Source organism: Acidovorax sp. SRB_24 (assembly GCF_012931925.1).
This window is the reverse complement of record NZ_MWOM01000012.1, coordinates 1-55,493: the sequence shown is the minus strand read 5'-3', so window position 1 is coordinate 55,493 and position 55,493 is coordinate 1. Positions and strand designations below refer to the sequence as shown.

At 66.2% G+C, this 55,493-nt stretch carries 51 protein-coding genes, 1 tRNA gene and 1 other RNA gene; 19 read left to right on the top strand and 34 right to left on the bottom strand.

The window, feature by feature from the left end; all coding sequences use genetic code 11:
• Positions 1 to 7: 7 nt before the first annotated feature.
• Genes B2J89_RS06280 through B2J89_RS06255 form a run of 6 tightly spaced genes read right to left on the bottom strand, consistent with a single transcriptional unit; the run spans position 8 to position 5,468 of the window.
• Positions 8 to 442: a flagellar FliJ family protein gene (locus B2J89_RS06280; RefSeq protein ID WP_169168369.1), complete on the bottom strand. Its 435-nt coding sequence runs from the start codon at positions 440 to 442 to the stop codon at positions 8 to 10.
• Entirely contained in the window at positions 439 to 1,749 is a 1,311-nt protein-coding gene (gene fliI / locus B2J89_RS06275) for a flagellar protein export ATPase FliI (RefSeq protein ID WP_169168368.1), read from the bottom strand. The genes B2J89_RS06280 and fliI overlap by 4 nt, the downstream gene beginning before the upstream one ends.
• A complete protein-coding gene (gene fliH, locus B2J89_RS06270; RefSeq protein WP_169168367.1) occupies positions 1,746 to 2,423 on the bottom strand; it encodes a flagellar assembly protein FliH in 678 nt (225 codons plus the stop codon). Before fliH ends, fliI begins: the two co-directional genes overlap by 4 nt.
• Positions 2,420 to 3,451 carry a FliG C-terminal domain-containing protein gene (locus tag B2J89_RS06265; RefSeq protein ID WP_169168366.1) on the bottom strand — a complete coding sequence of 344 codons (1,032 nt, stop codon included), beginning with the start codon at positions 3,449 to 3,451 and terminating at the stop codon, positions 2,420 to 2,422. The genes fliH and B2J89_RS06265 overlap by 4 nt, the downstream gene beginning before the upstream one ends.
• On the bottom strand, positions 3,435 to 5,105 hold the full coding sequence (gene fliF, locus B2J89_RS06260; RefSeq protein ID WP_169168365.1) for a flagellar basal-body MS-ring/collar protein FliF: 1,671 nt from the start codon (positions 5,103 to 5,105) through the stop codon (positions 3,435 to 3,437). Before fliF ends, B2J89_RS06265 begins: the two co-directional genes overlap by 17 nt.
• 21 nt (positions 5,106 to 5,126) lie before the next feature.
• Positions 5,127 to 5,468, bottom strand: a complete 342-nt coding sequence (locus B2J89_RS06255) for a flagellar hook-basal body complex protein FliE (RefSeq protein ID WP_169168364.1) — start codon at positions 5,466 to 5,468, stop codon at positions 5,127 to 5,129.
• A 411-nt stretch (positions 5,469 to 5,879) separates the two neighbouring features.
• Between B2J89_RS06255 and B2J89_RS06250 the strand changes: the two genes are divergently transcribed.
• Positions 5,880 to 7,004 carry a hybrid sensor histidine kinase/response regulator gene (locus tag B2J89_RS06250; RefSeq protein WP_169168363.1) on the top strand — a complete coding sequence of 375 codons (1,125 nt, stop codon included), beginning with the start codon at positions 5,880 to 5,882 and terminating at the stop codon, positions 7,002 to 7,004.
• An 11-nt stretch (positions 7,005 to 7,015) separates the two neighbouring features.
• Here the strand turns inward: B2J89_RS06250 and B2J89_RS06245 are convergent, their stop codons facing one another.
• On the bottom strand, positions 7,016 to 7,903 hold the full coding sequence (locus B2J89_RS06245) for a helix-turn-helix domain-containing protein (protein WP_169168362.1): 888 nt from the start codon (positions 7,901 to 7,903) through the stop codon (positions 7,016 to 7,018).
• A gap of 267 nt (positions 7,904 to 8,170) precedes the next feature.
• On the opposite strand from B2J89_RS06245, the gene B2J89_RS06240 reads away from it, so the two are divergent.
• From B2J89_RS06240 to flhA, 7 genes are read left to right on the top strand one after another with little or no spacing between them, the layout of a single operon-like run.
• Complete coding sequence (locus tag B2J89_RS06240; protein ID WP_169168361.1) at positions 8,171 to 9,040, top strand: FliM/FliN family flagellar motor switch protein; 870 nt, start codon at positions 8,171 to 8,173, stop codon at positions 9,038 to 9,040.
• 10 nt (positions 9,041 to 9,050) lie between these two features.
• On the top strand, positions 9,051 to 9,419 hold the full coding sequence (locus B2J89_RS06235; RefSeq protein ID WP_371809044.1) for a FliM/FliN family flagellar motor switch protein: 369 nt from the start codon (positions 9,051 to 9,053) through the stop codon (positions 9,417 to 9,419).
• Between the two features lie 11 nt (positions 9,420 to 9,430).
• Positions 9,431 to 10,198: a flagellar type III secretion system pore protein FliP gene (gene fliP, locus B2J89_RS06230; RefSeq protein WP_240964760.1), complete on the top strand. Its 768-nt coding sequence runs from the start codon at positions 9,431 to 9,433 to the stop codon at positions 10,196 to 10,198.
• A gap of 51 nt (positions 10,199 to 10,249) precedes the next feature.
• Positions 10,250 to 10,522 (top strand): flagellar biosynthesis protein FliQ, encoded by a 273-nt coding sequence (gene fliQ, locus B2J89_RS06225; RefSeq protein WP_169168359.1) that lies wholly within the window; start codon positions 10,250 to 10,252, stop codon positions 10,520 to 10,522.
• A 14-nt stretch (positions 10,523 to 10,536) separates the two neighbouring features.
• Positions 10,537 to 11,313: a flagellar biosynthetic protein FliR gene (gene fliR / locus B2J89_RS06220; RefSeq protein WP_169168358.1), complete on the top strand. Its 777-nt coding sequence runs from the start codon at positions 10,537 to 10,539 to the stop codon at positions 11,311 to 11,313.
• A gap of 1 nt (position 11,314) precedes the next feature.
• Positions 11,315 to 12,439 carry a flagellar type III secretion system protein FlhB gene (gene flhB / locus B2J89_RS06215; protein ID WP_169168357.1) on the top strand — a complete coding sequence of 375 codons (1,125 nt, stop codon included), beginning with the start codon at positions 11,315 to 11,317 and terminating at the stop codon, positions 12,437 to 12,439.
• Between the two features lie 11 nt (positions 12,440 to 12,450).
• Positions 12,451 to 14,550 carry a flagellar biosynthesis protein FlhA gene (gene flhA, locus B2J89_RS06210; protein ID WP_169168356.1) on the top strand — a complete coding sequence of 700 codons (2,100 nt, stop codon included), beginning with the start codon at positions 12,451 to 12,453 and terminating at the stop codon, positions 14,548 to 14,550.
• Here flhA and B2J89_RS06205 read toward each other — a convergent pair.
• The 6 genes from B2J89_RS06205 to B2J89_RS06180 form a co-directional block, all read right to left on the bottom strand.
• Positions 14,531 to 15,562 (bottom strand): flagellar hook-length control protein FliK, encoded by a 1,032-nt coding sequence (locus tag B2J89_RS06205; RefSeq protein WP_169168355.1) that lies wholly within the window; start codon positions 15,560 to 15,562, stop codon positions 14,531 to 14,533. The genes flhA and B2J89_RS06205 overlap by 20 nt on opposite strands.
• A 100-nt stretch (positions 15,563 to 15,662) precedes the next feature.
• The gene (locus B2J89_RS06200; protein WP_205763732.1) at positions 15,663 to 16,829 is read right to left on the bottom strand and encodes a flagellin; all 1,167 of its coding nucleotides are present in this window, start codon (positions 16,827 to 16,829) and stop codon (positions 15,663 to 15,665) included.
• 192 nt (positions 16,830 to 17,021) lie between these two features.
• On the bottom strand, positions 17,022 to 17,405 hold the full coding sequence (gene crcB, locus B2J89_RS06195) for a fluoride efflux transporter CrcB (RefSeq protein WP_169168354.1): 384 nt from the start codon (positions 17,403 to 17,405) through the stop codon (positions 17,022 to 17,024).
• A 13-nt stretch (positions 17,406 to 17,418) separates the two neighbouring features.
• Entirely contained in the window at positions 17,419 to 18,723 is a 1,305-nt protein-coding gene (locus tag B2J89_RS06190; RefSeq protein ID WP_169168353.1) for a TRAP transporter large permease, read from the bottom strand.
• 12 nt (positions 18,724 to 18,735) lie between these two features.
• A complete protein-coding gene (locus B2J89_RS06185; protein WP_169168352.1) occupies positions 18,736 to 19,245 on the bottom strand; it encodes a TRAP transporter small permease in 510 nt (169 codons plus the stop codon).
• Positions 19,246 to 19,257: 12 nt separating this feature from the next.
• Positions 19,258 to 20,241: a TRAP transporter substrate-binding protein gene (locus B2J89_RS06180; RefSeq protein WP_169168351.1), complete on the bottom strand. Its 984-nt coding sequence runs from the start codon at positions 20,239 to 20,241 to the stop codon at positions 19,258 to 19,260.
• Positions 20,242 to 20,433: 192 nt separating this feature from the next.
• Between B2J89_RS06180 and B2J89_RS06175 the strand changes: the two genes are divergently transcribed.
• The gene (locus B2J89_RS06175; protein WP_169168350.1) at positions 20,434 to 20,964 is read left to right on the top strand and encodes a winged helix DNA-binding protein; all 531 of its coding nucleotides are present in this window, start codon (positions 20,434 to 20,436) and stop codon (positions 20,962 to 20,964) included.
• 74 nt (positions 20,965 to 21,038) lie between these two features.
• Entirely contained in the window at positions 21,039 to 24,698 is a 3,660-nt protein-coding gene (locus tag B2J89_RS06170; RefSeq protein ID WP_169168349.1) for a hydantoinase B/oxoprolinase family protein, read from the top strand.
• Between the two features lie 109 nt (positions 24,699 to 24,807).
• On the opposite strand, the gene mnhG is transcribed toward B2J89_RS06170, so the two are convergent.
• The 16 genes from mnhG to gyrA all read right to left on the bottom strand — a co-directional run bounded on the left by mnhG (position 24,808) and on the right by gyrA (position 43,324).
• Positions 24,808 to 25,182 (bottom strand): monovalent cation/H(+) antiporter subunit G, encoded by a 375-nt coding sequence (mnhG, locus tag B2J89_RS06165; RefSeq protein ID WP_169168348.1) that lies wholly within the window; start codon positions 25,180 to 25,182, stop codon positions 24,808 to 24,810.
• The gene (locus B2J89_RS06160; RefSeq protein ID WP_169168347.1) at positions 25,179 to 25,457 is read right to left on the bottom strand and encodes a K+/H+ antiporter subunit F; all 279 of its coding nucleotides are present in this window, start codon (positions 25,455 to 25,457) and stop codon (positions 25,179 to 25,181) included. Before B2J89_RS06160 ends, mnhG begins: the two co-directional genes overlap by 4 nt.
• Entirely contained in the window at positions 25,454 to 25,942 is a 489-nt protein-coding gene (locus B2J89_RS06155; protein ID WP_169168346.1) for a Na+/H+ antiporter subunit E, read from the bottom strand. The genes B2J89_RS06160 and B2J89_RS06155 overlap by 4 nt, the downstream gene beginning before the upstream one ends.
• Positions 25,939 to 27,630 carry a monovalent cation/H+ antiporter subunit D gene (locus B2J89_RS06150; protein WP_169168412.1) on the bottom strand — a complete coding sequence of 564 codons (1,692 nt, stop codon included), beginning with the start codon at positions 27,628 to 27,630 and terminating at the stop codon, positions 25,939 to 25,941. The genes B2J89_RS06155 and B2J89_RS06150 overlap by 4 nt, the downstream gene beginning before the upstream one ends.
• A 20-nt stretch (positions 27,631 to 27,650) precedes the next feature.
• A complete protein-coding gene (locus B2J89_RS06145; protein WP_169168345.1) occupies positions 27,651 to 28,016 on the bottom strand; it encodes a Na+/H+ antiporter subunit C in 366 nt (121 codons plus the stop codon).
• Complete coding sequence (locus B2J89_RS06140; protein ID WP_169168344.1) at positions 28,016 to 30,946, bottom strand: monovalent cation/H+ antiporter subunit A; 2,931 nt, start codon at positions 30,944 to 30,946, stop codon at positions 28,016 to 28,018. Before B2J89_RS06140 ends, B2J89_RS06145 begins: the two co-directional genes overlap by 1 nt.
• A 124-nt stretch (positions 30,947 to 31,070) precedes the next feature.
• A complete protein-coding gene (locus B2J89_RS06135) occupies positions 31,071 to 31,553 on the bottom strand; it encodes a helix-hairpin-helix domain-containing protein (RefSeq protein WP_169168343.1) in 483 nt (160 codons plus the stop codon).
• A 99-nt stretch (positions 31,554 to 31,652) separates the two neighbouring features.
• Positions 31,653 to 32,810, bottom strand: a complete 1,158-nt coding sequence (gene lapB / locus B2J89_RS06130) for a lipopolysaccharide assembly protein LapB (protein ID WP_169168342.1) — start codon at positions 32,808 to 32,810, stop codon at positions 31,653 to 31,655.
• Positions 32,800 to 33,105 carry a lipopolysaccharide assembly LapA domain-containing protein gene (locus B2J89_RS06125; protein ID WP_169168341.1) on the bottom strand — a complete coding sequence of 102 codons (306 nt, stop codon included), beginning with the start codon at positions 33,103 to 33,105 and terminating at the stop codon, positions 32,800 to 32,802. The genes lapB and B2J89_RS06125 overlap by 11 nt, the downstream gene beginning before the upstream one ends.
• Before the next feature lie 51 nt (positions 33,106 to 33,156).
• On the bottom strand, positions 33,157 to 33,477 hold the full coding sequence (locus tag B2J89_RS06120) for an integration host factor subunit beta (protein WP_169168340.1): 321 nt from the start codon (positions 33,475 to 33,477) through the stop codon (positions 33,157 to 33,159).
• Between the two features lie 73 nt (positions 33,478 to 33,550).
• Positions 33,551 to 35,236, bottom strand: coding sequence for a 30S ribosomal protein S1 (rpsA, locus tag B2J89_RS06115; protein WP_169168339.1), 1,686 nt, complete (start codon positions 35,234 to 35,236; stop codon positions 33,551 to 33,553).
• A 160-nt stretch (positions 35,237 to 35,396) separates the two neighbouring features.
• Positions 35,397 to 37,439: a bifunctional 3-phosphoshikimate 1-carboxyvinyltransferase/cytidylate kinase gene (locus B2J89_RS06110; protein ID WP_169168338.1), complete on the bottom strand. Its 2,043-nt coding sequence runs from the start codon at positions 37,437 to 37,439 to the stop codon at positions 35,397 to 35,399.
• Positions 37,440 to 38,324 (bottom strand): prephenate dehydrogenase/arogenate dehydrogenase family protein, encoded by an 885-nt coding sequence (locus B2J89_RS06105; RefSeq protein WP_169168337.1) that lies wholly within the window; start codon positions 38,322 to 38,324, stop codon positions 37,440 to 37,442.
• A gap of 10 nt (positions 38,325 to 38,334) precedes the next feature.
• Positions 38,335 to 39,432: a prephenate dehydratase gene (pheA, locus tag B2J89_RS06100; protein ID WP_169168336.1), complete on the bottom strand. Its 1,098-nt coding sequence runs from the start codon at positions 39,430 to 39,432 to the stop codon at positions 38,335 to 38,337.
• A 7-nt stretch (positions 39,433 to 39,439) separates the two neighbouring features.
• The gene (gene serC, locus B2J89_RS06095; protein WP_169168335.1) at positions 39,440 to 40,549 is read right to left on the bottom strand and encodes a 3-phosphoserine/phosphohydroxythreonine transaminase; all 1,110 of its coding nucleotides are present in this window, start codon (positions 40,547 to 40,549) and stop codon (positions 39,440 to 39,442) included.
• A gap of 111 nt (positions 40,550 to 40,660) precedes the next feature.
• Positions 40,661 to 43,324, bottom strand: coding sequence for a DNA gyrase subunit A (gyrA, locus tag B2J89_RS06090; protein WP_169168334.1), 2,664 nt, complete (start codon positions 43,322 to 43,324; stop codon positions 40,661 to 40,663).
• 223 nt (positions 43,325 to 43,547) lie between these two features.
• Here gyrA and ompA point away from each other — a divergent pair, with 223 nt between their 5' ends.
• The 4 genes from ompA (at position 43,548) to ssrA (ending at position 46,056) form a co-directional block, all read left to right on the top strand.
• Positions 43,548 to 44,189 (top strand): outer membrane protein OmpA, encoded by a 642-nt coding sequence (gene ompA / locus B2J89_RS06085; protein WP_169168333.1) that lies wholly within the window; start codon positions 43,548 to 43,550, stop codon positions 44,187 to 44,189.
• Between the two features lie 86 nt (positions 44,190 to 44,275).
• Complete coding sequence (gene ubiG, locus B2J89_RS06080; RefSeq protein WP_169168332.1) at positions 44,276 to 44,986, top strand: bifunctional 2-polyprenyl-6-hydroxyphenol methylase/3-demethylubiquinol 3-O-methyltransferase UbiG; 711 nt, start codon at positions 44,276 to 44,278, stop codon at positions 44,984 to 44,986.
• Positions 44,987 to 44,999: 13 nt separating this feature from the next.
• Complete coding sequence (locus tag B2J89_RS06075) at positions 45,000 to 45,665, top strand: HAD family hydrolase (protein WP_169168331.1); 666 nt, start codon at positions 45,000 to 45,002, stop codon at positions 45,663 to 45,665.
• Between the two features lie 13 nt (positions 45,666 to 45,678).
• Positions 45,679 to 46,056, top strand: a transfer-messenger RNA (tmRNA) gene (gene ssrA, locus B2J89_RS06070).
• Positions 46,057 to 46,286: 230 nt separating this feature from the next.
• Here ssrA and B2J89_RS06065 read toward each other — a convergent pair.
• Positions 46,287 to 46,363 (bottom strand) — tRNA-Arg (locus B2J89_RS06065).
• 239 nt (positions 46,364 to 46,602) lie between these two features.
• Entirely contained in the window at positions 46,603 to 48,438 is a 1,836-nt protein-coding gene (locus B2J89_RS06060; protein ID WP_169168330.1) for a M14 family zinc carboxypeptidase, read from the bottom strand.
• A gap of 265 nt (positions 48,439 to 48,703) precedes the next feature.
• On the opposite strand from B2J89_RS06060, the gene B2J89_RS06055 reads away from it, so the two are divergent.
• The 5 genes from B2J89_RS06055 to B2J89_RS06035 are packed head-to-tail and all read left to right on the top strand — an operon-like array spanning position 48,704 to position 53,237.
• Positions 48,704 to 49,711, top strand: a complete 1,008-nt coding sequence (locus B2J89_RS06055) for a sulfate ABC transporter substrate-binding protein (protein ID WP_169168329.1) — start codon at positions 48,704 to 48,706, stop codon at positions 49,709 to 49,711.
• Positions 49,712 to 49,714: 3 nt separating this feature from the next.
• Positions 49,715 to 50,605: a sulfate ABC transporter permease subunit CysT gene (gene cysT, locus B2J89_RS06050; RefSeq protein ID WP_169168328.1), complete on the top strand. Its 891-nt coding sequence runs from the start codon at positions 49,715 to 49,717 to the stop codon at positions 50,603 to 50,605.
• Entirely contained in the window at positions 50,602 to 51,528 is a 927-nt protein-coding gene (cysW, locus tag B2J89_RS06045) for a sulfate ABC transporter permease subunit CysW (RefSeq protein WP_169168327.1), read from the top strand. Before cysT ends, cysW begins: the two co-directional genes overlap by 4 nt.
• A 9-nt stretch (positions 51,529 to 51,537) precedes the next feature.
• Positions 51,538 to 52,680, top strand: coding sequence for a sulfate/molybdate ABC transporter ATP-binding protein (locus tag B2J89_RS06040; RefSeq protein ID WP_169168326.1), 1,143 nt, complete (start codon positions 51,538 to 51,540; stop codon positions 52,678 to 52,680).
• 47 nt (positions 52,681 to 52,727) lie between these two features.
• A complete protein-coding gene (locus tag B2J89_RS06035; RefSeq protein WP_169168411.1) occupies positions 52,728 to 53,237 on the top strand; it encodes a disulfide bond formation protein B in 510 nt (169 codons plus the stop codon).
• Between the two features lie 36 nt (positions 53,238 to 53,273).
• On the opposite strand, the gene B2J89_RS06030 is transcribed toward B2J89_RS06035, so the two are convergent.
• The 3 genes from B2J89_RS06030 to B2J89_RS06020 all read right to left on the bottom strand — a co-directional run.
• Positions 53,274 to 53,936, bottom strand: a complete 663-nt coding sequence (locus B2J89_RS06030) for a glutathione S-transferase (RefSeq protein WP_169168325.1) — start codon at positions 53,934 to 53,936, stop codon at positions 53,274 to 53,276.
• Complete coding sequence (locus tag B2J89_RS06025) at positions 53,933 to 54,913, bottom strand: rhodanese-related sulfurtransferase (protein WP_169168324.1); 981 nt, start codon at positions 54,911 to 54,913, stop codon at positions 53,933 to 53,935. Before B2J89_RS06025 ends, B2J89_RS06030 begins: the two co-directional genes overlap by 4 nt.
• Positions 54,914 to 55,073: 160 nt before the next feature.
• Positions 55,074 to 55,493 (bottom strand): FCD domain-containing protein (locus B2J89_RS06020; RefSeq protein ID WP_169168323.1); only part of this gene is annotated, 420 nt, incomplete at its 5' end.

The window sequence follows — 55,493 nt, the reverse complement described above, 5'->3', positions numbered from 1 at the left end:
AGCCGTGTCATGCGGACCTCCGGTGCCACACCAGCGAGGCCATTTCGTCCTGGCGCTTTTGCTCTTGCGCGGCCTGTGTCCGCTGCAGGGCCTGCCGCTGGCGCGTGAGCAGCTGGTCCACGGCCTCGCGCTGGCGCGCAGCCTCCACCAGGGCGCGGCGGGACAGCGCCAGGTCCGCGTCGTGCAAGGCCAGGTCGACGCGGTGCGTGTCGGCCAACTGCATAACGGTTTGCTTGTAGTTGGCGTTATTGAGTGAAAAAACGGCCATCGATGCGCCGCTGGGGCCGGCGTTGCGGCACAGGCTGTCGAGCTGCTCCAGATTGCGCTGGTAGCGCTCGCGCACGCTCTGCTTGTCGGCGACCTCGGCCAGCTGTCGGTCCACCGCGCGCTGGCGCAGCTCCACGAGCCGGGCCAGGTTGCCAAGGCTGTGCCCGTTCGTCATGCCATCAGGCCCTCAAGCTGGGTCAGCGTCGGCGCCATGGGGGCGGCCTCGTTGGTGCCCTGGTGCAGAAAAGCCTCGATGCGTGGGTACAGGGCCACGGCACGGTCGGTCGTGGGGTCGGCCCCCGCGACATAAGCGCCCAGGGGCAGCATGTCGCGCACCTGCAGGTAGCGCGACACCATTTCCTTGAGGTTGCGCGCTGCGCGCAGGTGCCCTGCGCTGGCCACCTGCGCCATGCAGCGGCTGATGGAGGCGGTGATATCGATGGCTGGGTAGTGGCCGCGTTCAGCCAGTTCGCGCGACAGGACGATGTGGCCGTCCAGAATCGCGCGCGCGGTGTCGACCACCGGGTCTTGCTGGTCGTCGCCCTCGGCCAGCACGGTGTAGATCGCGCTCATGCTGCCATGTTCGTGCTCGCCATTGCCCGCGCTTTCCACCAGCTGCGGCAGCAGGCTGAACACGGACGGCGGGTAGCCGCGCGTGGCGGGGGGCTCGCCCAATGCCAACGCGACCTCGCGCTTGGCCATGGCATAGCGCGTGAGCGAATCCACCAGCAGCAGCACATGCTTGCCCTGGTCGCGGTAGTGCGCGGCGATCGAGTGGCACAGCTCGGTGGCCCGCAGGCGCATCAGAGGCGACTCGTCGGCCGGCGCGATCACGACCACGGCCCGTGCCAGGCCGGCGGCGCCCAGCGAGCGTTCGATGAACTCGCGCACCTCGCGGCTGCGCTCGCCGATCAGGCCGACCACGACCACGTCGGCCTCGGTCTGGCGTGTGATCAGTCCCAGCAGCACGCTTTTCCCCACGCCGCTGCCGGCCATTAGGCCCACGCGCTGGCCCTTGCCCAGGGTCAGCATGCCGTTGATGGCGCGCACCCCGACATCCAGCATGTCGCGCACGGGCTGCTTGCGCAGTGGATGCACGCGTGGGGGGTGGGGGGGCAGCGCATGCTCGCCGCTCAGGCGGCCGAGGCCATCCAGGGGCTCGCCCAGGCCGTTGACGATGCGCCCCAGCCACGACGGACCAATCATGAGGTCGCCCCGCTCCGAGGCGGGCAGCACACGGGCGCCCGTGGACAGGCCTTCGGTCTTCTTGAAAGGCATGAGGTAGGAGATGTCTTCCCGAAAACCCACGACCTGGGCCTCGATCCATCCGCCGGCAGCGGTCTCGATGTGGCAGCGCTGGCCCGTGTGCAGCGCGCAGCCCGCGCTCTCGAGCAGCAGGCCCGAGGCGCCCACCAAACGCCCCGTGGGCGTGGCCACGGGAACGGCGCCCAGTTCAAGTCGGCGCAGTGCGGCGGCGATCACGGCGCCTCCTCGGGCATGGGCTCGATCAGCTGGGCGCTGATCTGCTCCATGACGGCCGCCTGCCGCTGGCGGCAACCGGCATCGGCTTCATGGTTGCCGGCATGGACGTGGCATTCCCCCGGCTCCAGTCGGGGGTCGGGGTGCAGCCTCCAGCGCTGGGCGCTTTCGGGGTGAAGTTCCTGGATGCGTTGGCACTCCTCAGGGTTGAGGCGGATCTCGACCGCATCGTCGCTCACGCGGGGCAGGGTGGCCAGGGTTTCGTCCACCATGGCCAGCAGCTGCTGCGGCTGCAGAGCGAGTTCGCAGCGGATGACCTGGCGCGCCACCTTGGCCACCAGCTCCACCACTTCCTTGCGCATGGCCGCCTGGTAATCGGCTTGCAGGCTGTTGACTTGCTGCAGCGCCGCCTCCAGCGGTTGAGACAGGTTGGCGAACAGGGCCAGGGCCTCTCGGCGGCTCTGCTCTTGCCCCTGGCGCAGGCCTTCGCGGCGGCCTTCGGCGATGCCTTCGCCGTGGCCGTCCTGGCGTCCGGCCTGCAGACCCTGCTCATAGCCTTTCGCCATGCCTTCTTGAAAGCCGTCCGCGACCGACGCAGCGTCTCCGCCTCGCACGGCGTGGGGGCGTGCCAGCAGCTGGGCCAGCGGAGGAAACCGGTGCAGGCGCGGATTCTTCATTCGACGACGGTTTCGGCAAACAGCTGGATCTGGATTTCGCCTGCATCGGCCAGGACCTTGACCTGGGCCATGATTTCCTTGCGTGACTGATCCACGCGGCTGAGGGGCACCGGGCCGGCGCGGCGCAACAGGTCCTCGAAGCTTTGGGCCTGGCGCCGCGGCATGGCGCGCAGGATCGCATTGCGCACGCTGGGTTCAGCCCCTTTGAGCGCCATGGCCCATTGTTCGAGCGGAACCTCGTCGAGGATGCGGGTCAGCACCTCTTCGGTCTGGTTCGACAGCATGAAGAAGTCATACATGCTGACTTCGATTTCGGACACCACCTGCGGGTCGTGCGCGCGCAGCAGCTCCACCATCTGACGCTTGTCGCCGGTCAGGCGGTTGATGATCTCTGCCACCTGGCGCGTGCCTTCGACCATGGCGCTTTGCGTGCCAAGCTCATCGAGGCAGCGGGCCACGATCTCCTCCAGCTCGAGCAGCAGCTCGCTTTCGATCTCCTGCAGGCGCGCCATGTTCAACAGCACCAGGTCGCGGCTCGCCTCTGGCAGGGCTTCGATGACCATGCTGGCCTGGGTCGGTGGGAGGAACGCCAGGAAGACTGCCTGCATGCGCACGTGCTCATGCGCGATGCGGTCGGCCAGCCATTTGGGCGAAGCCCATTGCAGCCGGGCCATCTTGGGCCGGATGGCGTCGCCGTAGATGCTGTTGAGTACGTTGCCGGCGATGTCCGATCCCAGTGCGAGATCGAGGGAGCGCTTGAGGTAGGAGCGCGAAGCGCCGTGCACGCCGCTTTGCTCGCGGTAGTCCTCGAAGAAGCGCTGCATGGAGGTTTTCACGGCATCGACCTTGATGCCGCTCAGCCGCGACATGACCTGCGTCACCTCCAGCAGCTCCTCGCGGGACAGGCAGCGCAGGACGGCCGCCGCAGGCTCTTCGCCCATGCACAGCAGCACGATGGCCGCTTGCTCCACAAGGCTGCTGGTCTTGGCTTCCCCTCCGGAGGGGAGCGCATCATTCAGGTCGGCCATGCTTTTGTACCCATTGTTTGACCACCTCGGCAACGCGCTCGGGCTCTTTGCTGGCCAGTACGCGCAGGTGATTGACCATCACATCGACGGGAGAACCGGGAGGGGGCAGGTCGTAGTCTTCCAGCAGCGGCACCACAGGCATCGCGTTGGGGGAGATGGCGGGTGTGCTGTGCTCGGCGCCAGAGGCGCTTTGAGCGCTCTTGCCTGCCAGGGATACCACTGGCGTGAGGGCCGGCCCGTTCGTGAGGAGGGGCGGGGTGCCGGCAGCCAGGCGCTTTTGCACGCTGCGCAGCAGCGGGCGCACGACCAGCAGGAAGCACAGCAGGGCGCCCACCAGATAGGCCAGGGGCGTGCCCATATCGATCAGGTTATCGCGCTGCTGCCACCAGACCGGCGGCTCGGGCCTGGCCCTGAAGGCCAGGGCCGAAACGGCCAGCCTGTCGCCGCGTTCGGCGTTGATGCCGAGACCGTTGGCCAGGATGTTTTCGATGTAGGCCAGGTCTTGCTTACTCCAGTCGGCAGCGCCCTTGGGCGCGGCGGCGCTGTTGAGTACCACCGACACATTGAGCTTGCTCAGGCGGCTGCGACTCCGCTTGATCTGCTTGATGCTGCGGTCGTACGCATACTGGCGCGTGGTGGCATTCTTGCGCGCCGTGTTGGCCTCGTTGGGGGGCGTGTCCGCTGGCGTGGCGTTGACGGGACGGTTGCTCAGCGAGCCGGGCACGCCGATGGCCGAGAGGGCGCGGTCCTGCTCGTCGCGCACGGCCTCTGCCGTGACCTTGGGGTCCGCCCCGAATTGCTCCAGCGTTTCTTCAATGCGGTCATCGTCGATCTCGGCGGTCACGGAGGCTTTGAAGTTGTCTTCGCCCAACACCGGCGTAAGCAGGTCGCGCAGGCTGCGCAGCGTGGCTTCTTGGTAGCGCTTGGCCGCCTCGTTGCCGTGCAGCGGCTCCGGGCCCTGGCTCAGGTCGATGTGGGCGGAGAGCAGGTTGCCGGCCTGGTCGACCAGGCTCACCCTCTGCGGGGTGAGGCTGGCCACGCTGCCGGCGACCAGGTTGACGATGGCGGCGATCTGCTCGGGCGCGAGCACGTGGCCGGGCTTGAGTGCAACCACCACCGATGCGGAGCTCTGGGTACCATCGCTGATGACGAACGAGGTCGACTTGGCGATTGACAGGTGGACGCGGGCGCTCTCCACCGCGTCCAGCGCAGCGATGCTTTGCGCCAACTCGCCTTCGAGGCCGCGGCGAAAGCGGATGTCCTGGACGAACTGGCTCACGCCCAAAGGATCGTTGCGGTCCATCAGCTCCAGCCCGGCCGGCAGCTTGGCCGTCACGCCCTTGGCAGCCAGCAGCATGCGCACCTTGCCGAGGCTTTTTTCAGGCACCAGCACCTGGCCGCTGTCGGGGTGCACGCGGTAGGGAATTCGTTCCGCTTCCAGCACTGACATCATGTCGGCGGTGGCGACCTTTTCGCGCGCGCCGAACAGCGGCTTATAGCCGGCCTGAGCGTTCCAGAGAAACATCAGCACCACGGCCGTCAGCCCCGCAGCCAGCAGCACCAGCGGAGCCAGATTCTTGAAGAATGCAGGTGGAAGTGCGGGCGCGCCATTGGCGCGCAGGCGCTCCCAGCCGGATTTCAGGGCAGCATTCACGCGTGTGACTTTCGCTCGGGCTTAGATCGGCAACTTGATGAGGTCTTCCATCGCCCCCATCACTTTGTTTCGCACCTGCATCAACATGGAGAAAGACAGGCTGGCCTCCTGGCTGGACAGCATGGCCCCGACCAGGTCGTCACTGGCGCCGCTGTCCACGGCCGCCATCCTTTCGGCCGCCAGATGGTCTTGCTGGTTGACGCCTCGCACCGCTTCCAACATGCGGTCGGCAAAACCGGCGCCGGCATGCCCGTGAGCACTCTCGCCTTGCGCTGGCGCGATCAAGGGCTTGGAGATGTCCGACAGGTAACCCTGGATCTGCAGCAGATCGGCGTTGATCAGTTGTCCGGTGACGGAACTCATGGGGCATTTCCTTGAGGCGCACAGAGCAACGACAGCACGCTGGGGCCTGTTTGTTGTCTGCATATGGTTGCAAATTGTTTATTATTGTAATGTTTGTTTTGCAAGTGCTGAGTTTTTTGCATCAAAGATATGTGTTTCGTTGTTTTGTGTCCTCTGGTGCTCTGTTTTGTAAAATTGGTTGCGTAAAAGTGGTGTCTGCCGCTTCTCTAGAATCAAGTCCTGCGTTGCCGGGTGCATGGAGGCGGACTGTGGAGTTTCTGGCATCACATGTTGCTATGTGCACGCGCCCGTCGCCAGACACAGCGCCTCACGGTATCTCCAGGGTGATCCACCCATTTAAGAAAGCGATAAATGGACTATGGAATTCATCCCGCCGCAGGTCTGGTGCTCGTTCTGGCGGCGGGGTGGATCATGCTGCTGGCAGTGCTGCAACTGCGTCGGGCGCGCCAGGCCTTGCTCCAGACCCAGCAGACCCTGGCGGAGCGCAACGAATTTCTGGGCATGATGGCCCATGAGATGCTCACTCCCTTGCAGACCATCATCAGTTCGGTGGAGTTGATCGAACTGGGTGGGAGGCTGCCTGCGGACGACCAGACGTTCCGGCGCCTGCGCCGTAGCGCGCAGCAATTGGAGGCGCAAATGAACGACACGGTCGAATTCGCGCGGCTGAGCGGTGGTCGCCTCAAAGTCTCGACAATGTTGTTCCAGCCGGACCTGATGATGCAGATCATCGCGGCCGAATACGAGGATGCCGCCCGCGAGCGCGGTGTGCGGCTGACGGTGCAGATCGAGCCCCAACCGTGTCCGCGCGTGATCACCGACCCGGCGCGCATGCGGCAGATCATCGCCAATCTGATCTCAAACGCCACCAAATACGCCAGTCCAGGGGAGGTCGTGTGCTCCCTGCAGGTTCAGGCGGCGCCGCCGCAGATCACCGTCGCCGTGATGGACCAGGGGCCGGGCTTCGACGCCAGCGTCGATGTCTGGGCGCCTTTCGTGCGCGCCAGCCAGGGACGCTCAGGCAGCGGCCTGGGGTTGGCGGTCGTGCGGCTGATGGCCGAGTTGCTGCATGGCACGGCGCGCGTGCTCAGCCGCCCCGGCGAAGGTTCGGTGTTCATCGTGCAGGTGCCAGTGGAAGTCGAAGTGCTGCAGGGGGCAATGGAGGTGGCTCCTTCCCCGGGGCGGCGGCGGATTCTTGTGGTCGATGACAACGACGATGTGCGCTTCAGCCTGCAGACCATGCTGCAGGCTCTGGGCGCGCTGGTGGATGTGGCCGACAGCGTAGCGCAGGCCGATCTCATGCTGGTGGCGGCCAGGTATGACGGCATCCTGCTCGACCTGCGCCTTCAGGATGGCAGCGGCTACCGTGTGGCGGAGCGCGCGCGCGCGCCCGGTGCGTTGAACCAGGCTACGCCCATCGTGGCGCTGTCGGCCTACCATGAGTCCGAGGCCGCAGGTGACGCCCTGTTCGCGGCCAAGTTCGAGAAACCGATCACCGTGGCGCGGCTGCGCTCCGCCTTGCAGACTTTCGGCTGAACTGCGCGTGATTAGCTGGTTTCGCCCAGCAGCTGTTTGACCTGCGAGATCAGCAGGGCCAAGCGGAAGGGCTTTTCAATGACCTGGACGCGGAGGGCCATGGCGATGCGGGCGATGTCGTCCTCGGCGGCGTTGCCGTTGGCGATGGCGCCGGTGGTCAGGATCAGCGGCGCCGAGGGCTGGGCCTTGCGTATCGTCTGCAGCACCGCGGCGGAAGTCTTGCCGTTGAGCCACCAGTCGACCACGTAGGCATCGAACGGCGCAACAGCCGATTCGTACGACAGTTCGGAGGCCGAAGAAAACACTTCGACCCGGAATCCCGCGCCCTCGAGCGCGTCTTTCAGGTTGGCGGCCAGGTCTGCCGCATCTTCCAGCACTGCAATGCGCGGTAACTGGCGTTGCGTGGGGATGACGGTCAATTGGTGGACACGGTGCCGCTGGCCCCCGCTTGCTTCCGCGTAGGGCTGCACCAGCCATTCAGCGCCTTGGAGCGTGGCCACCAGTTCACAGTGCTCGTGGCGTCCGAGTTCCGTGCCGATCAAGGCTTTGCAAGCCATGGTGCGCCCGCCAATGACGATGCTGGCTGGCTTTGCCTCGCCATTGCTTTGGTCTGCGTCGACCGGATGGCTGCTGAGCAAAAGGCTGACGTCCACCTGAAAATGCCGCGCCAGGCTTTGCAGGTCGGTCGCGGAAAACGCGCCGTCTTGGAATTTGCGGAAGGCGCCCGAGCGCGACAGTCCGAGGATTGTGGCCAGCTGCGAGGAATGCTTGTGCCGTGGCAGTCCCTGTTCGGCAAAGAAATCGTGCAGCCGCCGGGATATGAGACTGGTGGGCTGCGTCTCGGTGAGCTCGCTCCCTGTCGCTGGGTCTGGCGGCTCGGCGTAGTTTTTCTCAGGCATGGCGTAGTCACAAGTGGAATGGATGCTTAGCGACAAAAGTAACGTTTAGTTAAAAAAAGCGTTCAAAAAACTAGACGTTTTTGTGCCTGAGCGTAAAATGTTGCATCAAATGCACTCAAATACGATGCTCGGTGCCTGGCTGCCGTCTTCTTTCCCGATTCCTTGTTTTCTTGTCTCGATGCAAATCAATATAGCTCACACGCCCGATCGCTGTGCGAAGCGTTGCGAGAACCGCAATGTGTCCGGGCGCCACGGGCTTTGATCGATATGTCTCAGCCTTCCAAGGTGCTGTCCGCAGCGCACCCGGTGCTGGATCCCCGAACGCTGGGGCGCCCGGTGCACCTGCTGGCGGCTTTTGCCGACAAATTCGGCGCCGACCTGTCAGACCTCCTGCGCTTGGGCTTGAACCGGCGCTATGGCACGCAATTCACCGTGGGCAGGGTGCTGATCGTGCACGCCCCTGCCGCGATTGCGCCGCGCTGGAATGTGTATGGCTCGGCCACGGGGCGGATCGGTGTCGCGCTCGAGCGCAGCCTGGTGCTGCGCGTGCTGCATTGCCGCTACGGGCTGCGGGACGGGGAGGGCACCGACCCCGCCTCGGCCCCCATGACCGCCACCGAGGAACGGTTGGCGCAGAAGCTGGGCCTGCAGCTGGCGCTGGTGCTGGCGGTCCGCATCCGTGAGGGACTGAGCGCCTTGGTATCGGCGTCCGCCCACAGCGCTAGCGACGATATCGCCTGGCGCGCTGAAACCACCGATGCGGTGGGCGCCTGGACGCTCCAGGTGCGCATCGATGAGCCGCAGGTCGGACTGTGCTCGGAGCTGCAGTTCTCACTCGACTCCACCTGGATGGACCTGCTGCTTGGCCAACTCGCCGCCGCGCGCTCCGTGCCCCGGAGCGATCTGCGCAAGGAGCAGACGCAGCCGTTCGCGCAGTGCCTGCGGGTCCGGTTGGTGGCGCGATTGCTGCACCGGCGCATGGCGCTGGGCGAGGTGCTCGACCTGCGCCCGGGCGACATCATCCCTGTGAGCTTCCAGGCTGCCGACGTGCTGGTGAAGGACTCGCGCCTGTTCACCGCGACGGTGGCAGAGCACAAAGGCGGGCTGTGGCTCACCGCATTCAACGACACCCTCTAAAGCCATGGATATGAGCCAAGAAATCTCCGAATTCGACCCGGCCTTGCTGGACGACGACCTGACCGTGGAAGATGGCGCCTCCGTCCCGGTCCCAGTGGCTGCGTCCCGGCCACGCCGCGACCTCACGCAGATGTTGCGCAAAATTCCGGTCACACTGACCCTCGAAGTGGGCTCGGCGGACATTGCACTCGACCAACTGATGGCTCTGGAGCACGACAGCGTGGTGGAGCTCGACGCGGTGGCCGGTGCGCCGCTGGTGATCAAGGTCAACGGCACGGCCATCGGGCGCGCCGAGGTGGTGGTGTCGGGCGAAAACTATGGCCTGAAGGTGGTCGAGCTGGCCGACCTGGACCTGCTGTCGCTCGACGCGGCGAACTGAACCGTCGCACCATGACGTTACGACGAATGGGTGGCCATGCCGCCCTGGGGCTGGTCGCGCTCGTTCTGATGTTCGGGGTGAGCGAGTCGGCACTCGCCGCTGGCACCATTTCGCTTCTGGGCACCAACGCCAACGGCGCGCCAGCCGAATTCACGGTGAAGACCCAGATCCTGGTCATCATGACGCTGCTGGGGCTGCTGCCCGTGCTGATGCTCATGATGACCAGCTTCGTGCGCTTCGTGATCATCCTGTCTTTGCTGCGCCAGGCGCTGGGCCTGCAGCAGGGCCTGCCCAACCGCATCGTGACCGGGGTGGCGCTGATTCTCACGCTGTTGGTCATGCGCCCGGTCGGCGAGGAGATCTGGCACAAGGCTTTTGTACCTTACGACCAGGACAAAATCGGCCTGGAAGTGGCGCTGCAGAAGGCCGAGATCCCTCTGTCGCGTTTCATGCTGTCGCAGACCAGCAAGAGTGCCTTGCAGCAAATATCCACGTTGGCCGGTGAGGCGCCGGTGAGCGAACCGGGCCAGCATGCCTTCACCGTGAAGCTGGCCGCCTTCGTGCTCAGCGAACTCAAGACCGCCTTCCAGGTCGGCTGCATGCTGTTCATCCCCTTCATGGTGGTGGATCTGGTTGTCGCGTCCGTGCTCATGGCCATGGGCATGATGATGCTGTCGCCGCTGGTGATTTCCTTGCCGCTCAAGTTGCTGCTGTTCGTACTGGTCGATGGCTGGACGCTGACCGTGAACACCCTCATCACCAGTATCCGGGCCTATTGAGATGGCAGGCCTTTCTTCGCGCCTTCAAGCCCGCTGGGCTGCGCAGCGGCCATGCTGACGCCCGACATCGCCGTTGACCTGGTCAGCGAAAGCCTGCGCCTGGTCATGCTGCTGGTGGTGGTGCTGATCCTGCCGGGCCTGGTGGTGGGCCTGGTGGTGGGCATCTTCCAGGCGGCGACGCAGATCAACGAGCAGACGATGAGCTTTCTGCCGCGCCTGCTGGTGACGCTGCTGGCGGTGATCCTGGCCGGGCGCTGGATGGCGGGGCATCTGATGGATTTTTGCGTCCGCATCTTCGAGCGCGCCGCCACCCTGGTGGGCTAGCCCACCGGCACACCATGGACGCAGCCATTCCCGGCCTGTTGGCCCAGCTGTTGGCACTCTGGTGGCCGTTTTGCCGCGTCATGGCCATGCTCAGCGCCGCGCCCATCCTGGGCGACGGTGCGGTGCCCGTCACGGTGCGCGTGCTGCTGTCGCTGGTGCTGGCCGTGGTGCTGCTGCCGGTGGCCCGGCCGGTGGCGGCCATCGATCCGCTGTCCTTGCACGCCGTGGTCGCCACCATCGAGCAGGCGGCTATCGGCGGGCTGCTCGGGCTGGCGCTGCACTTCATGATGTCGGTGATCATGGTGCTGGGTTACATGGTGTCGTCGCAGATGGGCCTGTCGATGGCGGTCATGAACGACCCTTTGAGCGGCGTCTCTTCCGATGTGGTCTCCAGCCTGCTGTCCATCCTGGGCATGCTGGTGTTCTTCTCGATCGACGGCCACCTGCTGGTGACCCAGGTGCTGGGGGCGAGCTTTCAGCAATGGCCCGTGGGCTCGGGCATCAGCATGCCGGCGCTGCGCAGCGTGGCCTTCAATGTGGCCTGGGTGTTTTCGGCCGCCCTGCTGCTGGCTCTGCCGGTGATGCTGGCCACCCTGGTGGTGCAGATCGGCTTCGGGCTGCTGGCGCGCGTGGCGCCCACCCTCAACCTGTTTGCCCTCGGCTTCTCGGTGATCACGGTGTTCGGCGTGTTCATGCTGAGCCAGCTGGTCCGGTTCCTGCCGGAACACTATCTGCGCATCGCCACCCAGGTGCTCGACATGCTGCGCCTGACCATGCAGCAGAGGCCCTGAGATGTCGGGCTCTTCCACCGGCGACAAGAGCGAAAAGGCCTCGCAGCAGAAGCTGAAGAAGGCGCGCGAGCAGGGCCAGGTCGCCCGCTCGAAAGACCTGGTCACGGCCGTCGGCATCGTCGGCAGCCTGTACCTTCTCGTCTGGCTGATGCCGGGTTATCTGCAGGATTTCCGCCAGCTCTTCGCCTACGGCCTGGCCGATCTGGAGGGCGACGGCACCCTGGACAACGCCTGGTCGGTGCTGTTCCTGGCGGCGGCGCTGCTGTTGGTCAAGATGGTGCTGCCACTGTTGGTGATGCCGGTGCTGCTGGTACTGTCCTCGATGGTGCCGGGGGGCTGGGTGCTGTCGTCAGAAAACCTGATGCCCAAGCTCAACCGGCTCAGCCCCATGAGCAACCTGGGGCGCATGTTCAAGGGCAAGCACCTGGTGAGCGTGCTCACTTCCATCTTCAAGGCCCTGCTGCTGGGCAGCGTGCTCTGGTACCTGTGCAGCCGCAGCGCGCAAGACTACCTGCGGCTGCAGGGGCTGTCGCTTGGGCAGGCCATCGATACGGGCGCCGGCATGGTGCTGTCGGGCGTGCTGTCCATGGCCATGGTGTTCGTGCTGTTCGGCCTGATCGACCTGCCGGTGCAAGTGTTCTTCTTTTTGCGTGGCCAGCGCATGAGCAAGCAAGACCTCAAGGAAGAACACAAGGGCAACGAGGGCCGCCCCGAAGTCAAGAACCGCATCCGCCAGCTGCAGCGCCAGCTCTCGCGGCGCAGCGTGCGCAGCGCGGTGCCCACGGCCGACGTGGTGATCGTCAACCCCGAGCACTACGCCGTCGCGCTCAAGTACGACGAGCAGCGCGCCCAGGCGCCCTACGTGGTGGCCAAGGGGGTGGACGAAATGGCCCTGTACATCCGCGAGATTGCGCGCGAGCACCAGGTCGAGGTGGTCTCCATGCCGCCGCTGGCCCGCGCCATCTACAACACCAGCCAGGTGCAGCAGCAGATCCCAATCCCGCTGTACAACGCCGTGGCGCTGGTTCTCAACTATGTGCTGCAGCTCAAGGCCTTCCAGACCGGCCAGCGGCCCAGCGAGCCACGGTTGCCTGCCGACCTGGCCGTTCCCTCCCACCTGACTTAAGCCGTTCCGACATGAAACTCCTGCAGCCCGGACTCTTCGACGCCCTGCGCCGCTACAGCTATGCCACGCCGCTGATGGTGCTGGCCCTGCTGGCCATGATCATCCTGCCGCTGCCGCCGGCGGTGCTCGACGTGCTGTTCACGTTCAACATCGTGCTGGCGATCATCGTCATCCTGATCAGCGTCTCGGTCAGCCGCCCGCTCGAATTCTCGACCTTCCCGACCATCATCCTCGCCACCACGCTGATGCGGCTGGCGCTCAATGTCGCCTCGACGCGGGTGGTGCTGCTCAAGGGCCACGAGGGCACGCACGCGGCGGGCCAGGTGATCGAGGCCTTCGGCAACGTGGTGATCGGAGGCAACTTCGTGGTCGGTCTGGTGGTGTTCGTCATCCTGATGATCATCAACTTCGTGGTGGTGACCAAGGGCGCCGAGCGCATCTCGGAAGTGTCGGCGCGCTTCACGCTCGACGCCCTGCCGGGCAAGCAGATGGCGATCGACGCCGACCTCAACGCCGGCCTCATCAACCAGGAAAAAGCCCAGACGCGCCGCCGCGAAGTCGGCATGGAAGCCGACTTCTACGGCGCCATGGACGGAGCCTCGAAGTTCGTGCGTGGCGACGCCATCGCGGGCATCTTGATTTTGCTGATCAACATGATTGGCGGCGTCGCCATCGGCGCCTTCATGCACGACCTGTCGTTCGGCGACGCTTTCCGCCAGTACGCGCTGCTCACCATCGGCGACGGCCTGGTGGCGCAGATTCCGGCGCTGCTGCTGTCGGCGGCGGCGGCCATCATCGTCACGCGCGTGAGCGACTCGGGCGACTTCGAAACCCAGGTCAGCGGCCAGCTGCTGGCATCGCCCCAGGCGCTGTACAGCGCGGCGGCGCTGATGACGGTGCTGGGTCTGATCCCCGGCATGCCTTGGCTCAGTTTTCTGGGGTTTGCGGCCGTTCTGGCCTTCGTGGCCTGGCGCGTGGGCCAGCGTCCGCAGCGCCCCGCGCCAGGCAGCGATGTGGCTGCGCTCGGCGCTGCCCTGGCCACGGCCGAGCCGCCGGCCGACATCGACTGGCGCAGCCTGCCCTTTGTCGAGCCCCTGTCGGTGGCGCTGGGCTACCGCCTGGTGAGCCTGATCGACAAGGCGCAGGGCGCGCCGCTGCTCAAGCGCGTCAAGGGTGTGCGCCAGACGCAGAGCGAAGGCCTGGGCCTGCTGCTGCCCGCCATCGCCGTGCGCGACGACCTCGCGCTCAAGCCCAGCCAATACGCCATCATGCTGCGCGGCACCGTGGTGGCGCGCGCCGAGGTGCCGGCCGACAAGCTCATGGCCATCTCGTCGCCCCACCTGTACGGCGAGGTGGACGGCGAGCCCGGCGCCGACCCGGCCTACGGTATGCCCGTGGTCTGGATCAGCACCGACGACAAGGCCCACGCGCTCGGCCTGGGTTACCAGGTGGTCGATGTGCCCAGCGTGGTCGCCACGCACCTGAGCAAAGTGATCCGCGAATACCTGCCCGAACTGTTCGGACACGAGGACGCGGGCGAACTGATGGAGCGCCTGGCCGCGCTCGCGCCCAAGCTGGCCGAAGCGCTGGGCAAGGCCATGAGCCATTCGCAGCTGCTCAAGGTCTTTCGCGCGCTGCTAGCCGAAAACGTCTCGCTCAAAGACATCGTGCCGATTGCCACGACCCTGCTGGAGACGGCCGAAACCACCAAAGACCCGGTGCTGCTGGCTGCCGAGGTGCGCTGTACCCTGCGCCGCCAGATCGTCGACAGCCTGTGCGGCCAGCGACCCGAGCTGAAAGTGTTCAACCTCACCGGCGACCTCGAGAACATGCTACTGGGCGCGCTCAACCAGGCCCGCCAGGGTGGTGCCAAGGTGGCGCTCGACAACTATGCCATCGACCCGAATCTGCTGTCGCAACTGCAAGCGCACATGCCGCTGGCGCGCGACCAGATGAAGCAGCAGACCACGCCGCCGCTGCTGCTCGTGATGCCGCAGGTCAGGCCGCTACTGGCGCGCTACGCGCGCCTGTTTGCGCCGGGCCTCAACGTGCTGTCGTACAACGAGATTCCCGAGAACCGCGAAATCAGCATCATTGGAACGGTGGGCTGAGCGCGTTCAGCACTTCGGCCGCCGCGCGAAACAGGCCCGGCGGCAGAGCGGTGTGTACGCTGCACAGCTGCTGCGCCGTGGCGGGCAGCGCCATCATGGGCTGCCCCGGGGGCGCCGGCGCCACCTGGCACTGCATGAGCCGCAGCCCGGCGCGGGCCAGCGACGCGGCGATCAGCGCGGTGCGGCTGCGCAGCAGCGGCACGCTCTCTGCGCTCTGCGCCGCCAGGTTCAAGGCCACGGCGCTGCCGTACATCGACACATCGATGCGCACCTCGCCCAGGCCGGGCAGCAGCAGCAACAGGCCCATGTTCTGGGCCATGGCGCCCGTGGGCCGGCCGTGCCGCGCGCCGCGCGGGCGCGGCTGCGCCGGCCAGAACGTCAGCCCCACGCCCGGCCAGAGCAGGGTTTGAAACACCAGCGTGGGTTGCAGCGTGGACGCTTCGGCGCTCGGGGCCAGAGCTGCGCCCAGCGGCACCAGCGCGGTGCCGGCCGACGCCGGTGTGCTTGATGCGGCTGCCGGCACCGCGCGCTGCAACCGCTGCAGCACCATGGCGCGCCACTGCGCGGCCAGCGCCGCCACGTCGAGCGGCGGGGCCAGCAGGCGGTGCATGCCGGCCTGGTCCGGCAGCAGGGCCGCAGGGGTTTGCCCGGCCAGCAGGCCGGCGCGTGCGGGCAGGCCCTCGTCGGCGGGGCCGAGCACGGCCAGCTCCAGCTGGGGCGAGGTGCTCACCACCCGCACCAGCAGCAGTTGCCCCGGCGCCCAGGCCTGGCCCGCCAGGGCCGAGGTGGGAATCTGGAACGGCAAGCCATCGGCGCTGCGCGCCAGCAGGCCGCCGTCGAAGGCTGAGAACACGCGCAGCCGCAGCAGGGGCGCGATCCCCTCGGGCGGCAGCGCCGGCAGCAGGGCCGCTGGCGCGGTAGGCAAGGCCACGGCCCCGCCACCCGCGCGCGGCACCAGTGGGCGCGCCACGGCGCCGATGGGGGGTGAAGGGGTAGCCCGCTCCAGTGCCATGGCGTGCTCCAGTCAAGCCAAAAGAAAAGCCAACCGCAGACGCGGTTGGCTTGGGGGCAGGCTGGCGCTAGCGCCAGCCTGAAGCCGCCGCAGGGGCGTCTTACTGCAGCAGCGACAGGGCCAGCTGCGACATGCTGTTGGACTGCTTGAGCATGCTGGTGCTGGCTTGCATCAGCATCTGCTTGGTCGTCATGGTGGCGGATTCGGCGGCGTAGTCCACATCCATGATGCGGCCCGAAGCGGCCTGCACGTTGTTGCTCATGTTCGACAGGTTGACGGAGGTGTGCTCCAGGCGGTTCGAAGCGGCACCCAAGGTGGAGCGCAGCGAGCCCACCGAGTCGATCGCGGCTTGCAGCTTGTCTATGCTGGCCGATGCCGAACCGGCGGCGGTCAGTTCCGTGCCTGCAACGCCGCTTGCGGCGCCAAACGAGTTGTATCCCATGGACGCATCGTGCAGCGCGGTGTGCATCGCGGTCAGTTGGGCAGACAGATCCAGGCCCATGGTTTCGGAGGTCGATGCGCCAATCTGGAAGTTGATCGATGTGGCGAATTTTCCATCGGGAGTTGCAGCGGTGGCGGAGTTTTGTGCTGCTGTCGAATAAGCAGCGGAACTGGCGGCGTCTGCTTGGGCCAAGACATTGGCTTTGTCCGCCGCTTGCAGGGTAACGTTTGCAGCCGCCAAAGCGGTCACGGTGGTGGCGTCCGTGGTGTCCAAGGCCAGCAAAGCGGCATCGTAGTCAGTTTTTGCCGTGTCGTAATCGAATTGGGTGCCGGCGGTGGCATCACCGACGCGGGCAGCGTCGGCGGCGGCTTTGGTTGCTGCAGCAGCTATTTCAGCCGAGGAAGCAGCCTTGTTCATCAGCTTGGCGCCGCCGAAGGTGGTGTTGCCAATGATGTTGCTCAATTCCGTCGACAGCGAGTCGAACTCGGCTTGCATGGCGGTTTTGTCGGTGTCGGTGGCCGAAGCGTCCGCCGCCTGGGTTGCCAAGTCCTTCATGCGAACCAGCATGTTGGTGACTTCGCTGAGCGAGCCTTCGGCGGTCTGCATCAGCGAGATGCTGTTTTGCGTGTTACGCATGGCCACGGCCATGCCGCTGGTTTGTGCCTTCAGGCGGGTGGCGATCTGCAGGCCGGCGGCGTCGTCCATGGCCGAGTTGATGCGAAAGCCCGTGGAGAGGCGCGTCATCGAGTTGGACAGGGCCTTATTGGTCGAGCCGGATACGGCCTGGGCCGAGAGGGATGCCGAATTGGTGTGCAAGCTAAGCATGTCAGTGAACTCCTGGTGTTGGGTGGTTTACAGGCAGCGTTTTCTGCGCCCGTACCCACACAAGGCGGTCGACCGGTGGCGAAACTTAAATGCTGGTGCGCAAATTGTTTTGCGGCGTGTGGCGGCGCGCTGGGTAGAACCCGTTGGGCTTCTGGTAAATTTCAAGCTAAATGCGCCTAAAACGCCCGCCCATCAAGCGCGAGATGCTATGAAGTAAGTAGCGTTGTGCATGCCCAGCGTCGTCAGCAGCAGCGAGCCGAACAGGTGCATTCCGATGGTGCCTGCGGCGAGCAGGTAGCGCTGCTGCTGCAGCATGGCCACGACCTCGGCCGAGAAGCTGGAGAAGGTGGTGAGCGCGCCCAAGAATCCGGTGATGAGGGCCAAGCGCCAGGCGGGGTCAAGCTGCGGCAGGGCCTGGAACACGGCCACGCACACGCCGATCAGGTAGCCGCCGACCAAGTTAGCGACCAGCGTGCCCCAGGGCAGCCCGTGGCCGGCGCTGAGCCACAGGCCCAGGCGCCAGCGGGCCAGTGCGCCGGCGCTGGCACCGAGGCAAATGGCCACGACGTGGAGCATGGTGGGCAGGGCCTTAGCGCGCCGACATCTGCTGCGGCAGCCAGGTGACGATGGCCGGGAACAGATAGATCAGCGCCACGGCCGCGCACATGAGCACGAACATGGGGAAGGTGACCCGGGCAATCCAGGTCAGCTCGCGCCCCGTCATGCCCTGGAGCACGAACAGGTTGAAGCCCACGGGCGGCGTGATCTGCGCCATCTCGACCACCAGCACGATGAAGATGCCGAACCAGATCGGGTCGATGCCGGCGGCCTGCACCGTCGGCATGAGCACGCCCATGGTCAGCACTACCATCGAGATGCCGTCGAGAAAGCAGCCGAGGATGATGAAGAATACGGCGAGCGCGGCGATCAGCTGCGCCTGGTTCAAGCCCAGCGTGGCGATCCACTCGGCGAGGTGGCGCGGCAGGCCAATGTAGCCCATCGACAGCGTCAGAAACGCGGCGCCCGCCAGGATCAGCGCGATCATGCAGTACAGGCGCGTGGCGCCCATGAGCGCACCGCGAAAGCTCTCCCAGTTGAGCGAGCCCTGCAGGCCCGACAGCAGCAGCGAGCCCAGCACGCCCACGGCCGCGGCCTCGGTGGCGGTGGCAAAGCCGGTGTAGATGGAGCCGAGCACGGCGGCGATCAGCAGCACGACCGGGATGAGGCTTCTGGAGGCGCTGAGCTTCTGCGCGAACGTCAGCTGCTCGTCGGCGGCCGGCACCTGCTCGGGGTGGCGCAGCGCCCACAGCATGATGTAGCCCGAGAACAGCGCCGCCAGCAGCACGCCGGGCAACACGCCGGCAATGAACAGCTTGGAGATTGATACCTCGGCCGTGACGCCATAGACGATCATGATGATGGACGGCGGGATGAGCAGCCCCAGCGTGCTGGCACCGGCCAGCGTGCCGATGACCATGTTCTCGGGGTAGCCGCGGCGCGTGAGCTCGGGCAGGGTCATCTTGCCGATGGTGGCGCAGGTGGCGGCACTCGACCCCGACACGGCCGCGAAGATGGTGCAGCCGACCACGTTGGTATGCAGCAGCCGCCCGGGCAGGTTTTGCACCCAGGGCGCCAGGCCCTTGAACATGTCTTGAGAGAGCCGCGTACGGAACAGGATTTCGCCCATCCAGATGAACAGCGGCAGGGCGGTGAGCGTCCAGCTCGATGCCGAGCCCCAGATGGTCACGGCCATGGCGTCGCCCGCAGGGCGGGCAGAAAACAGCTGCATGCCGATCCAGGCCACGCCCGAGAGCGTAAGCCCGATCCAGACGCCGCTGCCCAGGATCAGGAACAGCGAAAGCATCAGCAGGCCGGTGATGGCGAGGTCGCTCATGGTGGTCAGGCCTTATTCATTGCGCAGGGCTTCGCCGGACTGCGGCTGCTGGCGCTGCCCGAGCAGCTCCAGCACCAGTTCATCGATGAAGGCGATCGCCAGCACCACGGTGCCGGTCGCCATGGCCAGTTGCGGCAGCCACAGCGGCGTGGCGTCGCTGCCGGTGGACATGTCGTTGAAAAGGTGCGACTGCCAGGCCAGCTTGCAGCTGTAGAACGCGTACAGCACGGCCAGCAGCGAGGCCAGGGCCAGGGCCCAGACCTCGAAGCCCTTCTTCCAGCGGCCGTGCAGGGCGCCCAGCAGCAGCGTCACGCGGATGTGTTCGCCGCGCTTGAGCGTGTGCGCCATGGCCAGGAAACCGCAGGCCGCCATCAGGTAGCCGGCATAGGCGTCGATGCCCGGCACCAGAAAGCTCAGCTGGCGGCTCGCGATGGACAGCAGCACGGCGCCCAGCAGCGCCACCATGAAAAGCGCCGCCAGGGCGGCGGCGCTGTCGTAGAGAAAATTCAACAAACGGCGCATGGGGCCCTGACTTTACTTGCGGTAGCCGTCCACCAGCGCCTTGCCGTCGGGGCCGGCCTTGTCCAGCCATTCCTTGAGCATGGCGTCGCCCACCTTGGCCATGTCGGCCTTGAGCTGGGGCGAGGGCGGCAGCACCTGCATGCCCTCGGCCTTGAGCTTGGCCAGGGTGTCGGTGTTCACGCGCTCGCTGGCGGCCCAGCCGCGCGCCTCGGCGTCCGCGCCGGCCTTCAGCAGGGCTTCCTGCAGCGGTTTGTCGAGCGCGTCGAAGGCCTTTTTGTTCACGATGACCGCATTCTTGGGCAGCCAGGCCTGGGTGTCGTAGTAGTACTTGAGGTGCTCGTAGAGCTTGCTGTCCACGCCCGTGGCACCGGACGTCATGGTCGCCTCGACCACGCCCGTGGCCAGGGCCTGCGAGAACTCGGCCGCCTGCACGGTGACGGGCTGCGCGCCGACCAGTTCGGCGATGCGCGCCGTGGCCGGGCTGTAGGCGCGCCACTTGATGCCCTTCAAATCGGCGGCGGTGTTGACCGGTTTCTTGGTGTAGATGCCCTGCGGCGGCCAAGCCACCGCGTACAGCAGGACCATGCCTTGCTCGGCGAGTTTCTTTTCCAGGAAAGGCTTTTGCGCCTGGTACAGCCGTTTGGCGTCGCCGTAACTCGACGCGAGGAACGGCTGGCCGTCGGCGCCGTAGATCTGCCATTCGTTCTGGAAGTTGACCAGCAGGATCTCGCCCATCTGCGCCTGGCCGCCCTGCACGGCGCGCTTGATTTCGGGCGCCTTGAACAGCGCGGCGTTGGCGTGCAGCGTGATCTTGAACTTGCCGGCGGTGGCCTTGTCCACGTCGCTGACCAATTGGGCCAGGTTCTCGGTGTGGAAGTTGGTGGCCGGGTAGGCGGCCGCCAGGTCCCATTTGGCCTGGGCCCAGGCGGTGGGGGCGGACAGGCCGCAGGCCAGGGCTAGGCCCAGAACGGTGACAGGCAAGGCTCGACGCTTCATAGGGCAACTCCGCAAAAGTGGGGGAATTTCGACGGCAGAAACAGAGAGGCCACTGTAGCGGAAGCATTTTGAAACGCCCTAGGTGTTTCTCCTAAATGTCGACAAATTGGCGACAAAATATTATCCAAATGCCTACAATCAGAGGCCTTGTAGATTCCTTTCCTGTGCCATTTCTCTGGAGTTGACCCGTCCATGAAGCCTGCTGCGCGCGCCAAGTCTGAGTCTGGCCCCATCGTTTCTTCGGCGCACCTGGTGTCGGCGCAGAGTGCTGAAATGAGCGAGTTCGAATTCGGCCTGATCGTGGCCGGCAACGCCTTTCACCGCTGGGTCGTGCACTGCATGGCGGCGGCCGGGCTCAAGGACCTGACGCCGCTCGATGTCGTGGTGCTGCACCACGTCACGCACCGCGCGCGCGACAAGCGCCTGGCCGACATCTGCTTCATCATGAACGTCGAAGACACGCACCTCGTCAATTACGCGCTCAAGAAGCTGCAAGGACTGGGCGTGGTGGTGTCGCGCAAGAACGGCAAGGAAGTGACCTACGCCGCCACCGAAGAGGGGCAGGCCTATGTGCAGCGCTACCGCGAGATCCGCGAAAGCTGCCTGATCAACGCGCTCAACGCCGACGACGCGCTCAACCGCGATATCGGCGAGCTCGGGCGCCTGCTGCGCGTGCTCTCGGGCATGTACGACCAGGCCGCGCGCGCCGCGGCGTCGCTCTGAAATTTCCATGAAATCAGGCTTTGGCGCTTGATGGGCCAGCGCTTGTAGCTCTGTTTCTAATAGCAAGCATGCCCATGACACACGCACACCTCCCTCGCTGGCAGTTCTGGATCGACCGCGGCGGCACCTTCACCGACCTGGTCGGGCGCCGGCCCGATGGCACCTTGGTCACGCACAAGCTGCTGTCCGACAACCCCGAGCAGTACCGGGACGCGGCCGTCGCCGGCATTCGCCATCTGCTGGGCCTGGCGCCCGACGCACCCGTGACGACCGACCTGGTGGAGTGCGTGAAGATGGGCACGACCGTGGCGACCAATGCGCTGCTCGAGCGCAAGGGCGAGCCGACGCTGCTGGTGACCACGGCGGGGTTTCGCGATGCGCTGCGCATCGCCTACCAGAACCGGCCGCGCCTGTTCGACCGCCAGATCGTGCTGCCCGAGCTGCTGTACGAACGCGTGATCGAGGCGCAGGAGCGCATGGGCGCGCACGGCGAAGTGGTGCAGGTGCTCGAAGAAGAGCACCTGCGCGAGCGCCTGTGGGCCGCCTACGACGCCGGCCTGCGCAGTGTGGCGATCGTGTTCATGCACGGCTACCGCTACACCGAGCACGAAAAAGCCGCGGAGCGCCTGGCGCGCGAGGTGGGCTTCACCCAGATCAGCACCTCGCACGGCACCAGTCCGATGATGAAGTTCGTGGGCCGCGGCGACACGACGGTGGTCGATGCCTACCTCTCGCCCATCCTGCGCCGCTACGTCGAGCAGGTGGCCGCCGACATGCCGGGCGTGAAGCTGTTTTTCATGCAGTCCTCGGGCGGCCTCACCGACGCCCATGTGTTCCAGGGCAAGGACGCGATCCTGTCCGGCCCCGCGGGCGGCATCGTTGGCATGGCGCGCACGGCCGAGATTGCCGGGCACCGGCGTGTGATCGGCTTCGACATGGGTGGCACTTCGACCGACGTGAGCCATTTTGCGGGCGAGTTCGAGCGCGAGTTCGAGACCCAGGTGGCCGGCGTGCGCATGCGCGCGCCGATGATGAGCATCCACACCGTGGCGGCCGGTGGCGGCTCGATCCTGGGCTTTGACGGTGCGCGCTTTCGCGTCGGGCCCGAGAGCGCGGGCGCCAACCCGGGCCCGGCCAGTTACCGGCGCGGCGGGCCGCTGGCCGTGACCGATGCCAACGTGATGGTGGGCAAGCTGCAGCCGGCGCAGTTTCCGCGCGTGTTCGGCCATGGCGCCGACGAACCGCTGGACGCCGAGGTCGTGCGCGAGAAGTTTGGCGCCCTGGCGCAGCAGACCGGCCGCAGCGCCGAAGACGTGGCGCATGGCTTCATCCAGATTGCGGTGCAGCAGATGGCCAATGCCATCAAGAAGATCTCGGTGGCGCGCGGCTACGACGTCACGCGCTACACGCTGCAGTGCTTTGGCGGCGCCGGTGGCCAGCATGCGTGCCTCGTGGCCGACGCGCTGGGCATGGCGCGCGTGCTGGTGCACCCGCTGGCCGGGGTGCTCTCGGCCTATGGCATGGGGCTCGCCGACCAGAACGTGATCCGCGAGCAGGCCGTGGAATGCCGGCTCACGCCCGAGGCCTTGCCGGCCATCGCGGCGCGCCTGCAGGCGCTGCAGGACGCTGCGCTGGCCGACTTCGAGGACCAGCAGGTGGGCGGCGCCGCCGCCGTGGTGCACCGCCGCGTGCATGTGCGCTACGAAGGCTCGGACGCCGCGCTGGTCGTGCCCTTCGGCGATCTCGAGACGATCGTTGCGGGGTTCGAAGCCGCGTACCGCCAGCGTTTTTCGTTCCTCATGCAGGGCAAGGCGCTCGTGGCCGAGGCGGTGTCGGTCGAGGCCGTGGTGGCCGGCGACGCGCCGCAAGAGCCGGTGCACGCGCTGCACCCGGCGCGCGAGGTGCCGCGCCGTGACACCGTGCGCATGTACACCGGCGGCGCCGACGGCCTGGCCGCCTGGCATGACGCGGCGCTGATCGTGCGCGCCGACATGCGCCCGGGCGACGTGGTCGCGGGCCCGGCCATCATTGCCGAGAAGAACGCCACCACCGTGGTCGAGCCGGGCTGGGTGGCCACGCTCACCGAGCTCGACCACCTGCTGCTGGAACGGCGCGAGCCGCGCGCGCTGCAGTACGCGGCCGGCACCACGGTCGACCCGGTGCTGCTCGAGGTGTTCAACAACCTGTTCATGAACATTGCCGAGCAGATGGGCCTGCAGCTGCAGAACACCGCCTACTCGGTCAACATCAAGGAGCGCCTGGACTTCAGCTGCGCGCTGTTCGACGCCGACGGCCAGCTGATCGCCAACGCGCCGCACATGCCGGTGCACCTGGGCTCGATGGGCGAGAGCATCAAGACCGTGATCCGCGAGAACGCCGGCACGATGCAGCCGGGCGACGTGTATGTGCTCAACGACCCCTACCACGGCGGCACGCACCTGCCCGACATCACGGTGATCACGCCGGTCTACATCGGCAGCGACGCGCAGCAGCCCACGTTCTACGTCGGCAGCCGCGGCCACCATGCCGACATCGGTGGCACCACGCCGGGCTCGATGCCGCCGTTTTCCACGCGCATCGAGGAAGAGGGCGTGCAGATCAACAACGTGAAACTGGTCGAGGCGGGCCGGCTGCGCGAGGCCGAGATCTTGGCGCTGCTGGCAAGCGGCGAATATCCCTCGCGCAACCCGCAGCAGAACCTGGCCGACCTCAAGGCGCAGATCGCCGCCAACGAAAAGGGCGTGCAGGAGCTGCGCAAGATGGTGGAGCAGTTTGGCTTGGGTGTCGTGCAAGCCTACATGGGCCATGTGCAGGACAACGCCGAAGAATCGGTGCGCCGCGCCATCACGCACCTGGCCGCGCGCGTGAAAGACGGCCAGTTCACGCTGGCGCTCGACAACGGCGCGCAGATCTGCGTGGCGGTGCGCGTCGACGGCGCCGCGCGCACGGCCGAGATCGACTTCACCGGCACCAGCGCGCAACAGAGCAACAACTTCAATGCGCCCACCGCCGTGTGCATGGCGGCGGTGCTCTATGTCTTCCGCTGCCTGGTCGACGACGACATTCCGCTCAACGCGGGCTGCCTCAAGCCGCTCAAGGTCGTCATCCCGCCGGGCTCGATGCTCAACCCGAACCCGCCGGCCTCGGTGGTGGCGGGCAACGTCGAGACCTCGACCTGCATCACCAATGCGCTGCTCGGCGCCCTGGGCGTGATGGCCGGCAGCCAGCCGACCATGAACAACTTCACCTTTGGCAACGCGAGCTACCAGTACTACGAGACGATCTCGGGCGGCAGCGGCGCGGGCGGCGTGTTTGACAGCGCGGGCCAGCTGGTCGGCGGGTTTGGCGGCACGAGCGTGGTGCAGACCCACATGACCAACTCGCGCCTGACAGACCCCGAGGTGCTCGAGTTCCGCTTTCCGGTGCGGCTGCTGGGCTATGCGATCCGCACGGGATCGGGCGGCGCGGGCCGTTGGCGCGGCGGCGACGGCGGCGTGCGCCGCGTGCAGTTTCTCGAACCCATGACGGCCAGCATCCTCTCCAACGGCCGCATCCACCCGGCCTTCGGCATGGCCGGCGGCCAGAACGGCGCACCGGGCATCAACCGCGTGGTGCGCGCGGACGGGCGCACCGAGCCACTGGCGCACATCGGCCAGGCGCAGATGGAGGCGGGCGACGTGTTCGAGATCCACACGCCGGGCGGCGGCGGCTTTGGCGCGCTATCCAAAGAATAGCCGCCCGCGCTGGTGTCTGAAGGGTTTCAGGCTAAAAACGGCCTGAAACCGTTTGCCAGCGAGCGCTGGCTGCTCACCTTTTTGCAGGCAACGGCGTGCGCCGCCGTGTTCACAGCGGGGCGCGGCCGGAGTTCTGCGCGTGGGTGCTCACGCTGGGCGGCGCATCCTGGCCCATCTGGCGCGCCCGGAACAGCGCCGCGCGCATCAGGAAAATGGTGGTGATTGGCACAGTGACCGCGATGAACACCGCGATCAGCAGCAGGTGCACGGCCAGGCCCTCGCCCTGCAGCGAGAAGTAGAGCAGGGCGCCGTACATGATGCACCAGCAGCCCATGGTGGCGATCATCGCGGGCGCGTGCACGCGTTCGAAGAAGCTGCGCAGGCGCAGCAGGCCAAACGAGCCGAGCAGCGCCACCGCCGCGCCCGCGAGCACGAGCAGCGCCACGGCAACCTGCGCCCATGCGGGCAGTGCGTCGGCGTTCATTCGATCACCTCGCCGCGCAGCAGGAACTTGGCCATGGCCGTCGAGCCGACGAAGCCGAACGCGGCAATCAGGAGCGCGGCCTCGAAATAGTCGGCGCTGCCATAGATCAGGCCGAGCACCAGCATGGCGAGCATGGCGTTGAGGTAGAGGCAGTCCAGCGCCAGCACGCGGTCCTGCGCGCTCGGGCCCTTGAGCAGGCGCAGCAGCGTGCAGGCCATGGCCAGCATCAGCATCAGCAAGGCCAGCGGCAGGGCCCACGAAAGTACCGAAGTCATTCAAAAATCTCCATGAGCGGGCGCTCGTAGCGCTGCTTGATGTCGGCGGCGATCGCCGCGGCGTCGTGCAGTTCGAGCACGTGCAGCAGCAGCACGCTGCGGTCCCGCGACAGTTCGGCCCAGGCCGTGCCCGGGGTGATGCAGACGATGCCGGCCAGCACCGCGAGCGCATTGGGGTCGCGCACGTCGAGCGGCACCTGCACGAAGCCTGCGCGGTGCTGCGCTGGCCCGGTGCGCAGCAGCAGCCGCACGACAGCGGCATTGGAGCGCAGGCTGTCCGCGGCCACCGTGAGCAGGAGGCGCAGCACCACGCCGGGGCGGCGGATGCGCACGGGCAGGGGGCGCAAGCCCGCGGTGAGCAGCGGAATGGCAACGGCCAGCACTGCGGCCAGCAGCAGGTGCCCGGCGCTGATGCTCTGGTTGAGCAGCAGCCACAGCACGAACAGCGCCACCGACAGCAGGGGCGTGGGCAGCAGGCGCTTCATGGGGCTCCTCCTTCTGGTGCGGCGGCACCGGGCGCGGCGCCGGGGTCGGGCACGGGCGCGGCCGACATGACGGCGCGCACATAGGTGCCGGGCGAGTGCAGGGCGTCTGCGGTGGCCTGGGCAAAGTGCATCGCGGGCCCGGCCGCCACGGTCAGGGCCATGCACACCGCCAACAGCACGGCAATCGGCAGGCCCTCGACCACGCGCAGCTGCGGCCTGGCGCGGTCGTGCGCCGCCCAGAAATGGCGGATGCCGGAGCGCGTGAGCGCGATCAGGGCCAGCAGCCCAGAGGCGATCAGCAGGGCCAGGAAGGTCCAGCCCACCCACCCTGGATGCTGCCCTGCGGACGACGCCAGGCCCAGCGGGTTGAGCACGGCGGTGAGCATCGCGAACTTGCCCACGAAGCCCGACAGCGGCGGCAGCCCGGTGATCAGCAGCGTGCACGCCATGAACGACAGGCCCAGGAAAGCCGCCGCGGCGGGAATGGCGCGGCCGACCAGCACCTCTTCTTCGTCGTCGAGGTTGGTGCCCTGCGTGGGCACCAGTTCGGCGTTCAGGAACGGGGCCTCGTCGGCGTGGGGTTCGTAGGGAAACGTGCCGTCGCCGTTGTTGCGCCAGCGGTCGATCAGGTCGCTGAGCAGGAACAGCGCGCCCACGGCCAGCGTGGAGCTGGGCAGGTAGTACAGCAGCCCGGCGGTGAGCATGTTCTGGCCAAAGCCGGTGGCGGCCAGCAAGGTGCCCGACGACACGATGGCGGCGTAGCCCGCCAGATGGCCCAGACGCTGCGAACCCAGCATGCCGATGGCACCGAAGGCCATCGTCACCAGGCCGGCACCGATCAGCCACAGGCTGCCGAAATGGGCCGATGCCCCGGCCTCGGTGCTGAACATCAGCGTCCACAGCCGCAGGATGGCGTAGATGCCCACCTTGGTCATGATCGCAAACAGGGCCCCCACCGGGGCGGTGGCGGCGCTGTAGGCGGGCACCAGCCAGAAGTTCAGCGGCCAGACGGCCGCCTTGATCAGGAAGGCGGTCGCCAGGATCGCGGCGGCGGTGTGCAGCAGGCTGCGGTCGTCGTCCGCGATCTGGGCCACCGCCTGGGCCAGGTCGGCCATGTTCAGGGTGCCGGTCAGTCCATAGAGCATGGACACGCCGATCAGGAACAGCGACGATGCTGCGAGGTTGATGGCAATGAAGTGCAGCCCCGACTGCACCCTGGCGCGGCCCGAGCCGTGCAGCAGCAGGCCATAGGACGCGGCCAGCATGATCTCGAAGAACACGAACAGGTTGAACAGGTCGGCCGTGAGAAAAGCGCCGGCCAGGCCCATGAGCTGGAACTGGAACAGCGGGTGGTAGTGCACGCCGGCGCGGTGCCAGCGCGCGCTGGCAAACAGGACCGATGCCAGGCCGAGCACGCTGGTGAGGACCAGCATCAGCGCCGACAGCCGGTCCAGCGCGAGCACGATGCCGAACGGCGCAGGCCAGTTGCCGGGCAGGTAGATGCCCATGGTGGCGGGGGCGCCGCGTTGGTGGGTCCAGAGCAGCAGGGCCACGGCCACGCCCAGGCCGATCAGGGTCGAGCCGAGGTTCAGCGCGAGCTTGAGGCGCTGCTTCTCCTCGCGCAGCAGCAGCATCAGCGCGGCGGTGAACAGGGGCAGCACCACGGGGGCGAGCATGAGGTGCGGCATGGCTGCCGCGGTGAAATCGGTCACGAGGGCTCCCGCAGTTCTTCGGCTTCATTGCCGTCCACGTGGTCGGTGCCCGAGAGCCCGCGCGAGGCCAGCAGCACCACCAGGAACAGCGCCGTCATGGCAAAGCCGATGACGATGGCGGTGAGCACCAGTGCCTGGGGCAGCGGGTCGGCATAGTGGGCCAGGTCTTGCTCCAGGCCCGGCTGCAGCACCGGCGCCTTGCCGATCGCCAGGCCCAGGCGCCCCATGCTGAAGATGAACAGGTTGACCGCATACGACAGCAGCGCCAGGCCCATGATGACCTGGAAGGTGCGCGGGCGCAGCAGCAGCCACACTCCCGAGCCCGTCAACACGCCAATGGCCAATGCCAGCACTATTTCCATCACGCGCCCCCTTGTTCAGCAACGGCCTCTTCGGCCAGGCGCGCGTGGAAGCGGTGGCCGCGCACCGACTGGTGGGCAATCGAGGTCAGGATCACCATGGTTGCGCCCACGACAAGGCTGAACACGCCGAGGTCAAAGAACGTGGCGCTGGCCAGGTGGATTTCTCCGAGCACCGGCAGCGTGAGGTGCGCCGTGTGCGTGGTCATGAACGGATAGCCCAGCGCGATGGAGCCCAGGCCGGTGGCCAGTGCGCACAGCAGGCCCATCGCCATCCAGCGCCGCGGCGCCAGCGGCAGGTGCGCCTCGACCCACTGGGTGCCCGAGACGATGTACTGCAGCAGCAACGCAATCGAAAACACCAGCCCTGCCACGAACCCGCCGCCGGGCTGGTTGTGCCCACGCAGGAACAGATAGATGGCGATCAGCACCGCGAACGGCAGCAGCAGGCGCACCAGCACGGCGGGCACCATGAGGTAGCCTACGGCGGTGTCCACCGCGAGGCGCGGGTTGATCAGGTCGGTGACCAGGTCGGCCGGCACCGCGCGCTGCTGCGCCGGCAGGTCCATGATCTCGGGGGCCGGGCGGAAGCGCCGCAGCAGGGCGTAGATCGTCAGCGCCACGACGCCCAGCACCACGATTTCGCCAAAGGTGTCGAAACCCCGGAAGTCGACCAGCATGACGTTGACCACGTTGGTGCCGCCGCCCTGGCTCAGCGCATGCTCCAGGAAGAAGGTCGACGTGCTTTGCGGAAACGGCCGGCTCAGCATGGCAAAAGACAGCACGGCCATGCCGCCGCCCGCGGCCAGCGACAGGACCAGGTCGCGCAGGCGGCGCCACTGGGCGCGGCGCTGTGCCGTCGGCGTGGCGGCGGCGCGCAGGTCCTCCTCGCGCTTGGGCAGCCAGCGCAGGCCCAGCAGGATCAGCACCGTGGTCACGATCTCCACCGCCAGCTGGGTCAGCGCCAGGTCGGGCGCCGAGAACCACAGGAAGGTGACGCAGGTGCACAGGCCGGCGCCGCCCATGAGCGTGAGCGCCGCGAGCCGGTGGTATTTGGCCTGCCACGCCGCCGCGACGGCGCAGGCCATGCCGACGCCCCACAGCAGCACGAAGGCCCACGACATGGGCAGCGCGGTACGGTCGCCAATGTGCAGGTCGCGCGTCCACAAAGGCAGGGCTGCCGCCAGCATCGAGGCGCACACCAGCCACAGCATCTGCCACTGCAGCCGCTGGGTGCCCAGCAGGCGCCGGCCGTTGCGACCGGCCAGGCTCAGCGAGGCGAGCAGCGCCTCGAAGATCCGTTTGCCGTCAAAGCGCTGCAGCCCCGGCGCGGCGTCGATGCGGCCCATTTCGCGTTGCCAGCGCAGCAGCAGGTACAGGAGGGCACCGCCCAGCAGCGCGACCAGGCTCATCGCAAACGGGGTGTTGAAGCCGTGCCAGACCGCCAGGTCGAAGGCCGGCAGCTCGCCGCCGACGACCGGGCGTGCGGCGGCGTTGAGGAACCGCCCGACCGACCAGGCAGGGAAGATGCCCACCACGAGGCAGCCGAACACCAGCAGTTCCACCGGCACGCGCATCCAGTGCGGCGGCTCGTGCGGCTGCAGGGGCAGGTCGGTGGCAGGTGGCCCCCAGAAGACATCGATCGTGAAGCGCAGCGAATAGGCCACGCTGAACATGCCCGCCACCGTCGCCACCAGCGGCAAAGCCATGTTCAGGGAAGGACTTGCCTCGAGGAAGACGGTTTCCGCAAAGAACATTTCCTTGGAGAGAAAGCCGTTGAGCAGGGGCACGCCCGCCATGGCGGCGGCGGCCACCATGGCCAGCGTGGCGGTCACCGGCATCATGGTGCGCAGGCCAGACAGGCGGCGGATGTCGCGGGTGCCGCTTTCGTGGTCCACGATGCCCACCGCCATGAAGAGCGAGGCTTTGAACGTGGCGTGGTTCATGATGTGGAACACCGCCGCCACGGCGGCGAGCGGGCTGTTCAGGCCCAGCAGCAGGGTGATCAGGCCCAGATGCGAAATCGTCGAATAGGCCAGCAGCCCCTTGAGGTCGTGCTGGAACATGGCGACATAGCCGCCCAGCAGCAGCGTGCAGGCCCCGGCGCCGCCCACGATCCAGAACCATTCGTCCGTGCCGCTGAGCACCGGCCACAGGCGCGCCAGCAGAAACACACCGGCCTTGACCATGGTGGCCGAGTGCAGGTAAGCCGACACTGGTGTCGGCGCGGCCATCGCGTGGGGCAGCCAGAAATGGAAGGGAAATTGCGCGCTCTTGGTCAGCGCACCCAGCAGGATCAGCACCAGGGCCGTGCCGTAGAGCGCATGGCCGCGCACCTGCGCACCGGCGGCCAGCACATGGTCGAGGTCATAGCTGCCCACGATATGCCCCAGCACCAACACCCCGGCCAGCATGCACAGGCCGCCGGTGCCAGTGACCGTGAGCGCCATGCGCGCGCCGCGCCGGGCGTCCTTGCGGTGGTGCCAGTAGCCGATCAGCAGAAACGAGAACAGGCTGGTCAGCTCCCAGAACAGGGCCAGCTGGATCAGGTTGCCCGACAGCACCACGCCGACCATGGCGCCCATGAATGCCAGGAAGAACGAAAAGAACCGGGGCACCGGGTCGGCCGCCGACATGTAGTAGCGCGCATACAGCACCACCAGCGCCCCGATGCCCATGACCAGCATGCAGAACATCCAGGCGAAGCCGTCCATGCGCACCACCAGGTTCAGGCCCAGGGACGGCAGCCACGCAATCTCCTCGCGCAGCACGCCGCCGTCCGCGATCTGCGGGAAGTACAGCGCGGCCTGCCCACAGCACACGAGCGCAATCAGGCCGGCCAGGGTGGACTCGGTATTGCGGGCATTCGACGGGAGCAAGGCAGCCAGCAGGCTGCCGATGAAGGGGAGGATGACGAGTGTGGACAAAGGCATGCGCGGACAATTTTACGGGCAGGCGCCGGAGGTGCAGGCGCTTGCGGGCACCGGCTTGGCGATGGCGCCAGCGGCACGCAATAAAAAAACCCGCCGAAGCGGGTTGCGTCCTGGGCCTTGGCGCTTATCTCTGTGGCGCGCTCGCCCCGCTGGCAGGTGCGGTGGCCGAAGGCCTGCCCTCTTTGGGGGCAGCGCTGGATTTTTGCGTGGCCTTGGCATCGGAGGCTGGCGTGGCAGCGGCACCGGATGTTTGCGGAGCGGCGGCTGCACCCGGGGCTGCCTTTTCGGCCGGTGCCTTCATGGGCTGGGCCTTCTTGTCTTCGGCCTTCTTGGATGGCGCGCCGCTGTAGCTGCTGCCGTTGACCGTCAGGCCTTCGGCGGAAAACCGCGCAGCCGACTTTTCGCCCACGCCATTGACGCGTCCAATGAAGTCGTTCCAGTCCTTGAAGTCGCCTTTTTTGCGTTCATCGATGATTTTGCTGGAAATGGCCGGGCCAATGCCCTTGATGCCATCGAGCTCGGCGGGAGTGGCCTTGTTGACGTCGACTGCCGCAAACGCGGCGGCGGCATACAGCATGGCGATGAGCATCAAGATTTTCTTCAGCATGGCAAATCTCCTGGGTGCGCAGCGAAGAGCCGCTGCGCCTTCCCTAACGGCCGGCTCGGGCCGGGCGTTGACCCGGCGGAGCGAACGGCCCTGGCTTCGCTATAGCTCTTCCACGCGGCGGGCAGGGTAGCTGTCCCAGGTCTGGCAGCCCGGACATTGCCAGAAGTGCTGGCGAGCTTCAAAGCCGCAAGCAGCACAGCGGTAGCGCGTCAAGGGCGAACTGGCCCGGTCGAGGGCGCGCTGGACTTGCGGGTGGAACTGCTCATGCTCGAGCGTCTCTCCGGCCAACCACTTGGCGGCGGCGACCAGCGAAGGCTCGCGTTCGAGGTGGCGCAGATACCAGTGCCGCCCTGCGGCGGATTCCTGCGCGCCGGCATTCTCGAGGGCCACGATGCCTTCGAGCACGTCCAGCGAAGGCGCGTTGTCGTAATGCTGTTGCAGCAGCGCCATCACCTGCGCCGCCATGTTGGCGGCACGCCCGGCTTCCACCAGCAACGCGGCCGCCAGGGGCAGCGCAGCGGGCGTGGCCGCGCCCATCTGCATCAGCGTGGCGACGGCTGCGCCCGGCTGCCCCCGCTGCTGCTGCAGCTTGGCCAGCTCCATGCGGGGGCGCGGTGCCTGCGGCGCCACATGGGCGGCCTGCTCCAGGCGTGCCTGGGCCGCTGGCAGGTCGCCTTGGGCCATCGAGCCCAGCGCCTGCTCGCACAGGTAGTGGGCCTGGCGGGTGCTGAAGTCTCCCTGGTGCGCAGCCTGCATTTTCTCGGTGATCGCGGCAGCGCGCGGCCAGTCGCGCGAGCGCTCGTAAATGGCCAGCAGCGCCAGGCGCGACTCGCCCTCGAAGGGCGTTCCTTCCAGCCGCGCCAGCGCATCCTCGGCGCGGTCGAGCAGCCCGGCCTTGAGAAAATCGAGCGCCAGGGCATGCTGCGCGCGCTCTCGGTCGGTGCGGCTCAGGTCTCCGCGCGACAGCAGGTGCTCATGCACGCGCACGGCGCGGTCGTACTCACCGCGGCGCCGAAACAGGTTGCCCAGCGCAAAGTGCAGCTCCGAGGTGTCCGGATCGTTCTGCACCGCTTCGATGAAGGAGTCGATCGCCTTGTCCTGCTGCTCGTTGAGCAGAAAGTTCAGTCCCTTGAAATAGGCCTTGGGAACGCGCCGGTTTTCGGCGCGCAGCTGGTGCAGGTCCAGGCGCGACGCCAGCCAGCCGAGCAGGAACGCCACAGGCAGTCCCAACAAAATCCAGGTCAGGTCAAATTCCATGGGGCGGCTGTGGCTCGGCGGGAGGTGAAGATGCGGTGGTGGGTGGGGTGGGCATGGGCTGCTGCGTGGCGTGCGTGCGGCGTGCCGCACTGCGGTGGCGCCACCAGCGCGGCACCATACCGAGCACACCCACGGCCACGCCACAGGTGAAAGCGCTCAGCACGACGAGCACCAGCGGCGCGCGCCATTGGGTGCCAAAGAAGAAGTGCAGCGTGGCGTCCTGCTGGTTGTTGAGCGCAAAGGCAAACAGGGTAAAAAAAATGGCTGCCTTGAGCAGCCACAGGAGGTATTTCATGCATCCCCTTTGTGACGGGGAGATTCTAGCGACGCCATGGCCCAGGCACCGTCAAGGCTTGGTTGCCGCAGCACCCAGGCCCAGCTCGGCGGTGCGCTTGTCCACCGCTTCGCGCAGGGCCTTGCCCGGTTTGAAGTGGGGTACGCGCTTGGCCGGGATGGCCACGGCTTCTCCGCTGCGTGGGTTGCGGCCCATGCGCGGAGGGCGGTGGTTGACCGAGAAGCTGCCGAAGCCCCGGATCTCGATGCGGTGCCCGCGCACCAGTGCTTCACCCACGGCGTCCAGCAGGGTTTTGACGGCGTACTCGGCGTCGCGGTGCGTGAGCTGGCTGAACCGGGCGGCCAGTTCTTCGACGAGATCGGATCGGGTCATGGGCAGGGTCTCATGAAAATGGCCGGGCGGGCGCTGTGCGCACCCGACCGGCCAATGGTCAAACGGTCAAGTTTTACTTTTCCGAATTGTCCAGCTTGGCGCGCAGCAGGGCGCCCAGGCTGGTCGTGCCGGCGCTTTCGCGGCTCGACTGCTGGCTCAGGCTGGCCATGGCGCCTTGCTCGTCGGCCATGTCCTTTTGCTTGATCGACAGCTGGATGTTGCGGGTCTTGCGATCCACGTTGACCACCACGGCCGTGACTTCGTCGCCTTCCTTGAGCACGTTGCGGGCATCTTCGACGCGGTCGCGCGAGATTTCCGAAGCGCGCAGGTAGCCCACGATGTCTTCGCCGAGGTCGATTTCAGCGCCACGGGCGTCCACGGTCTTGACCTTGCCGGTCACGATCTGGCCCTTGTCGTTCACCGTCACGAAGGTCGTGAACGGGTCGCCGTCAAGTTGCTTGATACCCAGCGAGATGCGTTCGCGGTCCACGTCCACGGCCAGCACCAGGGCTTCGACTTCCTGGCCCTTCTTGTAGTTGCGCACGGCGGCTTCGCCGGTTTCGTTCCACGACAGGTCGGACAGGTGCACCAGGCCGTCGATGCCGGCAGCCAGACCGACGAACACGCCGAAGTCGGTGATCGACTTGATCGGGCCCTTGACGCGATCGCCGCGCTTGGTGTTCTGCGCGAACTCTTGCCAGGGGTTGGCCTTGCACTGCTTCATGCCCAGGCTGATGCGGCGCTTGTCTTCGTCGATCTCGAGGACCATGACTTCGACTTCGTCGCCGAGGGTGACGAGCTTGGACGGAGCGATGTTCTTGTTCGTCCAGTCCATTTCGGACACGTGCACCAGGCCTTCAATGCCGGGCTCGAGTTCGACGAACGCGCCGTAGTCGGCGATGTTCGTGATCTTGCCGAACAGGCGCGTGCTTTGGGGGTAGCGGCGCGACACGCCCATCCATGGGTCGTCGCCCATCTGCTTGAGGCCCAGCGAGACACGGTTCTTCTCAGTGTCGAACTTGAGGATCTTGGCCATGATTTCCTGGCCAGCCGTGACCACTTCGCTCGGGTGGCGCACACGGCGCCATGCCATGTCGGTGATGTGCAGCAAGCCATCGATGCCGCCCAGGTCCACGAATGCACCGTATTCGGTGATGTTCTTGACCACGCCCTGGACAATGGAGCCTTCCTTGAGGGTCTCCATCAACTTGGCGCGCTCTTCGCCCATCGAGGCTTCGACCACAGCGCGGCGGCTCAGCACCACGTTGTTGCGCTTGCGATCGAGCTTGATGACCTTGAATTCCATGGTCTTGTTTTCGTACGGCGTCAGATCCTTGATCGGACGCGTATCGATCAGCGAGCCGGGCAGGAAGGCGCGGATGCCGTTGACCAGCACCGTCAGGCCGCCCTTGACCTTGCCGCTGGTGGTGCCGGTGACGAATTCGCCGGATTCCAGGGCCTTTTCGAGGCTCATCCACGACGCCAGGCGCTTGGCCGTGTCGCGCGACAGGATGGTGTCGCCATAGCCGTTTTCGATGGAGCCGATGGCCACGGAGACAAAGTCACCCACTTGGACTTCGACTTCGCCCTTGTCGTTCTTGAACTCTTCCAACGGCACGTAGGCCTCGGACTTGAGGCCGGCGTTCACGACGACAAAGTTGTGCTCCACGCGCACGACTTCGGCGGTGATGACCTCGCCCGGACGCATTTCGGTGCGTTGCAAGGATTCTTCAAAAAGGGCGGCAAAAGATTCAGACATGTATTTCCTTGCCACGGACAGGTTTTACAGCGGCACGATTGCCGCGGTTTCAAAGGCTGCCAGTGGTGGTTTGCTGTGCGGCGGTGGCCGCGGTTACGTCATAAGAACCACACTGCTGAGCGCTGCTGCGCGGCGGGAGCGGTGTGGGCCGGCGGGACGGTCAAGCCCCTTTATCGCCCTGCGCGCCAGGCGCGAAAGGCTGTCGCTGCTGCCACAGATGGCTGACCAGCTGCACGGTCTGCTCGACCGACAGGCTGGAGCTGTCCAGTGGCACAGCATCTTGCGCCTGCTTCAAGGGCGCGGCACTGCGGGACATGTCCCGTGCATCGCGCGCCTCCAAGTCGGCGCGAAGGTCGGCTATTTTAATGGAAATCCCTTTAGAAATCAATTGTTTGTGCCGGCGCTCGGCGCGGCATTCGGCGCTGGCGGTGAGGTACACCTTGAGCGGCGCCTGCGGAAAGATCACGGTGCCCATGTCGCGCCCGTCGGCGACTAGGCCCGGCAGGCGCTGAAAGCTGTGCTGCAGGCCGACCAGTGCCTGGCGCACGGCGGGAAGGGCGGAGACGCGCGACGCATTCATGCCGGCCTCTTCGGTGCGGATGGCCGCGGTGACGTCGTCGCCGGCCAGCCAGACCCGGTGGTTCTCGAAGCGCACATCGAGTGCGCCCGCCAGAGCGGCAATGGCGGATTCATGGCCGGCGTCTATCGGCAGCCCGGCCCGCACGGCGGCCAGCGCAGCGATGCGGTAGAGCGAGCCGGAGTCGAGAAAGGCATAGCCCAGCTGCTGCGCCAGGGCCTCGGCCACGGTGCCCTTGCCCGACGCGGTGGGGCCGTCGATGCATATCACCGGGATGGCGGCGGGCGGTGTGTGCACGACGGAGAACAAGGCCTCGAAATAGTCCGGAAAGGTCTTGGCGACGCACTGCGGATCTTCAATGCGCACCGGCAGCCCCGCGGGATTGAAGGCCGCCAGCGAAAAGCACATAGCGATGCGGTGGTCGTCGTAGGTGCGGATGCTGGCGGCGCGCCAGTCGGCGGGCGTGGTCGGGGGCGTGATGCGCAGGTAGTCGGCGCCTTCCTCCACGGTGGCGCCGAGCTTGCGCAGCTCGCAGGCCATGGCCGCCAGGCGGTCGGTTTCCTTGACGCGCCAGCTGGCGATGTTGCGCAGCGTGGTGGTGCCATCGGCGTACAGCGCCATCACGGCCAGCGTCATCGCGGCGTCGGGGATGTGGTTGCAGTCGAGGTCGATGGCCTTGAGCGGCCAGGCGCCGCGCGCCACCTGCAGCCAGTGGGGGCCGCCGCTGATCTGGGCGCCCATGGCGCGCGCAGCGTCGACAAAGCGGATGTCGCCCTGGATGGAATCCAGGCCCACGCCCATGATTTTGATGCCGTTTTGGCCTCCAGCGCTTTCTGCTATTGCGCCAAGTGCTATGAAATAGCTAGCTGACGAGGCGTCGGACTCGACATGGACGCTGCCGGGCGACTGGTAGCGGCTGCCGGCGGGGATGGTGAAGCGCTGCCAGTTGTCGTTGGCCACGGCAATGCCAAAGCGCGCCAGCAAATGCAGGGTGATGGCGATGTAGGGGCGCGAGATCAGCTCGCCCACGACCTCGATGACTACGTCCTGCCGCGTGGCGGCCAGTGGCAGCGCCATCAGCAGCGCCGTCAGGAACTGGCTGGAGACGTCGCCGCGCACGCGGATCGGCGCGGCCAGCGACAGCGCGGGCACACTGGCGGCCTGGGCGATGCGCAGCGGCGGATAGCCTGCGTTGCCCAGGTACTCGATCTGGCAACCCAGCTGGCGCAGTGCATCGACGAGGTCGCCGATCGGGCGCTCGTGCATGCGCGCGACGCCGCTGAGGCGGTATTCGCCGCCCAGCAGTGCCAGCGCAGCCGCGAGCGGGCGCATGGCGGTGCCGGCGTTGCCCAGGAAGAGCTCAGTGGGCGAGGTGGGCGTGCGCCCGCCCAGGCCGGTGATGCGCAGTGGTGCGCCGTCCTCCTCGACGGTGCAGCCGAGCTGGCGCAGTGCATCGAGCATCACGCGCGTGTCGTCGGAGGCCAGCAGGTCGTGCACCGTGGTGGTGCCGTGGCTGAGCGCAGCCAGCAGCAGCACGCGGTTGGAGATGCTCTTGGAGCCCGGCAGGTGGAGGCTGCCGTGCGCCGTCTGCAGCGGGGGGATGTCGAGAAAGGCGGTGCTGAACATTCAGTGGGGCTCGCTGGTGCGCTGTGCGCCCATGCGCCAGTGGGCGCGGGTTTCACTCGCCAAGGTGACCATGTCCTCGACGGCTTGCGCGTCGTTGCCGCGCATCGCCTGCTCGAACTGCTGCAAGGCCTGCTGGAAGAGGCTGGACTGGGAAAGGATGTCCTCGCGGTTGGCCAGCAGGATGTCGCGCCACATCTTCGGATCGCTGGCGGCGATGCGGGTGAAGTCGCGAAAGCCCGGGCCGGCCAGCGACAGAAAGCTGTCCGCCTGCGGCTGGCCCATGATGCCGTTGACCAGCGCGAACGCCAGCAAGTGCGGCAGGTGGCTGACGGCCGCGAAAGCCGCGTCGTGCGACTCGGGCGACATGCTGCTGACGCGGCAGCCCAGGGCCGTCCACAGCTCCTGCGCCTTGTGCAGCTGTGCGGTGAGCGTGCGTTCGGTGGGCGTCAGGATCACATGGCGGCCGCTGTAGAGAGTGGCTTCGGCGTGCTCCACCCCCGAGACTTCGCGTCCCGTGATGGGATGGGCCGGCACGAACGAGCCTACCTGGTCGCGCAGCGCGCGGCGCGCCGCCTGCACCACGTCGACCTTGGTCGAGCCCACATCCATCACCAGCGTCTGCGGCGTGACCAGGTGCTTGATGGCCCGGAGCGTGGCTTCGGTGGCCGCGACCGGCACGGCCAGCAGCACGATGTCGGCGCCGGCCACGGCCAGCAGGGCCGAGGGGGCTTCCACGTCGATCACGCCCAGCTGGCGCGCGCGGTCGGTGGTGGAGGGCGACTTGCTGTAACCGACCACGCGCTGCACCAGGCCGGCCTTTTTCATGGCCAGGGCGAACGAGCCGCCCATGAGGCCGCAGCCAATCAGTCCCAATTGTTCAAACATGCGGCGGTCCTCAGGGGGCGACCGGGTACGTGCCCAGCACCTTGTAGAAAGCGCACAGGCTGCGCAGCTCGGCCAGCGCGGCGCTGACATGGGGCTGGCTGGGGTGGCCGTCGAGGTCGATGTAGAAATAGTATTCCCACTGGCCGGTGCGCGCCGGGCGCGACTCGAAGCGCGTCATCGAGACGCCGTGCCGCTTGAGCGGCACCAGCAGGTCGTGCACTGCGCCCGGGTGGTTGGGCACCGAGACGATGAGGCTGGTGCAGTCGTGGCCCGACGGCGGCGGCGTCTGCAGCGTGTGCGGCAGGCAGATGATGGCAAAGCGGGTTCGGTTGTAGGCGTCGTCCTGGATCGCGTGGGCCACGATGTGCAGGCCGAACTGCTGGGCCGCGCGTTCGCTCGACAGGGCCGCCCAGGCCGGGTTGGTGGCCGACAGACGGGCGCCTTCGGCATTGCTCGACACTGGGCGGCGCTCGGCGTGCGGTAGGTGCTTGGACAGCCAGGCCTGGCATTGCGCCAGCGCCTGGGGGTGCGCCAGCACGGCCTCGATGCCGTCGAGCGAGTTGGTCTGGCGCATCAGGTTGTGCCGGATCAGCAGGCTGACCTCGCCGACCACATGGGTGGGGGTGTGCAGGAACATGTCGAGCGAGCGCGTGACCACGCCCTCGGTCGAGTTCTCCACGCCGACCACGCCGTACTGCGCGCTGCCGGCTGCCGTCGCGTGGAACACCTCGTCGAAGCTGCTGCAGTACATCAGGTCGGCCGCGCCGCCGAAATATTCGACGGCGGCCTGCTCGCAGAACGTGCCCTCGGGGCCCAGGACGGCGACGCGCTGGGGCGATTCGAGCGCCAGGCAGGCCGACATGATCTCGCGCCAGATCGCCGACACATGGGCGCTCTTGAGCGGGCCGGGGTTGGCGTCCTCGATCTTCTGGATCACCTGGGCCACGCGGTCGGGGCGGAAGAAGGGCGTGCCTTCGCGCTTCTTGACTTCGCCGACGCGCTCGGCCACCAGGGCGCGCTGGTTCAGCAGGGCCAGCAGCTGCTGGTCGATGTTGTCGATCTGCACGCGCAGGCTGGCGAGGTCGGGGGAGGCTTGGGGTGTCGTCATCGGGGGCTCAGGCGTGCTTCTGCTCGAAGGCTTTCATGTACTCCACCAGAGCCTGCACGCCGGCCAGCGGCATGGCGTTGTAGAGGCTGGCGCGCATGCCGCCCACGGACTTGTGGCCCTTGAGCTGCAGCAGGCCGCGCGCGCGCGCGCCGGCCAGGAAGGCGTCGTTGCGGGTTTCGTCTTGCAGGAAAAAGGGAATGTTCATGCGCGAGCGGCAGTGGGGTGCCACCTTGTTCACATAGAACTGCGACCGGTCGATGGTGTCGTAGAGCAGCTGGGCCTTGGCCTTGTTGCGCAGCTCCATCGCGGCCACGCCGCTGGCAGCGCCCTCGCGCTGGCGCTTGAGCCACTGGAAGGTGAGGCCGGCCACGTAGATGCCCCAGGTGGGCGGCGTGTTGTACATCGAGTGGTGGTCGGCCACGATGCGGTAGTCGAACGCGCTCGGGCAGGCCGCCAGTGCGTGGCCCAGCAGGTCTTCGCGCACCACGACGATGGTCAGGCCGGCGGGCCCGATGTTCTTTTGCGCGCCGCCAAAGGCCAGCCCGACGCGCGACCAGTCGACGGGGCGCGATGCCACCTGCGACGAGAAATCGATCACCAGCGGCGCGTCGCTGCCCAGCGCCCGGAGGTCGGGCAGTTCGTGGAATTCGATGCCGTGGATGGTCTCGTTGCTGCAGATGTGCAGGTAGCTGGCGCCGCGGCTGGGCTGCCAGCGGGCCGGGTCGGGCAGGGTGGTGAAGCCGCTGTCCTCGCCCGAGGCGATGACGTTCACCTCGGCGGCGTACTTGCGCGCTTCCTTTTGCGACTTCTGGCTCCAGCTGCCGGTGACGACGAAGTCCACGGTGGCCGCGCGCGAGAGGTTCAGCGGCACGATGGCGTTTTCGGCCAGGCCGCCGCCCTGCATGAACAGGATCCTGAACTCTGCCGGCACGGCCAGCAGTTCGCGCAGGTCGGCCTCGGCCTGCTCGCAGATGGAGACGAATTCCTTGCCGCGGTGGCTCATCTCCATCACGCCCATGCCGCTGCCATGCCAGTCGAGCATTTCGGCGGCGGCCTGCTCCAGGACCTCGACGGGGATGGCCGCCGGGCCGGCGGAGAAGTTGTAGGGGCGTTGCATGGTATTTGTGGTCAAAAGTGGCTCAAACGCTTATGCAATAAGCGCTGATGGCTATCAAATAAATAGTGCAGGCACCCGCCCCATCCTGGGTGTGGCAGGGCGCGCGTGCGTTCAGGCGTCGGGCGTGGCGGGTGCGTCGCTGGCGGTGCCGTCGAGGTCCTGGCTGTCGTCCTCGGCTCCAGCCGCTTCGGCTGCGTCGTTCTCGACGATGCGCTGCAGGCCGCTGAGCTTGGCGCCTTCGTCCAGTGCGATCAAGGTCACGCCCTGCGTGGCACGGCCGAGCTCGCGGATCTCGCTGACGCGCGTGCGCACCAGCACGCCACGGTCGGTGATTAGCATGATCTCGTCGTCGGCATGCACCAGCGTGGCGGCCACGACCTTGCCGTTGCGCTCGGACTGCTGGATGGCGATCATGCCCTTGGTGCCGCGGCCATGGCGCGTGTACTCGGTGATGCCGGTGCGCTTGCCAAAGCCGTTTTCGGTGGCGGTGAGCACGCTCTGGCTTTCGTCCTCGGCCACCAGCATGGCGATCACGCTCTGTCCTTCTTCGAGCATCATGCCGCGCACGCCGCGTGCCTGGCGGCCCAGCGGCCGCACATCGTTCTCGTCGAAGCGCACGGCCTTGCCGCCGTCGGAGAACAGCATCACGTCGTGCTGGCCGTCGGTCAGCGCGGCGCCGATCAGGTAGTCGCCCTCGTCGAGGTTCACGGCAATGATGCCGCCCTTGCGCGGGTTGGAGAAATCATCGAGCGCGGTTTTCTTGACGGTGCCCATGCTCGTCGCCATGAAGACGTAGTGGTCGGCCGGGAAACTGCGCATGGCGCCCGTGAGCGGCAGCACGACGTTGATCTTCTCGCCTTCCTGCAGCGGGAACATGTTGACGATGGGCCGGCCACGCGAGCCGCGCGACCCTGCAGGAACTTCCCAGACCTTGAGCCAGTACAACCGGCCGCGGTTGGAGAAGCACAGGATGTAGTCGTGCGTGTTGGCGATGAAGAGCTGGTCGATCCAGTCGTCTTCCTTGGTCGCTGTGGCCTGCTTGCCGCGCCCGCCGCGTTTTTGCGCACGGTATTCGCTCAAGGGCTGGCTCTTGATGTAGCCGGTGTGACTCAAGGTCACCACCATGTCGGTGGGCGTGATCAGGTCTTCGGTGGACAGGTCTTGCGCGCTGTATTCGACCAGGCTGCGGCGGGCGCCGAGCTTGCTTTGGCCGAACTCGGCCTTGATGGCGCTGAGCTCTTCGCAAATGATGGTCGAGACGCGCTCGGGCGTGGCCAGGATGTCGAGCAGGTCTTCGATTACCGCCATCACGTCCTTGTATTCGGCGACGATCTTGTCCTGCTCCAGGCCCGTGAGGCGCTGCAGGCGCATCTGCAAGATTTCTTGCGCCTGGGTGTCCGAGAGGCGGTACAGGCCGTCCTGCCCCATGCCGAATTCGCGCTCCAGCCCTTCGGGGCGGTAGTCGTCGGCATTGATGGTGCCTCCATCCGTGCGCGTGCGGGTCAGCATTTCACGCACCAGCTTGCTATCCCACGAATGCGCCATGAGTTCGGTCTTGGCGACCGGCGGCGTCGGCGCGTTGCGGATGATGGCGATGAAATCATCGATGTTGGCCAGCGCCACGGCCAGGCCTTCGAGCACATGGCCACGGTCGCGTGCCTTGCGCAGTTCGAACACGGTGCGGCGCGTGACCACTTCGCGGCGGTGCTGCAAAAAGACGCTGATCAGCGTCTTGAGATCGCACAGGCGGGGCTGGCCATCGATTAGCGCCACCATGTTCATGCCGAACGTGTCCTGCAGCTGGGTCTGCTTGTACAGGTTGTTCAGCACCACTTCGGGCACTTCGCCACGCTTGAGCTCGATCACCAGGCGCATGCCGGACTTGTCGGACTCGTCCTGGATGTGGCTGATACCCTCGATTTTTTTCTCATGGACCAGCTCGGCCATGCGCTCCTGCAGCGTCTTCTTGTTGACCTGGTAGGGCAGCTCGTCAACGATGATGGCCTGGCGCTGGCCGCGGTCGATGTCTTCGAAGTGGCACTTGGCGCGCATGATCACGCGGCCGCGCCCGGTGCGGTAGCCGTCCTTGACGCCGGTGATGCCATAGATGATGCCGGCTGTGGGGAAGTCGGGCGCCGGAATGATCTCCATCAGCTCATCGATGCTGGCCTCCGGGTGGGCCAGCAGGTGCAGGCAGGCATCGACCACTTCGTTGAGGTTGTGCGGCGGAATGTTGGTGGCCATGCCCACCGCAATGCCCGACGAACCGTTGACGAGCAGGTTCGGCAACTTGCTGGGCAGGACCAGGGGTTCCTTCTCGCTGCCGTCGTAGTTGGGACCGAAATCGACGGTTTCCTTGTCGATGTCTCCCAGCATCTCGTGGGCGATCCTGGCCAGACGGATTTCGGTGTAGCGCATGGCGGCCGCGTTGTCGCCGTCCACCGAGCCAAAGTTGCCCTGGCCATCGACCAGCATGTGGCGCAACGAGAAGTCTTGCGCCATCCGCACAATCGTGTCGTAGACCGCGCTGTCGCCGTGCGGATGGTATTTACCGATCACATCGCCGACGATACGGGCCGACTTCTTGTACGGCCGGTTCCAGTCGTTGTTGAGCTCGTGCATGGCAAACAGCACGCGCCGGTGCACAGGCTTGAGGCCATCGCGCGCATCCGGCAGCGCCCGACCCACGATCACGCTCATGGCGTAATCGAGATAACTGCGGCGCATCTCTTCTTCAAGGCTGATGGGCAGGGTTTCTTTGGCGAACTGGGTCATAGCGGTGGCGGAGGCTGCAAGGGACGTTCATTTTAGGCGCAAGCGCTTGTCGCACCTGCGCAACACATCCCGGCAATTACGCTTTTGTCCTACGGAAGGGATGCTAAAGGGCTCCTGCCGCCACTGTTACGTATGGCACAATCATTTCAACGTTTTTGGTGATGGTCACCGATGACGTCCTTATTCGCAGCGCGGCTGCGGCTTTTTCCCCAAGAGGAGAACCATGAAGAAATTGAACAAAGTGGCGATGTTGTTTGCCTCCGCAGCGCTCGCAACCGCCGCTGGCGCACAAACCATCGACAACTGGAAGAACGGCACCAACGAGCTGGTCTGGAAGAACGGCACGAACGAGCTGTGCTGGCGCGATGCCAACTGGACGCCTGCTACCGCAGCGCCTGGTTGTGATGGCGCTTTGGTCGTTCCTGTTGCCGCTGCTCCAGCCCCTGCTGCTGCACCTGCTCCCGCTCCTGCACCGGCTCCTGCTCCCGCACCGGCTCCCGCCGTCGCGACCAAGGTCACCTACGCTGCAGACGCCTTCTTCGACTTCGATAAGTCGGTTCTGAAGCCCGAAGGCAAGGCCAAGCTCGACGACCTGGTGTCCAAGGTCAAGGACGTGAACCTGGAAGTCATCATTGCCGTGGGTCATACCGACTCTATCGGTACCGATGCCTACAACCAGAAGCTGTCGGTGCGCCGTTCTGAAGCCGTGAAGGCGTACCTGGTTTCCAAGGGTATCGAAAAGAACCGCGTCTACACCGAAGGCAAGGGCGAAAAGCAGCCTGTTGCTGACAACAAGACCAAGGAAGGCCGCGCCAAGAACCGCCGCGTGGAAATCGAAGTAGTTGGCACCCGCGCTGCCAAGTAATCTTCTGATTGCCCCAAAAAAGCCCCGTTCGCGGGGCTTTTTTTATGGGGTGCCCTGTCCGCTGACTCTGGTAGAGAATCTAGTCCATGAACCACACCGTCAATGCAGATCCCTCTGAGCTGGCCAAATTTTCAGACTTGGCCCACCGCTGGTGGGATCCGGAAAGTGAATTTAGACCTTTGCACCAAATCAATCCCTTGCGTTTGGACTGGATCAATTCCATTTCTCCATTGCAAAACCAACGCGTGCTCGATGTGGGGTGTGGCGGCGGCATTCTGGCCGACTCCATGGCGCGCAAGGGTGCGCGTGTACTCGGCATCGATTTGGCGACCAAGCCCTTGCGCGTGGCCCAGCTGCATGCGCTGGAAGCGCAGACCCAAGGCGTGGAATATCGTGAAGTCAGCGTGGAATCGCTGGCCGCTGAGCAGCCTGGCAGTTTCGATGCCGTCACCTGCATGGAAATGCTCGAGCACGTGCCTGACCCGGGCTCCGTTGTCCGGGCTTGCGCGCAGTTGGTCAAGCCGGGTGGCTGGGTGTTCTTCTCGACCATCAACCGCAACGCCAAGGCCTTTGTGCTCGCCATCGTGGGTGCGGAGTACATCCTGAATATGTTGCCGCGGGGCACCCATGAGTACAGCAAATTCATACGCCCGAGCGAATTGGCGGCCGACTGCCGCTCTGCCCAGCTGGATATCCACCATACGCGTGGGCTGGAATACAACCCGATCACACGCCGCTACTGGCTCAGTGCCGACACCAGCGTGAACTATCTGCTGGCAACCCGCCGTGCGGCCTGAAAGAGGGGCCGCCATGTTCCCGAATGTGCGTGCTGTCTTGTTTGATTTGGACGGCACCTTGATAGACAGTGCGCCCGACCTGGGTGCCGCTGCCGACAAGATGCGCACCGATCGTGGCATGCCCTCCCTGCCTTTGGAGCGGTACCGGCCGATGGCGGGCGCCGGAGCGCGCGGCATGCTCGGAGAAGCGTTTGGGTTGACGCCGGAGCATCCAGATTTCGTGGCCATGCGGGAAGAGTTTTTTGCGAACTACGAAGCTCGCATGACCCAGAACACCCATGTATTCGGTGGCGTTCCTGAATTGATCCAGCAGATTTTGGCGCGCAATATCGTATGGGGTGTTGTCACCAACAAGGCGGCCCGGTTCACTGAGCCGCTGACACGGGAGATACCTTTGTTTGCGACCGCTTCTACGGTGGTGAGTGGCGACACGACACCTCACCCAAAGCCCCATCCCGCGCCGCTGTGGGAGGCTGCAGCTCGGTTGGGGTTGTCCGCTGCAGATTGCCTGTACGTGGGTGACGACGAACGCGACATTCTTGCAGGCCGAGCAGCCGGCATGGGCACGGTTGCCGCAACCTATGGATATCTTGGCGCCGAAGTGGAGGTGTGCCGGTGGCGTGCGGATGCAGAGATTAATTCTCCATTGGGGCTCTTGCAATTGCTGGCCATGGCCTAAAATACGTTCTGTAGGGGCTGCCCTGGTTTCGACGTGGGTTCGGAATCGGCGTGGTGCATGTCGAGCTTGATTGGCGCTCGTAAATCTGCATTCAAAAAACTAACTGCAAACGACGAACGTTTCGCACTCGCCGCCTAAAACCGGTGAGCCTTGCAACAGCACGCTGATGGGCTGGGCAAGGGGGCTGTAAAGCCTCCCGGCTGCAAGGTTATTTACGTCAGCTGGTTCCAGGCCGGGTACCTTGGCATGGAACGAGATTCAAGGGTACTGGCGTTCAACATAGCGTGCGACTGCGCGATGTTGAAGGCGAGACTCAAATCAGACCGCTAAACATGTAGATCTGCCCGAAGAAGGCTTGCGGACGCGGGTTCAATTCCCGCCAGCTCCACCACTATAGATAACCCCAGACATGAGCATCCCTCTGGTCTGGGGTTTTTTCTTGGCCGTTTGTGGTCTGGCGTGGCCCTGTGAAATTTGCACCGAAATCGCACCGATTCACACCACGGCCCTCAACACGGCTAGCAGTTTCTCGCGATTCTCTCGGATGGCACTTGCCATAGGTGCAAAAAACCGTCTCCACATCCTCAATCCCCAGTAGGGCGTATGAAGGACTATGGGTTGTGGCCTGCCCGGAGGGGCTCGAACCCCCGACCTATAGCTTAGAAGGCTATTGCTCTATCCAGTTGAGCTACGGGCAGATGCATAAACATTGCGTTTGATGCTATGGATTTGGTTGATCTTGCTGAAGCGTCGCGTCTTTGCCAAATCGCAATGCAGCGATCATACCTGCGCCGCCCATGGAATTTGGATTGCTCAGCGCGTATTCGCACGAGGCTCCTTCACAAGCTCCGGGATCTGGGAAACCTGTCGTCCAGGCCATCCAGATTCGGCGCAGGCGTTGGAAAAGCTGCAGCGCAGATTGCGCACACGCGCGGCGTCAATCGGTTTCTTCAAACACCAGAGAAGGCGTGGCCATGACCCGTGCGCTGTGTTCCAAGCGCTCGATCACGTGGTTGGCGAAGTAGCTGTTCTGTGTATCGGGCTCCAGCGCTGCCACAGCCAGATAGGCCATGGCCTGGTTGAGCGGGACGTAATAGCTGCCCGCAGGCACATCGATGGCACTGCGCACCAGGGCCACTTGCGCGCGCACAATGTCGGCAGACTCGGTCATCGGGCCGCGCACGTCTTCGCGGACACCCCGTGCGCTGCTGGTTTCGCGGTACGTGTCGGCCAGCAGGCCACCGGGTTCGGCCACGCGCAGTACCTGCACACCCAGCAAGCGCAGGCGTTCGATGGCGGCGTCGGCGTCGGCAGACAGCCAGTAGCCGCAGGGGCGGGGGCGCGACTTGAGGTTGCGCAAGGCAAGCGATGAGTTCCAGTCCACGCGCAGCACGCGGTCGGCCCCGGTGTCCGGGTCCAGCATGGTGATGTCGCGTTGCTCGCGGGTGGGTCCGGCTTCCACCACCATCTGATCGCGGCAGGCCTGTGCGCTGGTGTCGCGCACGACAAACGAGCGCACCTGCTCCAGGTTGGCCGCTCGCTCTGCGGTGCTGCGCAGCGCACTGGTGACGGCCGTGATCTGGGTGTGCACGCGGCGCTGGATGTGCGCGCGCCCGATCCCCACGCCCCGGGTCTCCACCAGCAGGCTGACGGCGTTCTTCAGGCCATTGACATTGCGCGCGGTGTCGGGCTGGGTGCCCCCCATGGACAGGGTGAGGTCGTCGGGGCGCATGGAGGTGGTGAAATACCACTCGGTGCTGAGGTTTTGCGCCTGGAGGGCAGTCACCATGGGGGCGTGGTACCACTCCTTCGAGGCCTTGACCAGGAATTCGGGCAGGTTGGCCGTGCCGGCATATTGCAGCAGGGCGTCGTAGCGCTGCAGCGCGTGGAATTTTTCCAGATATGGCCCGGCCACGGTGAATTCGTGCGCATCGATGACCAGAATCGGGCGGTAGTCGCGCACCAGCGCCGCCAGCGCGCGGGCCTCGGGTGTGTTGAGAAGCAGGTGGTCGCGGTCCATGTCCATGCCGTTGGCGGTAGCGCGCGTGCTGGCCTCGGCCCCGTCGGGATTGGCGCGCGGCACGACGATGACGTTGATGCGCTCCAGCAGGGGCTCCAGCAGGCCCTGCGCCAGTTCCTTGGCCACCACCAGCAAGGCTTCGCTTCCCGCGGGTTCGTCGCCGTGCTGCTGGCCCATCAGCAGCACGGTGGGGCGCTGGTTGGCGCTCAACTGGTCGGGGCTGGTGCCGCCAGCGTGCGTCAACACCATCGCGTGGATGGGGTTGCCGCGCTGCGAGGGGCCCAGTGCCAGCAGTGTCGTGCGCGTTCCGGTCGAGGCGGAGCCCGAGGCGATGCGCTGCAGCCACTGTCCGATTTCTGCATTGGTCGTGAAGGCGCGCCGCTCCGGTGCCAGGCCCGGCGTGTCGTAGCGGATGCCAGGATCGGGGAAGCGGGCGGCGACGGCAGGGCCATAGGGCGCGCTCTCTTGCGCGGCGGTGCCGACAGACGCCTGCGGCAGCGTCGTGACGACCGGCGCCGTGACGACGCCCGGGCGGGGCTGTTCTGCGGCTGGCCCAGGGGCCGTGAGGGCGCTCGGAGCCTGCACCACGGTCGCTGCCGGCGTGGCAGGCCACGGAGGCAGCGGCGTGCTGGCGCAGGCGGCGAGCAGGGCGGCTGCCAATGCCGCTGGCACCGGCCAGCGGCGATGCGGAGCCCGAGGCGACTCGGGAGCTGGGGCAAGCGGTGATGCGCCGAGGTGCGAGAGCAGGGTCATAGACGATCAGCCAGTGGAAACCGAGGGCTGCCATTGGGACGTGGCAGGTGTTGGCCCGATATTACCCGGCTGCCGCCTCTGCGCGCAGCATGCCATGTCGGGCGCGCCGGCGCGTGGCGACCCGGTCTGGGAGAGGAGACTCAATGCGCGTGGTGTGCCCTATATTCAAAATACAGATTAATTAACAAAAATATATTCTTTTGAGTTTTAAGCCGCGCTGTCCACAATCCCCTGTATCTATGGCTTCACTGGACGGCTTTCTCCCATGACAACCCTGAAAATCAAGTCTCTCCTGGCCACGGTGGCCCTGGCTGCCAGTGCGGTGGCGTCGGCCCAGACCACGACGCTGCTCAACGTGTCGTACGACGTGGCGCGCGAGTTCTACAAGGACTACAACGCCGCTTTCGTGGCCCACTACAAGAAGACCACAGGCAAGGACATCAAGATCGACCAGGCGCATGGCGGCTCCAGCGCCCAGGCGCGCGCCGTGAACGACGGGCTGGCGGCCGACGTGGTGACTTTCAACACCACCACCGACATTGAGTTCCTTGCCGGGAATGGCGTGGTGGCCAAGGATTGGGCCAAGAAGTTTCCCTACGATGCTTCGCCCACCACCTCGACCATGCTGTTTCTGGTGCGCAATGGCAACCCGAAGAAGATCAAGGACTGGGACGATCTGGTCAAGCCCGGCGTGCAGGTCATCGTCGTCAACCCCAAGACCGGCGGCAATGGCCGCTATGCCTACCTCGCTGCCTGGGGCGCGGTGCGCGAAAAGGGTGGCACCGACGCGCAGGCGGCCGAGTTCGTGGGCAAGCTCTACAAGAACGTACCGGTGCTGGCCAAGGGCGGGCGCGATGCCACGGCAACGTTCCTGCAGCGCAACATCGGCGATGTGCTGATCACGTTCGAGTCCGAGGTGGTGTCGATCAACCGCGAGTTCGGCGTCGGCAAGGTGGAGGCGGTGTACCCGTCGGTCAGCGTCACGGCCGAGAACCCCGTCGCCGTGGTCGAGCGCACCGTGGCCAAGAAGGGCACGGCCGATCAGGCCAAGGCCTATCTCGACTACCTCTATTCGGAAGAAGGCCAGGAAATCGCCGCCAAGCACGCCATCCGGCCGCGTTCGGAGGCGGTGCTGAAAAAGCACGCCGACCTGTTCAAGCCCATCAAGCAGTTCACCGTGGCCAAGTACTTCGGCTCGCTCGGTGAAGCGCAGAAAGTGCACTTCAACGACGGCGGCCAGTTCGACAAGCTCTACACCCCGGGTGCCAAGTAAAGCATGAGCGCAGCCACCTCCGCAGCCCCGCAAGGCGCTGCCCGCGCGCCTTCGGGCAACCGCCGGCGCGCACCCAAGCGGGTGCTGCCCGGCTTTGGCCTCACGCTGGGCTACACGCTGTTCTACCTGAGCATCATCGTGCTGATCCCGCTGTCGGCGCTGGTGTTCAAGACCTTCACGCTCACCTGGCCACAGTTCTGGGAGGCCATCAGCGCGCCGCGCGTGCTGGCCTCGTACCGCCTGACCTTTGGCGCCTCGCTGATCGCGGCGCTGGTCAACCTGGTGTTCGGCTTGCTGATCGCCTGGGTGCTGGTGCGCTACAGCTTTCCGGGCAAGAAGATCGTCGATGCGCTGGTCGACCTGCCGTTTGCCCTGCCCACGGCCGTGGCCGGCATTTCGCTGACGGCGCTGCTGGCGGGCAACGGCTGGGTGGGGCAGTACCTCGAACCCCTGGGCATCCAGCTGGCGTTCAAGCCCGCGGGCATCGTGATCGCGCTGATCTTCATCGGGCTGCCTTTCGTGGTGCGCACCGTACAGCCCGTGCTGCAGGACACCGAGAAGGAGCTTGAAGAGGCGGCCAGCTCGCTGGGCGCCAACCGCTGGCAGATTTTTACCAAGGTCATCCTGCCAGCCATCACGCCGGCCCTGCTGACCGGCTTTGCCATGGCGTTCGCACGCGCCGTGGGCGAGTACGGATCGGTCATCTTCATCGCCGGCAACATGCCCATGATTTCTGAAATCACCCCCCTGATCATCATCGGCAAGCTCGAGCAATACGACTACGCGGGTGCCACGGCAGTGGCGGTGGTGATGCTGCTGATCTCGTTCGTGCTGCTGCTCGTCATCAACGCGCTGCAGGCCTGGCAGCGGCGCAACGCGGGAGCGCCGGCATGAGCGCGGGCGCGACTGCACGCGTGCGGCGCGACCGCATCAGCACCACCGAAGCGCCCTGGGTGCGCAACCTGCTGATCGGCATCGCGCTGGCCTTTGTGCTCTTGTTCCTGGTGTTGCCGCTGGCGGCGGTGTTCACCGAAGCCTTGCGCAAGGGCTGGGACGCTTACTTCAGCGCCCTGATGGAGCCCGACGCCTGGTCGGCCATCCGCCTGACCCTCATTACCGCCGCGATTGCCGTGCCGCTGAACCTGGTGTTTGGCGTGGCCGCGGCCTGGTGCATCGCCAAGTACGAGTTCAAGGGCAAGGCCTTCCTGACCACGCTGGTCGACCTGCCGTTCTCGGTCTCGCCCGTGGTGGCGGGCCTGGTCTATGTGCTGATGTTTGGCGCCAACGGCTGGATCGGGCCGTGGCTGGCGGCGCACGACATCAAGATCATCTTCGCCGTGCCGGGCATCGTTCTGGCCACGGTGTTCGTGACCTTTCCGTTCATCGCGCGCGAACTCATCCCGCTGATGCAGGCCCAGGGCAACGACGAGGAGCAGGCCGCCACGGTGCTGGGTGCAAGCGGCTGGCAGACCTTCTGGTACGTGACCCTGCCCAACATCAAGTGGGGTCTGCTGTACGGCGTGATCCTGTGCAACGCGCGCGCCATGGGCGAGTTTGGCGCGGTGTCGGTGGTGTCGGGACACATCCGCGGGCAGACCAACACGATCCCGCTGCACGTCGAAATCCTCTACAACGAATACCAGTCGGTGGCGGCGTTTGCGGCGGCTTCGCTGCTGGCGCTGCTGGCGCTGGTCACCCTGGTCATCAAGTCGGTTGCCGAGTGGCGCGCCGAGCACGAGCGCAAGGCGCTGGCCGAACTGCCGCCCGAGCGGCCTGGCGCCGTGCGGTCCCCGGCCGCGCGCGGCAGCGCCGTCTGAAAGACACCCATGAGCATAGAAATCCGCAACGTCAGCAAACAATTCGGCAACTTCCACGCGCTGCGCGACGTGAGCTTGGACATCGCCTCGGGCGAGCTGCTCGCGCTGCTGGGCCCTTCGGGCTGCGGCAAGACCACGCTGCTGCGCATCATTGCCGGGCTGGAGACGCCCGACACCGGCAGCATCCACTTTGCCGGCGCCGACACCACCGACGTGCATGTGCGCGAGCGCAACGTCGGCTTCGTGTTCCAGCACTATGCGCTGTTCCGCCACATGACGGTGTTCGAGAACGTGGCCTTCGGCCTGCGCATGAAGCCGCGCAGCGTGCGCCCGAGCGAGGCGCAGATCAAGAAAAAAGTGCACGACCTGCTCAGCCTGGTGCAGTTGGACTGGCTGGCCGACCGCCACCCCGCGCAGCTCTCGGGCGGGCAGCGCCAGCGCATCGCCCTGGCGCGCGCGCTGGCCGTGGAGCCGCAGGTGCTGCTGCTCGACGAACCCTTTGGCGCGCTCGATGCCAAGGTGCGCAAGGAGCTGCGCCGCTGGCTGCGCCGCCTGCACGACGAGCTGCATGTGACCAGCATCTTCGTCACGCACGACCAGGAAGAAGCGCTCGAAGTGGCCGACCGCGTGGTGCTGATGAACAGCGGCGTGGTCGAGCAGGTGGGCTCGCCCCAGCAGGTCTGGGACCACCCGGCCAGTCCGTTCGTGTACGGCTTTCTGGGCGACGTGAACCTGTTCCATGGCCGTGCCCACGAGGGTGCGCTGCATGTGCACGGCATGCAGATCGACGTGCCCGAGCACAGCGATGCCCAGGACGCGCCCGCCTCGGCCTATGTGCGTCCGCACGACCTGGACGTGGCGCGCCATGTGCCCGGCAGCACCTCGCCCGCGCACAGCATGGTCGCGCGCCTGGAGCGCGCCATTGCCGTCGGACCGACGGCACGGCTGGAGCTGGTGCCGCTCGACGACGCGGGCGTGGAACTAAAGGCCGCGGCCTCGCCCCAATCAGCGGACAATGCGGCCGCTGCGCCCTTGGTTGAAGCGCACATCTCGGCGCAGCAGTTTCGGGACATGGGCCTCAAGGAGGGCGACACCGTGGTGGTGACCCCCCGGCGCACCCGGGTGTTTTTGGACCAGGCCGCCGGCATCTGACGCATCCTTCGTCGGAGCCTGGGCGGCGATGAAGGAAAACGATGGCGATGGTATTGAACTGGTGGAATACGGCCCCGCGCCGGATGCTGGCCTTGGTCAGCGCGGTGTGCGTGGCCATGCTGGCGTTTGGCCTGTACCTGCAGCACAGCGTGGGCCTGGAGCCTTGTCCGATGTGCATCGTGCAGCGATACGCTCTTGTTTTAGTAGCTATCTTCGCAGGACTGGCAAGCGTTAGAGGCCAAAAAGGCTGGTGGATTCCATGGGCGGCGATGGCGCTATTGGCCTGCGGCTTTGGGGCCTTTACGGCGGCCCGCCAGAGCTGGCTGCAGTGGTATCCGCCCGAGGTCGCCATGTGCGGGCGCGACTTCTACGGAATGATCGAGAACTACCCCATCAGCCGCGCCATCCCGATGATCTTCAGGGGCTCGGGCGACTGCGCCGCGATCGACTGGACCTTCCTCGGCGGCTCGATCGCCAACTGGTCTTTTGTCTGCTTCGTGGTGCTTGGCGCGGCCCTGGGCACGCTGCTCGTGCGCGGGCTGCGCACCGGGCGCTGAGGCCCAGCGCAGCGGGTGGCGCGGCGGCGCTGCCCGTCAGGCTGCGCCGCTGGGGGGAAAGCGCACGCCCGGCGTGCCGTCATTCCAGGCGCCGTATTTGTCCATGGTCTGAGAGAACAGGGGCGATGCCACCCAGCGCTCCAGCCAGCGTTGCAGGTGCGGCCAGGCTTGGGCAGACCACCACGCAGCATCGATGCCGGCAAACTGGCGCACGAAAGGGAAGATCGCCGCATCGGCCAGCGCCGTGTGGCCACCGAACAAATGGCCCGTGCCCGCCAGCTGTGCGTCGAGCGCCGCCAGCCAGGCGCAGGCCTGCGCACGCGCGGCGGCCACATCCGCGCCAGGGTAGCGCTGCGGGTATTTGCAGCGGTCCAGCGCCTGCTTGAACGGGCCGTCGCAGTCCGCGATCTGCGCCAGCATGGCCTCCAGCGTGCCAACACTGGGGTTCAGCCAGTGCAGCGGGTCGTGGGCCTGCAGCGCCCACAGCATGATGTCCAGGCTGTGCTCCAGCACCTGGCCGTCGGGCAGCACGAGCACGGGCACCGTGCCCTGGGGCGAGGCCTGCAGCAGGCCCCGGGGCTTGTCGCGCAACACCACCTCGCGCAGCTCGCACGCCTGGCCCGACACGGCCAGGGCCAGCCGCGCACGCATCGCATACGGGCAGCGGCGAAACGAATACAGGACGGGCAGGGCGCTCATGGCGCCTTTGGTGCGCCGGTGGGGCCGGGTTCGTGCGCACGCACCGGGGCCGGAAGGCGCGCGCCCACATGGGCCTGGCCGCGCTCGGTGGCCAGCTGCACCTGGCGCTCGCGCTCGGCAAGCGCCCGCTCTTGCTCGGGGGTGCGGGTGCCGTGGCAATACGGGCAGCTCACGCCGGCCGCATAGTGGGGCGATGCCAGTTCCGCCGCCCCCAGCGGCATGCGGCAGGCGCGGCACAGCTGGTGGTGGCCCGGCGCCAGGCCGTGGCCCACCGATACGCGCTCGTCGAACACAAAGCAGTCGCCGTGCCAGCGGCTGTCGGCCTCGGGCACGGTTTCAAGGTATTTGAGGATGCCGCCTTCGAGGTGGTAGACCTCGCCAAACCCCTGCGACTTCAGGTAGGCCGTCGACTTCTCGCAGCGGATGCCGCCGGTGCAGAACATGGCCACGCGTGGCTTGCCGGCGAGCGCGCCGCCCGGTTGCGATTGCGCCGCCACCCAGGCCGGAAACTCGGCAAAGCTGCGCGTGTGCGGGTTGAGGGCGCGCGCAAAGCTGCCAATGCCGACCTCATAGTCGTTGCGCGTGTCCACCACCACCACCTCGGGGTCGTCGATCAGCGCGTTCCAGTCTGCGGGCTTGACGTAGGTGCCGGCGTTGCGCGCGGGGTTCAGACCCGGCACGCCGAGCGTGACGATCTCGCGCTTGAGGCGCACGCGCATGCGGTAGAACGGCTGGCGCTCGCCCCAGGCTTCCTTGTGCGGCAGGCTGGCCAGGCGCGGGTCGCTGCGCAGCCAGGCCAGCACGGCGCGCACGCCGTCCGGCGGGCCGGCGATGGTGCCGTTGATGCCCTCGGGCGCGAGCAGCAGCAGGCCGCGCACGCTGTGGGCATCGCAGCAGGCCTGCAGGGGCGCCTGCAGCTGCGCGCAGTCGGGCAGGTCGACAAATTGGTAGAGGGCGGCGGTGAGAAAAGCTGGCATGGAAGCGGTCGATGATAGCGTCGGCCTGCGCTGCGGATGCACACACAAGGGCTGTCGGTGCACAGCGGACCGAGGTCGAAAATATCTGCAGCAGGCCCGCCGCTTTGCCTGTGCGCACTCCCGGGAAATGGTGCTGCCAGGCTGTTCCTTTTTTCGGAAATCACCGGTCCTGCGGCGGCTGAGACGATGACCAGGTCTGGTCCTGCAGGAAGAACTTGGCCACCATTTCTTTGGTGATTTGCACTGCGCGCTTGAGGCTCATGTCGATGTGCTCGGTGAGCGCCTCCAGCGCTGGCTGCAGCTGGCGTTGGCTCAGCAGCAGCACCAGTTGGGCATGGGCATCAAAGGCGCTGCTGTTCCAGTCCGACTGTTCCAGGTCGATGTGGCGCGCGACGTGGATGCGCCGCGTCACCTGCTCCAGGAACTGGCTCAGCTCGCGGTTGTGCGACAGCGCGGCCAGGCGCCGGTGGAACTCCTCGTCGGCCAGCAGCAGGTCGCCGATGGACATCGCCGCCGCATTGGCCATGACGCTGTTCCAGTAGTCGCGCAGGCCTTCGATTTCCGCATCGCTCGCATGTTC

What these genes read in the sequence shown, in the direction of transcription:
- B2J89_RS06280 (WP_169168369.1), bottom strand. Translation starts at nt 442, where the DNA reads ATGACGAACGGGCACAGCCTTGGCAACCTGGCCCGGCTCGTGGAGCTG.
- fliH (WP_169168367.1), bottom strand. Translation starts at nt 2,423, where the DNA reads ATGAAGAATCCGCGCCTGCACCGGTTTCCTCCGCTGGCCCAGCTGCTG.
- B2J89_RS06265 (WP_169168366.1), bottom strand. Translation starts at nt 3,451, where the DNA reads ATGGCCGACCTGAATGATGCGCTCCCCTCCGGAGGGGAAGCCAAGACC.
- B2J89_RS06255 (WP_169168364.1), bottom strand. Translation starts at nt 5,468, where the DNA reads ATGAGTTCCGTCACCGGACAACTGATCAACGCCGATCTGCTGCAGATC.
- B2J89_RS06250 (WP_169168363.1), top strand. Translation starts at nt 5,880, where the DNA reads ATGCTGCTGGCAGTGCTGCAACTGCGTCGGGCGCGCCAGGCCTTGCTC.
- B2J89_RS06245 (WP_169168362.1), bottom strand. Translation starts at nt 7,903, where the DNA reads ATGCCTGAGAAAAACTACGCCGAGCCGCCAGACCCAGCGACAGGGAGC.
- B2J89_RS06240 (WP_169168361.1), top strand. Translation starts at nt 8,171, where the DNA reads ATGTCTCAGCCTTCCAAGGTGCTGTCCGCAGCGCACCCGGTGCTGGAT.
- B2J89_RS06235 (WP_371809044.1), top strand. Translation starts at nt 9,051, where the DNA reads ATGAGCCAAGAAATCTCCGAATTCGACCCGGCCTTGCTGGACGACGAC.
- fliP (WP_240964760.1), top strand. Translation starts at nt 9,431, where the DNA reads ATGACGTTACGACGAATGGGTGGCCATGCCGCCCTGGGGCTGGTCGCG.
- fliQ (WP_169168359.1), top strand. Translation starts at nt 10,250, where the DNA reads ATGCTGACGCCCGACATCGCCGTTGACCTGGTCAGCGAAAGCCTGCGC.
- fliR (WP_169168358.1), top strand. Translation starts at nt 10,537, where the DNA reads ATGGACGCAGCCATTCCCGGCCTGTTGGCCCAGCTGTTGGCACTCTGG.
- flhB (WP_169168357.1), top strand. Translation starts at nt 11,315, where the DNA reads ATGTCGGGCTCTTCCACCGGCGACAAGAGCGAAAAGGCCTCGCAGCAG.
- flhA (WP_169168356.1), top strand. Translation starts at nt 12,451, where the DNA reads ATGAAACTCCTGCAGCCCGGACTCTTCGACGCCCTGCGCCGCTACAGC.
- B2J89_RS06205 (WP_169168355.1), bottom strand. Translation starts at nt 15,562, where the DNA reads ATGGCACTGGAGCGGGCTACCCCTTCACCCCCCATCGGCGCCGTGGCG.
- B2J89_RS06200 (WP_205763732.1), bottom strand. Translation starts at nt 16,829, where the DNA reads ATGCTTAGCTTGCACACCAATTCGGCATCCCTCTCGGCCCAGGCCGTA.
- crcB (WP_169168354.1), bottom strand. Translation starts at nt 17,405, where the DNA reads ATGCTCCACGTCGTGGCCATTTGCCTCGGTGCCAGCGCCGGCGCACTG.
- B2J89_RS06190 (WP_169168353.1), bottom strand. Translation starts at nt 18,723, where the DNA reads ATGAGCGACCTCGCCATCACCGGCCTGCTGATGCTTTCGCTGTTCCTG.
- B2J89_RS06185 (WP_169168352.1), bottom strand. Translation starts at nt 19,245, where the DNA reads ATGCGCCGTTTGTTGAATTTTCTCTACGACAGCGCCGCCGCCCTGGCG.
- B2J89_RS06180 (WP_169168351.1), bottom strand. Translation starts at nt 20,241, where the DNA reads ATGAAGCGTCGAGCCTTGCCTGTCACCGTTCTGGGCCTAGCCCTGGCC.
- B2J89_RS06175 (WP_169168350.1), top strand. Translation starts at nt 20,434, where the DNA reads ATGAAGCCTGCTGCGCGCGCCAAGTCTGAGTCTGGCCCCATCGTTTCT.
- B2J89_RS06170 (WP_169168349.1), top strand. Translation starts at nt 21,039, where the DNA reads ATGACACACGCACACCTCCCTCGCTGGCAGTTCTGGATCGACCGCGGC.
- mnhG (WP_169168348.1), bottom strand. Translation starts at nt 25,182, where the DNA reads ATGAACGCCGACGCACTGCCCGCATGGGCGCAGGTTGCCGTGGCGCTG.
- B2J89_RS06160 (WP_169168347.1), bottom strand. Translation starts at nt 25,457, where the DNA reads ATGACTTCGGTACTTTCGTGGGCCCTGCCGCTGGCCTTGCTGATGCTG.
- B2J89_RS06155 (WP_169168346.1), bottom strand. Translation starts at nt 25,942, where the DNA reads ATGAAGCGCCTGCTGCCCACGCCCCTGCTGTCGGTGGCGCTGTTCGTG.
- B2J89_RS06150 (WP_169168412.1), bottom strand. Translation starts at nt 27,630, where the DNA reads ATGCCGCACCTCATGCTCGCCCCCGTGGTGCTGCCCCTGTTCACCGCC.
- B2J89_RS06145 (WP_169168345.1), bottom strand. Translation starts at nt 28,016, where the DNA reads ATGGAAATAGTGCTGGCATTGGCCATTGGCGTGTTGACGGGCTCGGGA.
- B2J89_RS06140 (WP_169168344.1), bottom strand. Translation starts at nt 30,946, where the DNA reads ATGCCTTTGTCCACACTCGTCATCCTCCCCTTCATCGGCAGCCTGCTG.
- B2J89_RS06135 (WP_169168343.1), bottom strand. Translation starts at nt 31,553, where the DNA reads ATGCTGAAGAAAATCTTGATGCTCATCGCCATGCTGTATGCCGCCGCC.
- lapB (WP_169168342.1), bottom strand. Translation starts at nt 32,810, where the DNA reads ATGGAATTTGACCTGACCTGGATTTTGTTGGGACTGCCTGTGGCGTTC.
- B2J89_RS06125 (WP_169168341.1), bottom strand. Translation starts at nt 33,105, where the DNA reads ATGAAATACCTCCTGTGGCTGCTCAAGGCAGCCATTTTTTTTACCCTG.
- B2J89_RS06120 (WP_169168340.1), bottom strand. Translation starts at nt 33,477, where the DNA reads ATGACCCGATCCGATCTCGTCGAAGAACTGGCCGCCCGGTTCAGCCAG.
- rpsA (WP_169168339.1), bottom strand. Translation starts at nt 35,236, where the DNA reads ATGTCTGAATCTTTTGCCGCCCTTTTTGAAGAATCCTTGCAACGCACC.
- B2J89_RS06110 (WP_169168338.1), bottom strand. Translation starts at nt 37,439, where the DNA reads ATGTTCAGCACCGCCTTTCTCGACATCCCCCCGCTGCAGACGGCGCAC.
- B2J89_RS06105 (WP_169168337.1), bottom strand. Translation starts at nt 38,324, where the DNA reads ATGTTTGAACAATTGGGACTGATTGGCTGCGGCCTCATGGGCGGCTCG.
- pheA (WP_169168336.1), bottom strand. Translation starts at nt 39,432, where the DNA reads ATGACGACACCCCAAGCCTCCCCCGACCTCGCCAGCCTGCGCGTGCAG.
- serC (WP_169168335.1), bottom strand. Translation starts at nt 40,549, where the DNA reads ATGCAACGCCCCTACAACTTCTCCGCCGGCCCGGCGGCCATCCCCGTC.
- gyrA (WP_169168334.1), bottom strand. Translation starts at nt 43,324, where the DNA reads ATGACCCAGTTCGCCAAAGAAACCCTGCCCATCAGCCTTGAAGAAGAG.
- ompA (WP_169168333.1), top strand. Translation starts at nt 43,548, where the DNA reads ATGAAGAAATTGAACAAAGTGGCGATGTTGTTTGCCTCCGCAGCGCTC.
- ubiG (WP_169168332.1), top strand. Translation starts at nt 44,276, where the DNA reads ATGAACCACACCGTCAATGCAGATCCCTCTGAGCTGGCCAAATTTTCA.
- B2J89_RS06075 (WP_169168331.1), top strand. Translation starts at nt 45,000, where the DNA reads ATGTTCCCGAATGTGCGTGCTGTCTTGTTTGATTTGGACGGCACCTTG.
- B2J89_RS06060 (WP_169168330.1), bottom strand. Translation starts at nt 48,438, where the DNA reads ATGACCCTGCTCTCGCACCTCGGCGCATCACCGCTTGCCCCAGCTCCC.
- B2J89_RS06055 (WP_169168329.1), top strand. Translation starts at nt 48,704, where the DNA reads ATGACAACCCTGAAAATCAAGTCTCTCCTGGCCACGGTGGCCCTGGCT.
- cysT (WP_169168328.1), top strand. Translation starts at nt 49,715, where the DNA reads ATGAGCGCAGCCACCTCCGCAGCCCCGCAAGGCGCTGCCCGCGCGCCT.
- cysW (WP_169168327.1), top strand. Translation starts at nt 50,602, where the DNA reads ATGAGCGCGGGCGCGACTGCACGCGTGCGGCGCGACCGCATCAGCACC.
- B2J89_RS06040 (WP_169168326.1), top strand. Translation starts at nt 51,538, where the DNA reads ATGAGCATAGAAATCCGCAACGTCAGCAAACAATTCGGCAACTTCCAC.
- B2J89_RS06035 (WP_169168411.1), top strand. Translation starts at nt 52,728, where the DNA reads ATGGTATTGAACTGGTGGAATACGGCCCCGCGCCGGATGCTGGCCTTG.
- B2J89_RS06030 (WP_169168325.1), bottom strand. Translation starts at nt 53,936, where the DNA reads ATGAGCGCCCTGCCCGTCCTGTATTCGTTTCGCCGCTGCCCGTATGCG.
- B2J89_RS06025 (WP_169168324.1), bottom strand. Translation starts at nt 54,913, where the DNA reads ATGCCAGCTTTTCTCACCGCCGCCCTCTACCAATTTGTCGACCTGCCC.